The 53523-nt window shown below is 63.3% G+C and carries 47 protein-coding genes (1 of these 47 running past the window's edge); 25 read left to right on the top strand and 22 right to left on the bottom strand.

Annotation, left to right across the window (positions count from 1 at the left end; translation table 11 throughout):
• Window positions 1-1325: the 3' portion of a TonB-dependent receptor gene (locus tag DM807_RS24805; protein WP_179028101.1), read on the top strand. Its footprint begins 1102 nt before the window's first position; the window shows 1325 of its 2427 coding nt (coding positions 1103-2427); its start codon lies off the left edge, out of view; its stop codon occupies window positions 1323-1325.
• 40 nt (window positions 1326-1365) lie between these two features.
• On the opposite strand, the gene DM807_RS24810 is transcribed toward DM807_RS24805, so the two are convergent.
• Entirely contained in the window at window positions 1366-2256 is an 891-nt protein-coding gene (locus DM807_RS24810) for a LysR family transcriptional regulator (RefSeq protein WP_060492976.1), read from the bottom strand.
• Between the two features lie 102 nt (window positions 2257-2358).
• On the opposite strand from DM807_RS24810, the gene DM807_RS24815 reads away from it, so the two are divergent.
• The 5 genes from DM807_RS24815 (at window position 2359) to zapE (ending at window position 7355) form a co-directional block, all read left to right on the top strand.
• A complete protein-coding gene (locus DM807_RS24815; protein ID WP_012271481.1) occupies window positions 2359-3438 on the top strand; it encodes a polyamine ABC transporter substrate-binding protein in 1080 nt (359 codons plus the stop codon).
• A gap of 25 nt (window positions 3439-3463) precedes the next feature.
• The gene (speB, locus tag DM807_RS24820) at window positions 3464-4429 is read left to right on the top strand and encodes an agmatinase (RefSeq protein WP_060515244.1); all 966 of its coding nucleotides are present in this window, start codon (window positions 3464-3466) and stop codon (window positions 4427-4429) included.
• Between the two features lie 227 nt (window positions 4430-4656).
• The gene (locus tag DM807_RS24825; protein ID WP_012271483.1) at window positions 4657-4974 is read left to right on the top strand and encodes a hypothetical protein; all 318 of its coding nucleotides are present in this window, start codon (window positions 4657-4659) and stop codon (window positions 4972-4974) included.
• Window positions 4975-4996: 22 nt separating this feature from the next.
• Window positions 4997-6148: a PQQ-dependent sugar dehydrogenase gene (locus DM807_RS24830; protein ID WP_179028088.1), complete on the top strand. Its 1152-nt coding sequence runs from the start codon at window positions 4997-4999 to the stop codon at window positions 6146-6148.
• Window positions 6149-6248: 100 nt separating this feature from the next.
• On the top strand, window positions 6249-7355 hold the full coding sequence (zapE, locus tag DM807_RS24835) for a cell division protein ZapE (RefSeq protein ID WP_179028089.1): 1107 nt from the start codon (window positions 6249-6251) through the stop codon (window positions 7353-7355).
• A gap of 32 nt (window positions 7356-7387) precedes the next feature.
• Here zapE and DM807_RS24840 read toward each other — a convergent pair whose 3' ends face one another.
• The 6 genes from DM807_RS24840 to trhP form a co-directional block, all read right to left on the bottom strand.
• On the bottom strand, window positions 7388-8386 hold the full coding sequence (locus DM807_RS24840) for an alpha/beta fold hydrolase (protein WP_012271486.1): 999 nt from the start codon (window positions 8384-8386) through the stop codon (window positions 7388-7390).
• A gap of 75 nt (window positions 8387-8461) precedes the next feature.
• Complete coding sequence (locus DM807_RS24845; protein WP_012271487.1) at window positions 8462-8899, bottom strand: YqaA family protein; 438 nt, start codon at window positions 8897-8899, stop codon at window positions 8462-8464.
• Window positions 8899-9327 (bottom strand): DUF411 domain-containing protein, encoded by a 429-nt coding sequence (locus tag DM807_RS24850; RefSeq protein WP_012271488.1) that lies wholly within the window; start codon window positions 9325-9327, stop codon window positions 8899-8901. The genes DM807_RS24845 and DM807_RS24850 overlap by 1 nt, the downstream gene beginning before the upstream one ends.
• Before the next feature lie 14 nt (window positions 9328-9341).
• Window positions 9342-10217, bottom strand: coding sequence for a copper resistance protein B (locus DM807_RS24855; protein WP_060515241.1), 876 nt, complete (start codon window positions 10215-10217; stop codon window positions 9342-9344).
• Complete coding sequence (locus tag DM807_RS24860; RefSeq protein WP_425326933.1) at window positions 10210-11898, bottom strand: copper resistance system multicopper oxidase; 1689 nt, start codon at window positions 11896-11898, stop codon at window positions 10210-10212. Before DM807_RS24860 ends, DM807_RS24855 begins: the two co-directional genes overlap by 8 nt.
• A gap of 81 nt (window positions 11899-11979) precedes the next feature.
• The gene (gene trhP, locus DM807_RS24865; protein WP_060492971.1) at window positions 11980-13314 is read right to left on the bottom strand and encodes a prephenate-dependent tRNA uridine(34) hydroxylase TrhP; all 1335 of its coding nucleotides are present in this window, start codon (window positions 13312-13314) and stop codon (window positions 11980-11982) included.
• Between the two features lie 133 nt (window positions 13315-13447).
• On the opposite strand from trhP, the gene DM807_RS24870 reads away from it, so the two are divergent.
• Window positions 13448-14512 carry an AI-2E family transporter gene (locus DM807_RS24870; protein WP_179028091.1) on the top strand — a complete coding sequence of 355 codons (1065 nt, stop codon included), beginning with the start codon at window positions 13448-13450 and terminating at the stop codon, window positions 14510-14512.
• 51 nt (window positions 14513-14563) lie between these two features.
• A complete protein-coding gene (locus DM807_RS24875; RefSeq protein WP_179028092.1) occupies window positions 14564-15973 on the top strand; it encodes an aminotransferase-like domain-containing protein in 1410 nt (469 codons plus the stop codon).
• Here DM807_RS24875 and panB read toward each other — a convergent pair.
• The 3 genes from panB to DM807_RS24890 all read right to left on the bottom strand — a co-directional run bounded on the left by panB (window position 15961) and on the right by DM807_RS24890 (window position 18891).
• Window positions 15961-16776 carry a 3-methyl-2-oxobutanoate hydroxymethyltransferase gene (gene panB, locus DM807_RS24880; RefSeq protein ID WP_012271494.1) on the bottom strand — a complete coding sequence of 272 codons (816 nt, stop codon included), beginning with the start codon at window positions 16774-16776 and terminating at the stop codon, window positions 15961-15963. The genes DM807_RS24875 and panB overlap by 13 nt on opposite strands.
• A gap of 146 nt (window positions 16777-16922) precedes the next feature.
• A complete protein-coding gene (gene phnX / locus DM807_RS24885; protein WP_060492969.1) occupies window positions 16923-17750 on the bottom strand; it encodes a phosphonoacetaldehyde hydrolase in 828 nt (275 codons plus the stop codon).
• A gap of 34 nt (window positions 17751-17784) precedes the next feature.
• Window positions 17785-18891, bottom strand: a complete 1107-nt coding sequence (locus DM807_RS24890) for a 2-aminoethylphosphonate--pyruvate transaminase (RefSeq protein WP_012271496.1) — start codon at window positions 18889-18891, stop codon at window positions 17785-17787.
• A gap of 112 nt (window positions 18892-19003) precedes the next feature.
• On the opposite strand from DM807_RS24890, the gene DM807_RS24895 reads away from it, so the two are divergent.
• The 13 genes from DM807_RS24895 (at window position 19004) to DM807_RS24955 (ending at window position 37899) form a co-directional block, all read left to right on the top strand.
• Window positions 19004-19867, top strand: coding sequence for a LysR substrate-binding domain-containing protein (locus tag DM807_RS24895; RefSeq protein ID WP_060492968.1), 864 nt, complete (start codon window positions 19004-19006; stop codon window positions 19865-19867).
• Between the two features lie 38 nt (window positions 19868-19905).
• Window positions 19906-20928, top strand: coding sequence for an AraC family transcriptional regulator (locus DM807_RS24900; protein ID WP_012271498.1), 1023 nt, complete (start codon window positions 19906-19908; stop codon window positions 20926-20928).
• 75 nt (window positions 20929-21003) lie between these two features.
• A complete protein-coding gene (locus tag DM807_RS24905) occupies window positions 21004-25488 on the top strand; it encodes an NEL-type E3 ubiquitin ligase domain-containing protein (protein WP_179028093.1) in 4485 nt (1494 codons plus the stop codon).
• Window positions 25489-25557: 69 nt separating this feature from the next.
• The gene (locus tag DM807_RS24910; RefSeq protein WP_244965088.1) at window positions 25558-30084 is read left to right on the top strand and encodes an NEL-type E3 ubiquitin ligase domain-containing protein; all 4527 of its coding nucleotides are present in this window, start codon (window positions 25558-25560) and stop codon (window positions 30082-30084) included.
• Window positions 30085-30208: 124 nt separating this feature from the next.
• Window positions 30209-31855, top strand: coding sequence for an acyl-CoA synthetase (locus DM807_RS24915; protein WP_179028094.1), 1647 nt, complete (start codon window positions 30209-30211; stop codon window positions 31853-31855).
• A gap of 12 nt (window positions 31856-31867) precedes the next feature.
• Window positions 31868-32635: an SDR family NAD(P)-dependent oxidoreductase gene (locus DM807_RS24920; RefSeq protein WP_179028095.1), complete on the top strand. Its 768-nt coding sequence runs from the start codon at window positions 31868-31870 to the stop codon at window positions 32633-32635.
• 11 nt (window positions 32636-32646) lie between these two features.
• The gene (locus tag DM807_RS24925; RefSeq protein WP_179028096.1) at window positions 32647-33840 is read left to right on the top strand and encodes an acetyl-CoA C-acyltransferase; all 1194 of its coding nucleotides are present in this window, start codon (window positions 32647-32649) and stop codon (window positions 33838-33840) included.
• Window positions 33841-33848: 8 nt separating this feature from the next.
• The gene (locus DM807_RS24930) at window positions 33849-34976 is read left to right on the top strand and encodes an acyl-CoA dehydrogenase (RefSeq protein ID WP_060492964.1); all 1128 of its coding nucleotides are present in this window, start codon (window positions 33849-33851) and stop codon (window positions 34974-34976) included.
• Window positions 34977-34989: 13 nt separating this feature from the next.
• Window positions 34990-35763, top strand: coding sequence for an enoyl-CoA hydratase (locus tag DM807_RS24935; RefSeq protein WP_012271505.1), 774 nt, complete (start codon window positions 34990-34992; stop codon window positions 35761-35763).
• A gap of 334 nt (window positions 35764-36097) precedes the next feature.
• Window positions 36098-36502, top strand: coding sequence for a TraR/DksA family transcriptional regulator (locus DM807_RS24940; RefSeq protein ID WP_012271506.1), 405 nt, complete (start codon window positions 36098-36100; stop codon window positions 36500-36502).
• A 177-nt stretch (window positions 36503-36679) separates the two neighbouring features.
• Window positions 36680-36874, top strand: a complete 195-nt coding sequence (locus DM807_RS24945) for a hypothetical protein (protein WP_012271507.1) — start codon at window positions 36680-36682, stop codon at window positions 36872-36874.
• A gap of 345 nt (window positions 36875-37219) precedes the next feature.
• Entirely contained in the window at window positions 37220-37690 is a 471-nt protein-coding gene (locus DM807_RS24950) for a hypothetical protein (RefSeq protein WP_041166445.1), read from the top strand.
• The gene (locus tag DM807_RS24955) at window positions 37687-37899 is read left to right on the top strand and encodes a hypothetical protein (RefSeq protein WP_060515236.1); all 213 of its coding nucleotides are present in this window, start codon (window positions 37687-37689) and stop codon (window positions 37897-37899) included. Before DM807_RS24950 ends, DM807_RS24955 begins: the two co-directional genes overlap by 4 nt.
• 12 nt (window positions 37900-37911) lie before the next feature.
• On the opposite strand, the gene DM807_RS24960 is transcribed toward DM807_RS24955, so the two are convergent.
• The 7 genes from DM807_RS24960 to DM807_RS24990 form a co-directional block, all read right to left on the bottom strand.
• On the bottom strand, window positions 37912-38277 hold the full coding sequence (locus tag DM807_RS24960; protein ID WP_012271510.1) for a Na+/H+ antiporter subunit G: 366 nt from the start codon (window positions 38275-38277) through the stop codon (window positions 37912-37914).
• Window positions 38274-38552, bottom strand: coding sequence for a K+/H+ antiporter subunit F (locus DM807_RS24965; RefSeq protein ID WP_003250109.1), 279 nt, complete (start codon window positions 38550-38552; stop codon window positions 38274-38276). The genes DM807_RS24960 and DM807_RS24965 overlap by 4 nt, the downstream gene beginning before the upstream one ends.
• On the bottom strand, window positions 38549-39037 hold the full coding sequence (locus DM807_RS24970; protein ID WP_012271511.1) for a Na+/H+ antiporter subunit E: 489 nt from the start codon (window positions 39035-39037) through the stop codon (window positions 38549-38551). Before DM807_RS24970 ends, DM807_RS24965 begins: the two co-directional genes overlap by 4 nt.
• Window positions 39034-40713, bottom strand: a complete 1680-nt coding sequence (locus DM807_RS24975) for a monovalent cation/H+ antiporter subunit D (protein WP_012271512.1) — start codon at window positions 40711-40713, stop codon at window positions 39034-39036. The genes DM807_RS24970 and DM807_RS24975 overlap by 4 nt, the downstream gene beginning before the upstream one ends.
• Window positions 40710-41054, bottom strand: coding sequence for a Na+/H+ antiporter subunit C (locus tag DM807_RS24980; protein ID WP_003250128.1), 345 nt, complete (start codon window positions 41052-41054; stop codon window positions 40710-40712). The genes DM807_RS24975 and DM807_RS24980 overlap by 4 nt, the downstream gene beginning before the upstream one ends.
• Window positions 41054-43969 carry a monovalent cation/H+ antiporter subunit A gene (locus DM807_RS24985; RefSeq protein WP_179028097.1) on the bottom strand — a complete coding sequence of 972 codons (2916 nt, stop codon included), beginning with the start codon at window positions 43967-43969 and terminating at the stop codon, window positions 41054-41056. The genes DM807_RS24980 and DM807_RS24985 overlap by 1 nt, the downstream gene beginning before the upstream one ends.
• A gap of 149 nt (window positions 43970-44118) precedes the next feature.
• On the bottom strand, window positions 44119-45075 hold the full coding sequence (locus DM807_RS24990; protein WP_179028098.1) for a DMT family transporter: 957 nt from the start codon (window positions 45073-45075) through the stop codon (window positions 44119-44121).
• 85 nt (window positions 45076-45160) lie between these two features.
• Here DM807_RS24990 and DM807_RS24995 point away from each other — a divergent pair, with 85 nt between their 5' ends.
• On the top strand, window positions 45161-45724 hold the full coding sequence (locus DM807_RS24995) for a helix-turn-helix domain-containing protein (protein ID WP_041166446.1): 564 nt from the start codon (window positions 45161-45163) through the stop codon (window positions 45722-45724).
• A gap of 49 nt (window positions 45725-45773) precedes the next feature.
• Here DM807_RS24995 and DM807_RS25000 read toward each other — a convergent pair whose 3' ends face one another.
• Complete coding sequence (locus tag DM807_RS25000; RefSeq protein WP_012271516.1) at window positions 45774-46322, bottom strand: cysteine hydrolase family protein; 549 nt, start codon at window positions 46320-46322, stop codon at window positions 45774-45776.
• Between the two features lie 82 nt (window positions 46323-46404).
• Here DM807_RS25000 and DM807_RS25005 point away from each other — a divergent pair, with 82 nt between their 5' ends.
• Both DM807_RS25005 and DM807_RS25010 read left to right on the top strand, forming a co-directional pair.
• Window positions 46405-47397 carry a GlxA family transcriptional regulator gene (locus tag DM807_RS25005; RefSeq protein ID WP_041166447.1) on the top strand — a complete coding sequence of 331 codons (993 nt, stop codon included), beginning with the start codon at window positions 46405-46407 and terminating at the stop codon, window positions 47395-47397.
• Window positions 47398-47478: 81 nt separating this feature from the next.
• Window positions 47479-47859 (top strand): antibiotic biosynthesis monooxygenase, encoded by a 381-nt coding sequence (locus tag DM807_RS25010; protein WP_060492961.1) that lies wholly within the window; start codon window positions 47479-47481, stop codon window positions 47857-47859.
• Here DM807_RS25010 and DM807_RS25015 read toward each other — a convergent pair.
• Window positions 47838-48608, bottom strand: a complete 771-nt coding sequence (locus DM807_RS25015) for an alpha/beta hydrolase family protein (RefSeq protein ID WP_179028099.1) — start codon at window positions 48606-48608, stop codon at window positions 47838-47840. The genes DM807_RS25010 and DM807_RS25015 overlap by 22 nt on opposite strands.
• Window positions 48592-49710 carry a DUF3182 family protein gene (locus tag DM807_RS25020; RefSeq protein WP_179028100.1) on the bottom strand — a complete coding sequence of 373 codons (1119 nt, stop codon included), beginning with the start codon at window positions 49708-49710 and terminating at the stop codon, window positions 48592-48594. The genes DM807_RS25015 and DM807_RS25020 overlap by 17 nt, the downstream gene beginning before the upstream one ends.
• A 186-nt stretch (window positions 49711-49896) precedes the next feature.
• Here DM807_RS25020 and DM807_RS25025 point away from each other — a divergent pair, with 186 nt between their 5' ends.
• A complete protein-coding gene (locus DM807_RS25025; protein WP_060492959.1) occupies window positions 49897-51705 on the top strand; it encodes an aminopeptidase P family protein in 1809 nt (602 codons plus the stop codon).
• A gap of 39 nt (window positions 51706-51744) precedes the next feature.
• On the opposite strand, the gene DM807_RS25030 is transcribed toward DM807_RS25025, so the two are convergent.
• Complete coding sequence (locus tag DM807_RS25030; protein WP_012271522.1) at window positions 51745-52026, bottom strand: hypothetical protein; 282 nt, start codon at window positions 52024-52026, stop codon at window positions 51745-51747.
• A 190-nt stretch (window positions 52027-52216) separates the two neighbouring features.
• Entirely contained in the window at window positions 52217-53104 is an 888-nt protein-coding gene (rhtA, locus tag DM807_RS25035; RefSeq protein ID WP_012271523.1) for a threonine/homoserine exporter RhtA, read from the bottom strand.
• Between the last annotated feature and the right edge of the window lie 419 nt (window positions 53105-53523).

Raw genomic sequence — 53523 nt, forward strand, 5'->3', positions numbered from 1 at the left:
TCAACTACAACGCGCCGTCAGACCTGGAAGACGCCGAGCTGCGCAGCGGTTATTCGTCGGACCTGGAGCCGCGTACCCGACGCTTGTTGCTGAACGCCAATTACCACCACAACGACGTGCTGGGCCAGGATTTCTACCTGCAAGCCTCGTACCGCAAGGAAGACGACAACTTCTACCCGTTCCCGTACTACAACCGTGCCACGCCCACCGGCTCGCGCGGGGTGTACTTTGCTGCCTCGCAGCAGAACTTCGAGGTCACCAGCCTCAAGGGGCTGTTCGCCAAGCAATGGGACACGCTGAAGCTGACCTACGGCGTCGACCTGGACCGCGAGCGCTTCAACGCCGAGCAGACCACCTTCAATGCCCTGACTTCGTCCGAGTCGGGCGGCCTGGAGATGGAAAAGGACAGCAAGGCGGCGCGTTACCCCAGCTATCGGGTCGATGGTGTGTCGGTGTATGCCCAGCTGGACTGGCACGCCACCGACAACCTGACGTTCTCGGGCGGCGCTCGTCGCCAGCAGATGGACGTGGATGTCAGCGACTTCAAGGGCGTACCGGGCGGCAGCAACGACTACCAGGTGAACCTGTTCAACGTCGGTGCCATCTACGATTTCAAGAACGGCCACCAGGTGTGGACCAACTACGGCGAAGGCTTCGACCTGCCGGACCCAGCCAAGTACTACGGCAAGCCGGGCCTGAACGTGGCCGACAACCCGCTGGCTGGCATCAAGAGCCGCCAGGTGGAGCTGGGCTGGCGCTATGCCGATCTGGACTGGGATGCCCAGGCAGCGCTGTACTACATCTGGTCGGACAAGATCATCAACGTCGATTCGCAAACGCTGACCATCAACGTGGAAGAGCAGAAGAGCCGCGACTTTGGCTTTGAAGGTGCGCTGACCCGGCACTACCAGGCCGGTTGGGAAACCGGCGGCACCTTGCACCTGACCCGCTCCGAAGAAGAGGCTGCAGACGGTGGCTGGATCAAGCGTGATGCCCGCTATGCTTCGCTGTCCAAGGCCACCGCGTTCGTCGGCTGGAAGGGCGATGGCCGCAGCGCGCGGTTGCAAGCCAACCATGCTTTCAGCCTGAAGGACGATGCCGACCATGAGATCGACGGCTACACCACCTTCGACTTGCTGGGCAGCCAGGACACCGGTTTCGGTACCTTCAGCGCCGGCATCCAGAACCTGCTGGACAAGCAGTACAGCACGGTCTGGGGGCAGCGTGCGACGCTGTTCTATTCACCAACCTACGGGCCAGCGTACCTGTATGACTACCAAGGGCGTGGGCGCACCTACACGCTGACCTGGAGCATGGCTTACTGAGTGTTGCAGCCTGAACTGGCCTCTGTGGGCGCGGGCCGGTTCAGGCAAATGCTGCCAGCAAGTCCTGCGCAAACGCCTGCTGTGCTTCACCAACACCCTGCGCCCGGTGCCGGGCCAGGGTAAACGGCACCACGAAATCCAGCCCCGGGTCCAGCGCCCACAACAACCCCTCGGCCTCCCAGTCCTGCGCGCAGTGGCATGGCAGGTAGCCGATATGCCGCCCCGACAGAATGAACGTCAGCACGCTCTCGATCTGCTCTGCCACCGCCATGCTGCGCTGGCTCTGGAACGGCTCACCGCCTTTGAGAAAACGGTACGGATGGCGCACCTGGTCCATGTCCAGCAGCCGCTCAAGCCCAACCCCCGACTCGCCGAACAGCACATGCCCTTTGCCGCAATACAGCCGTTGCCGCTCCTCGAACAATGGCTGGTAATCAAAGGCCGCCTGGTTGCCGGAAAAGTAGCTGATGGCACAGTCCAGCCGCTGCTCCAGCAACAACCGCTCAAGCTCCGCTGGCGGTGCACTGATCAGCTCCAATTGCACCGATTCCTCTCGCTTGCGAAACGCCGCAATGGCCGCCGCCAGCTTCAGGCTGACTGCCTTGTCCTGGTTTTCCGCCAGACCGATGCGCACGTTGCCCAGCAACCGCCCAGCAACGCCGTTGGCCTGCTGGCGGAACTGCTCGATGTTCAGCAGCAGGCCACGCGCCGCCTCCAATAACAATTCACCTTTGTCCGTCAGGCGAAAACCACCCTTGCCACGGCTGCACAGGCGGTAACCCAGGCGAGCCTCCAGCTGTGCCATGCGCTGGCTGATGGTGGGCTGGCTCAGGCCCAGCACGCCTTGCGCGGCGCTGAAGCCACCGGCCTGGACTACAGTGACGAACAGCCGCAGCAGGTGCAGATCGGGGTCGTGCAATTGTCCGAGCATTACATTGGTCCTGGTGAATGTCAGCTTTGCAAACTTGCCATTTCTGCAATGTAACCCGGCTGGCATGCTCGCGGCATCCACCCATTAGCCGAGGTGTCCGCCATGCGTCGATCGTTGTGCTTGTTGTCCCTGGTCCTGGCCTTGCCGTTACAGGCGCAAGAAAAGGTCGTGAACCTCTATAGCTGGGCCGACTACGTTGCCCCGCAAACCCTTCAGCGCTTCGAGCGAGAAACCGGCTACAAGGTGCGCTACGACACCTTCGACACCACTGAAGTGCTGGAAACCAAGCTGCTGACCGGTGGTAGCGGTTACGACGTGGTGGTGCCGTCAGCTACCGTGCTGGCCAGGGCGCTCAAGGCCAATGCCCTGCAACCGCTCGATCCCCAGGCCATGCCCGGCTACAGCAATCTCGACAAGGACCTGCTGGCCAAGCTCGCCGAGGCCGACCCCGGCAACCGCCATGCCGTGCCGTACACCTGGGGAACGCTGGGCCTTGGGGTGAATGTGGAGGCCGTGCGTCAGCGCCTGGGCGATGTGCCGCTCGACAGCCTCGACCTGCTGTTCAAGCCCGAGTACGCCAGCCGTCTGAAGGACTGCGGCATTGCCATGCCCGATTCGCCACAGGAAGTGATCGGGGTTGCCCTGAACTACCTGGGCAAAGACCCTTACAGCCAGAACAAGGATGACCTGGCTGCCGCGCAGAACCTGCTCAGCCAGTTGCAGCCGTCGATCAGCTATGTCGCCAATGGCCGGCAGATCAGCGACCTGGCCAATGGCAGCGTGTGCCTGGCGCTGACCTATAACGGTGATGCGGCAATGGCCGCCGACCAGGCCCGCCGTGCCGGCAAGCCGTTCGAGCTGATCTACCGCATCCCCCGCGAAGGCACGCTGGTGTGGCAGGACAACCTGGTCATTCCAAAAGACGCCCCGCACCCCGAGGCCGCGCGAGCGTTCATTGCCTTCATGCTCAAGCCCGAGTCGGTGGCGGCGCTGACCAACACGCTGTTCTTCGCCAATGCCAACCAAGCCGCCACACCACTGGTGGACGAAGCGGTGCGCAACGACCCGGACATCTACCCACCCGCCGAGGTACGCCAGCGCCTGTTCGCCGACCGCAGCATGGCCTTGGCCGATTTGCGCCAGCGTAACCGCCTTTGGACGGCTTTCCGCAGCCGCCAATGACACATGACAACCAAGGAGCCCGACCGTGGAGCAAGCCGCAAGCAACGACCAGGCGATGACCCGCGACAGCCTGTATGGCACTGCCGCCGAAAGTACCTACGCCGGTATTACCAGTTTCTCTCGCCGCCGCTACAGCCGCGATTTGCGGGGTGTGGATGTGGTGGTCAGCGGTGTGCCGTTCGATACTGCCACCAGCAACCGCCCCGGCGCGCGTTTCGGCCCACGGGCGATCCGCGCCGCTTCGGTGCAGCAGGCCTGGGCCCGGCACTGGCCGTGGGCGTTCGACCCCTTCGACCACCTGGCGGTAATCGACTTTGGCGACTGCCCCTTCGACAGCGGCACGCCGCAGTCGGTGCCGGACAGCATCGAGGCCCATGCAGAGCATATCCTGCAGGCGGGTTGCGCCATGCTCACCCTCGGTGGCGACCACTTCATCAGCTACCCGCTGCTAAAGGCTCACGCCCGCCGCCATGGCCCGCTGGCGCTGATTCACTTCGATGCCCACAGTGATACCTGGCCGGACGAGGAGGGCAAGCGCATCGACCACGGCACCATGTTCTGGCATGCCGCCCGCGAAGGCCTGGTGGACCCGGCTCACTCGGTGCAGATCGGCCTGCGCACCACCAATGACGACAGCCAGGGCTTTGCCATTCTCGACGCCCGACAGGTGCACCGCCAAGGCACCGAGGCGGTGATTGCAGCGATTCGTCAGCGGGTGGGCGAGCGCCCGGTGTACCTGACCTTCGACATCGACTGCCTCGACCCGGCCTATGCGCCTGGCACCGGTACGCCGGTGTGTGGCGGGCTGAGCACGGTGCAGGCGCTGGAGATCCTGGGTGGGCTGCGCGGTATCAACCTGGTGGGCATGGACCTGGTGGAAGTGGCGCCGGCTTATGACCATGCCGATATCACGGCGCTGGCGGGGGCGACGCTGGCGATGGAGATGCTGTGTCTGTATGCCGCCCGGCATAAAGTGGATAAGGGCCAGTAACTTGGAGCCGCGTTGCGGCCCATCGCGATGCTAGGCCGCTGCTAGAAGCGAGCGCGTGCCCCCTGTAGGAGCGTCCTTGCGTCGCGATGGGCTGCAATGCAGCCCCATGGGCGCATACTGAAACATCAGGAATCATCTCCATCCATATTCACACTTTTGCCGCGAACCCTTCGCGCCTTAGGCTATCAAACCGACCAGGCGCGGCATTTTCGTACAGGAGGTGAAGCATGACCCCGACATTGCCCATCCTGGCCCTCGGCCTGGCTTTGTGCCTGCCCGCGCACGCAGCCCTGCAGCAGCCTTTGCAGCTCGCCGCCGGCAACAACAACCCCTACAACAGCCCGATCCAGCGCGCCAACCCCAACAGCCGCCAGGGCAGCATGCCGGCCACGCCACCGGTGCGCGGCCCGTCCACCGACCCGTACCAGCGTCCCCCCACGCTGGACAACCGCGGCATCGGCAACGGCGACAACCTGCGCCGCCAGCAGCAAACCCCGAACCTGGAACCCACCCGGCCACCGCGCGACAATCCGCGTGCGCCATAAGCCCGATTGAAAGGAATCCTGCATGTTTCGAGCACCCTGGCTAGCCACCCTGACTGCCGCCGCGTTGCTGCCCTTGCTGGCGCAGGCAGCGGCGGAACAGCAGTTTCGCAGTGAAGAAGGCACCTTGACCGTCAGCACCGTTGCCGATGGCCTGCGCAACCCTTGGGCACTGGTGTTTCTGCCGGGCGGCAAGGACATGCTGGTGACCGAACGCACCGGCAACCTGCGGCTGGTCAATGCCGAGGGCAAAGTTGGCCCGCCGATCAGTGGCGTACCCAAGGTCTGGGCCGAAGGCCAGGGCGGCTTGCTGGACGTAGTGCTGTCGCCGGAGTTCGGCAAGGACCGCACCGTGTACCTGTCGTACGCCGAGGAGGGCAGTGATGGCAAGGCCGGTACCGCCGTGGGCCGTGGCCAGCTGTCTGAAGACCGTGCCCGGTTGGAGAACTTCACGGTGGTTTTCCGCCAGCAGCCCAAGCTGTCGGTGGGTAACCACTTCGGCTCGCGCCTGGTATTCGACCGCAACGGCTACCTGTTCATTGCCTTGGGCGAGAACAACCAGCGCCCCACTGCCCAAGACCTGGACAAGCTGCAAGGCAAGATCGTGCGCATCCTGCCGGACGGCGAAGTGCCCAAGGACAACCCCTTTGTCGGCAAGAGCAATGTGCGGCCGGAGATCTGGTCGTACGGCCACCGCAACCAGCAAGGCGCCGCGCTCAACCCTTGGACCGGCAAGCTGTGGACCCACGAGCACGGCCCGCGTGGCGGCGACGAAATCAACATACCCGAACCCGGCAAGAACTACGGCTGGCCGATTGCGACCCATGGCATCAACTACTCGCTGCTGCCGATCCCCGAGGCCAAGGGCAAGCACGTCGACGGCATGGTCGACCCGCACCATGTGTGGGAAAAGTCACCCGGTATCAGCGGCATGGCGTTCTACGACAGCCCGACGTTCAAGGCCTGGGACCACAACCTGTTCATTGGTGCGTTGGCCACTCAGGAACTCATCCGCTTGCAGCTGAAGGGGGACAAGGTGGTGCATGAGGAGCGTTTGCTGGGTGACTTGAAGGCGCGTATTCGCGATGTGCGGGTGGGGCCGGATGGGTACCTGTATGTACTGACCGATGACAAGGATGGGGCGCTGCTGAAGGTGGGCTTGGACGGCGACGCCTGACGCGCTCTCTTTGTGGGGGCGGTCAGTGCCAGCTCTGGAGTTTCATACACAACAGTTGCACCCACAATGTGTGCTCTGCACCCGCTGTGTAGAATGCGGCATGGCTACCGACCCCCAATCCTGCTACCAGCAAGCCCTGAACACCCAGGGCTTTGTCGCCGACCCCGCCCAGGCCCGCGCCGTCGAGGCCCTGCAAGCTTGCTTCCAGGCCGTCGAGCAAGGCCGCCCCACCCAGGGTATCTACCTCTGGGGGCCGGTGGGCCGGGGCAAGACCTGGCTGATGGATCAGTTCCACCGCTGTCTGCGCCTACCCAGCCGGCGCCAGCACTTCCACCACTTCATGGCCTGGGTCCATCAGCGCCTGTTTCAGCTTAACGGCACTGCCGACCCGCTTCTGGCCCTGGCTCGGGACTTGGCCGGGCAGATCCGTGTGCTGTGCTTCGATGAACTGTTCGTCAACGACATCGGTGATGCGATCATCCTCGGCCGCCTGTTTCAGGTTCTGTTCGACCAGGGTGTGGTGATTGTCGCCACTTCCAACCAGCCACCCGAGCAGCTCTACCGCGATGGCTTCAACCGCGAGCGGTTCCTGCCGGCTATTGCCGCCATCCAGCGGCACATGCAGGTACTGCCGGTGACGGGCGAGCAGGACCACCGTCTGCACCCCGGTGCAGAGCGGCAGCGCTACTGGGTAGCGGAGGCGGGGCAGGCCAGCCAGTTGGGCGGGGTGTTCTGCCAGCTTAGCCTGGAAGACAGCGGCACTGATCGGCCATTGGTGATCGGCTCCAGGCAGGTTCAAGTGGTGCGGCGCAGTGAGCAGGCTATCTGGTGCCGCTTCGCCGATCTGTGCGAACAACCTTTGGCGGCCATGGAGTTCATGGCCTTGTGCGATCAATTTCCCGCGATTTTGCTATCCGGCATACCGGCGCTGGGTGGTGAGCAGCGGGCGGGGCGTATTGCCCGCGGCACCGAGGATGGCGCGGCGCGGGTGGTGGCAGGCGACCGTGAACTGCCGGCACTGTCACCCAAGGATGACGCGGTACGCCGCTTCATTGCCCTGGTCGACGAATGCTACGACCGCCGTGTGGCCTTGTACCTGGAAGCACAGGTGCCGCTCGATGCCCTCTACACCCAAGGGTACTTGGCCTTTCCGTACCAACGAACCCTGAGCCGGCTTCGGGAGATGCAACTGCAACGCTTTGCCTGAAAAGGCGCCCAAGCATGCACCCGACTACGGGCTTACTTGTTCAGCCACTCGACCAAGGTACGGTTGAACCGCACCGGCTCCTCGATCTGCGGTGCATGCCCCATGCCTTCGAAGGTGATCAGTTCACCTTTGGGGATCAGCTTGGCCACCTGTGGCCCCAGCTCTGCATACTTGCCCAGCTTCGCCTTTACTTCCGGCGGCGCGATATCGCTGCCGATGGCCGTGGTGTCCTTGTCGCCTATCAGTAGCAAGGTCGGCATCTGCAGGTCGCTGAACTCGTGGTACACCGGCTGGGTGAAGATCATGTCGTAGATCAGCGCCGAATTCCACGCCACGGCTTCATGCCCCGGCCCTTTGTTCAGGCCCACCAGCATTTGTACCCAACGCTCGTATTCCGGCTTCCAGCGGCCGGCGTAGTAGGTCTTGCGCTCATATTCGCGCACCCCCTCGGCATCCAGCTTGAGCTCGCGGGCATACCACTGGTCCACGGTGCGGTAGGGCACGCCCAGGGCTTTCCAGTCTTCCAGGCCGATCGGGTTGACCATGGCAAGGCGTTCAACTTGCTGTGGGTACATCAGCGCGTAGCGGGTGGCGAGCATCCCGCCGGTGGAGTGGCCGAGCACGGTGGTTCGCTTCACGCCGAGCTGTTCGAGCAGGGCATGGGTATTGTCCGCCAGTTGCTGGAAGCTGTACTGGTAATGCGCCGGTTTGCTCGATGTACAGAAGCCGACCTGATCGGGGGCGATGACCCGGTAGCCGGCCTTGCTCAGGGCGTCGATGGTGGTTTCCCAGGTGGCGGCGCAAAAGTTCTTGCCGTGCATCAGCACCACGCTGTGGCCGTTGGCCTGGCCCTGGGCGGGCACGTCCATGTAGCCCATCTGCAGGGCCTGGCCCTGAGACTTGAAGTCGAAATGCTTGAGGGGGTGTGGGTAGTTGAACCCTTGCAGTTGTGGGCCGTAGGTGGGCGACTCGGCGGCGATGGCCGAACTGCCGGCCAGGCAGGCCAGAGCCAAGGCGGTTGCGCGCAGCATGTGGGCACTCCGTGTAGGGCCATGTAGGAATGGGCGACTTTAGCAGCCAGGCGCGGGCCGGAAACGTGAAAGGTGTTACCAGCCGTGAAACCAGCCCAGGGTAATCATGGCCAGTACCGCATAGCGGCCGGCCTTGGCCAGGGTCACCAGCAACAAAAAACGCCAGAACGGCTCACGCATGATCCCGGCGATCAGCGTCAGCGGGTCGCCGATCACCGGCATCCAGCTGAGCAGCAATGACCATTGCCCCCAGCGCTGGTAGCGCTGCTGCGCACGCTCCAACTGGGTAGCACTGAACGGGAACCAACGCTTGTCACGCAGGTGCTCAATGGCCCGCCCCAGCAGCCAGTTGACTACCGAACCCAACACATTGCCCAGGGTGGCGACCAGCAGCAGCGTCGCCCAGGCCTCGGGCTGGCGCAGCAACAGGCCGACCAGTACGGCCTCCGATTGCAGCGGTAGCAGGGTGGCGGCGCCAAAGGCGCTGAGGAACAGCGCCCACAGGCTGAGCATCAGTAGTTGGCTACAACGGTGTCCTGGCCCTCCTGGGTCACACCGATAACCTGGTAGGCATCCTTGTGGTCACCCATTTCCATGCCCGGCGAGCCCATGGGCATGCCCGGCACGGCCAGGCCCTTGAGGTCGCTGCGCTTGGTCAGCAGGCGTACCTGCTCGGCCGGTACGTGGCCTTCGACGAACTTGCCGTCGATCACCCCGGTATGGCACGACGCCAGCCGTGGCGCCACGCCCAGACGTTGCTTGACCGCGCTCATGTTCGGCTCGACGTGGTCGTTGACGGTGAAGCCGTTGTCCCGCAGGTGGCTGATCCAGGCCTTGCAGCAGCCGCAGTTGGGGTCGCGGTAGACGTCGATGGTCTCGGCGGCCTGGGCCAGGCCGGTGACGGCCAGCAGGCCCAGGGTCAGCAGGTGTTTGCGCAGCATGGTGAAGCACTCCTTTAGAAACGCAGGCGGATACCGGCGACCAGGCGGGTCTGGCCTTGGTCTTCGCCGTCTTCGCGGGCCTGGTCGGCACGCGTGCCGTGCAGGCGGTTGAAACTGACCCCGACGTAGGGGGCGAAGCCGCGCGTGATTTCGTAGCGCAGGCGCAGGCCCACTTCGCTGTCGGCCAGCCCCGCGCCTTGCTCGCGCCCGGCGTCATTGCGGCCGTAGAGGTTGGCTTCCAGGGTCGGTTCCAGTATCCAGCGGTTGGTCAGCAGCATAGCGTAAGCGGCTTCCAGGCGCAGCGCGGTCTGTTGCCGCTCGCCGGCATAAGCGGTGGCTTGCAGCTCCAGGCCGTACAATGGCGTGCCCTGGATACCGAAGGCGGCCCAAGCCTGGCCGCTGGCTGGCTTGAAGTCCTGGCGCACGCCGGCCACCAGCTCCCACCACGGGCTCACCGCATGGCCCCACAGTGCCTGCAGCTCGGCCTTGTGGGTCTTGCCCTGTTCGCGCTCGCCTTCACTGCGTAGCCACAGGCGGTCGATATCGCCGCCGACCCAGGCGGTGGCATTCCAGTTCAGGGCACTGCTGCTCTCGAAGTTCTGGTATTCGAGTTTGTCCACGACCACCGCCCAGTTCAGCGCCCTGTCATGCACCTGGTGCCCGGGCAAAGGTGGGAAGGCGGCGCGGCGGTCGGCGTCGGTGATGGCTGGCAGCGGCGTGCGAGGCTGGCTGGGGGTTGCCTGGCCATGGCCCATGCTTTCATGGTTCATGGTGCCGTGCTCCATGCTGGCGTGGTTCATGTGTGCCATGCCAGCGGCCATCGCCCGTTCGCTGGCGAGCAAGGTCAGCAGCGTCACGCCAGCCATGATGCTTTTGCGGGTGTCATTCATCGACGCGTACCTCGCGGAACATGCCGGTCTCCATGTGGTAGAGCAGGTGGCAGTGATAGGCCCAGCGGCCCAACGCATCGGCGGTCACCCGGTAGGAACGGCGGCTGCCGGGCGGGATGTCGAGGGTGTGCTTGCGCACCAGGAACTGGCCGTGCTCGTCTTCCAGGTCGCTCCACATGCCGTGCAAGTGGATGGGGTGGGTCATCATGGTGTCGTTGACCAGGGTGATGCGGACCCGCTCGCCGTAGGTCAGGCGCAACGGCTCGGCATCACTGAACTTGATGCCGTCGAACGACCAGGCGAAGCGCTCCATGTGGCCGGTCAGGTGCAGCTCGATGTCTCTTGATGGCGTGCGGCCGTCGGGGTCGGGGTAGGGGCTGCGCAGGTCGGCATAGGTGAGTACGCGGCGGCCATTGTTGCGCAGGCCGATACCAGGGTCGGTCAGGTTGGCGCGTGGGGCCATGGTCTGCATGTCCACGAGCGGGTTGTCGGTTTCGCTGGCCGGGTGTTGCTGCATGGCCGACATGGCGGCGTGGTCCATGCCGGCCATGTTGCTGTGGTCCATGTTGGCCATGCCACCGTGGCCCATGTCATCCATGCTCAAGACCGGGCGCGGGTCGGGTGCAGGCACTGGCGCCTGTAGCCCGGCGGCGCGAGCCAGGGTGCCGCGGGCGAAGCCGGTGCGGTCCATGCTCTGGGCGAACAGGGTGTAGGCAGGTTGGTCGCCCACGGTCACCAGCACGTCGTAGGTCTCGGCCACGGCAATGCGCAGTTCGTCCACGCTCACTGGCGTCACCGGCAAGCCGTCGGCGGCGATCACCGTCTGCTTGAGCCCAGGGATGCGGAAGTCGAAATAGGTCATGGCCGAAGCGTTGATCAGCCGTAGACGCACGGTCTCGCCCGGCTGGAACAGGCAGGTGAAGTTGCCCTCCGGCGGCTGGCCGTTGAGCAGGTAGGTGTAGGTGGCGGCGCTGATATCCGCCAGGTCGGTGGGGCTCATGCGCATGCGTGCCCAGGCCGTGCGCTCGGCGACGGTCGGGCTCCAGCCCTTATCGGCAACGTCGTCGATGAAGTCGCCGACGGTGCGCTTGTGGTAGTTGTACGCGTCGGACTGTTTCTTCAGCGTGGCCATCAATTGCTCCGGCGCCTGGTCGGACCAGTCGCTGAACAGCAGCACATGGTCGCGCTGGTAGCGATGCGCTTCGGGCTCGCGTGGTTCGATCACGATCGCCCCGTATACCCCGGCCTGTTCCTGCAGCCCCGAATGGCTGTGGTACCAGTAGGTGCCGCTTTGGCGCAGGGTGAACTGGTACCGGTAGTCGCCGCCGGGCTCGATGCCGGCGAAGCTCAGGCCAGGTACGCCGTCCATGTTGGCCGGCAGGATGATGCCGTGCCAATGGATCGAGGTGTCCTGTGCCAGGCGGTTGCGCACGCGCAGGGTCACGGTGTCGCCCTCGCGCCAGCGCAGCAGCGGGCCGGGCAGGCTGTTGTTGATGGTCAATGCGGTGCGCGGGCGGCCAGTGATGTTCACCGGCGTCTGGCCGATGAACAGCTCGAAGTGCTGGCCGGCCAGGTCACGGCCTTCGGCGGCCTGGGCCAGCGGGCGCCACAGCCCCAGGCCCGCCAGTGTGCTGGCGGCGCCCAGGCCTTTGACGAAGGTACGGCGGGAGGGGTTGCGCAACATGGCGTGGCCTCATGCGGGAGAGCCACGATGTTCGCTGCCGCCGCCTGTCAGGCAGCTGAGGTGCACATTACAGCGCTGTCAGCTTGCGGCCTCGTCGGCGCCGAGGTCGCGCATCAGCAGGCCGTAGTCGAGGGTTACCTGCTCCGGGATCGGCAGATACACCACATGACCATCGCCCGGCGCCACCTCGATGGCCTGCTGCTGGCGGTCGCACAGGCGGTGCAGGTCGAAGTGGTAATTGCCGCGCGGGGTCATCAACTCCAGGTGGTCGCCCACGGCGAAGCGGTTTTTCACCTTGACCTCGGCCAGGCCGTCGACGCGCACGCCGGTCAGCTCGCCAACGAACTGCTGACGCTCGGAAACGGAATTGCCGCGCTGGTAGTTTTGGTACTCGTCGTGCACGTGGCGGCGCAGGAAGCCTTCGGTGTAGCCGCGTTGTGCGAGCGATTCGAGGTTGCCCATCAGGGCGCGGTCGAATGGCCGCCCGGCCACCGCGTCGTCGATCGCCTGGCGATACGACTGCACTGCGCGGGCACAGTAGAAGTGCGATTTGGTGCGGCCCTCGATTTTCAACGAATGCACGCCCATCCCGGCCAGACGCTCGACGTGCTGGATGGCGCGCAGGTCCTTGGCATTCATGATGTAGGTGCCGTGTTCATCTTCGAACGCCGGCATTTCAGTGCCAGGGCGGTTGCTTTCCTGCAGCAGGAATACCTGCTCGGTAGGGGCGCCCAGGCCCAGGGTGGGCTGCACTTCGCGCACGATATCGCCGGTGGCGTTCTCGGTGGCGGGCGTGGCGTCGTACTTCCAGCGGCAGGCGTTGGTGCAGGTGCCCTGGTTGGCGTCACGCTTGTTGAGGTAGCCCGACAGCAGGCAGCGGCCGGAGTAGGCCATGCACAGGGCGCCGTGGACGAACACCTCCAGCTCCATGTCCGGCACCTGCTGGCGAATTTCTTCGATCTCTTCCAGCGACAGCTCCCGCGACAGGATCACCCGGCTCAGGCCCAGCTGCTGCCAGAATTGCACACTGGCCCAGTTGACTGTGTTGGCCTGCACCGACAGGTGTACCGGCATCTGCGGGAAGTGCTGGCGCACCAGCATGATCAGGCCGGGGTCGGACATGATCAGCGCGTCTGGCGCCATCTCGATCACGGGCGCCAGGTCCTTGAGGAATGTCTTGAGCTTGGCATTGTGCGGGGCGATGTTGACCACCACGTAGAAGCGCTTGCCCAGGGCGTGTGCCTCCTGGATGCCCAGCGCCAGGTTGGCGTGGTCGAATTCGTTGTTACGCACTCGCAAGCTGTAGCGCGGCTGGCCGGCGTAGACCGCGTCGGCGCCGTAGGCAAAGGCGTAGCGCATGGTCTTGAGGGTGCCGGCGGGGGCCAGCAATTCGGGCTTGGCGGTAGGGTTCATGTGCGCACCAGGGCAAAAGGCGCGGATGCTAGGGCCAGTGGCAAACACGCGTATTGATTTGCATCAAGGGAGTAACGGCACTTTTAGCCAGCCGGTGAGCACTAATATCCCAGAAGCCACGCGAGAACCTGCGATGAACGAAACCGCGCTACAGAACAAAGCCCTGGCCGTACTCCTGGCGCTGGTGACCATCGCCTTCTTCTGGATCCTGCTGCCGTATTACGGCGCCATCTTCTGGGCGGTGATCCTTGGCATCCTGTTCGCCCCGCTGCAGCGCCACCTGCTGATCCGTTTCGGGCGGCGGCGCAACCTGGCCGCCGCCGCGACCACACTGGTGTGCCTGCTGGTGGCGATCCTGCCGGTGATCATCACCAGTGCGCTGCTGGTACAAGAGGGCGCCACGCTGTACCAGCGCATCGAAAGCGGGCAACTGGACATCGCCGGATACGTCGAGCACGGCAAGGACATGCTCCCGACATTCGCCCAGCATGGCCTGGACAACATGGGCATGGGCAACCTCGACGGGTTGCGCGACAAGATCACCAAGTGGGCAACCCAGGGTAGCCAGGCACTGGCTAGCCAGGCGTTCAGTTTTGGCCAGGGCACATTCGAGTTCGTGATCAGTTTTGGCATCATGATGTACCTGCTGTTCTTCTTCCTGCGTGAAGGGCCCGAGGTGGCCCGTCGGGTGCGGCTGGCCGTGCCACTGCCTGAGCACCAGAAGCGTCGTTTGCAGCTGAAGTTCAACCGTGTGGTGCGGGCGACCGTGAAAGGCAACGTGCTGGTGGCCATTACCCAGGGCGCGCTGGGCGGTTTCATCTTCTGGGTGCTGGATATTCCGAGTGCATTGGTGTGGGCGGTGCTGATGGCGTTCTTGTCGCTGCTGCCGGCGGTAGGCGCTGGGATCGTCTGGGCGCCGGTGGCCGCGTATTTCCTGCTGACTGGGGCGATACTGCCTGGGGTGATCCTGACCGCGTTCGGTGTGCTGGTGATCGGCCTGGTGGACAACCTGCTGCGGCCGATCCTGGTGGGCAAGGACACACGCATGCCAGACTATCTGATCCTGGTGTCGACCCTGGGCGGGCTGGCGGTATTCGGCCTCAACGGCTTCGTGATCGGGCCATTGATCGCGGCGCTGTTCATGTCCAGCTGGGGGATCTTCGCGGCAACCAAACCCCAGGTGCAATTACCCCAGTAGGGGTTTACCGACGTGCCCAAGGTTGGGTTCAATGCCGTCCCTGGCGCCGTTATGGAAAACAGCCAAATCGACAAGCCCAACTTTACCTACCAGGCGGTCTACCGCTACTTGCTCGACAGGATCGAGGCCGCACCTGCCGATGTGGAGCAGCGTCTGCCGTCGCTGCGCCAGCTTGCGCGGCAATTGCATGTTTCGGTATCGAGTACCCAGTACGCCTATGCGCTGCTCGAAGACGAAGGGCGGGTGTATGCTCGGCCAAAGCAGGGCTACTTCAGCCGAGCCCGTCCCACCGCCATCTGTGTGCAGCATTCGGAAAACCTGCTCGACACTGTATTCGCCAGCGCCCGACAGCCGGGTATGTTGGCCTTGGGCAGCGATGCGCCGGCCATGTTGCTGTCGCTGCAGCAGCCGCTGCTGATGATCGAGCGCGAACTGGCGCGTCAATACCCGCATTCTTTGGCGCCGCTGTATCAGCCCTTCGGTGAGCCCGAGTTGCGCACGGTACTGGCCGACCGCTACACCCGCTCGGCACAGCAGTACTGGGGCGCCGATCACGTGTTCATCGGCGCGGACCTGCGCAGTGTGCTGGAAGTGTCCTTGCGCGCCCTGGGCCTCGAAGGCCAGCTGGCATTGGTGGAGTCGCCCTGCAACTGGGCAGTGCTGAGGCAATTGCAGGCTGCGCGCATGACCATCATCGAAGTGCCCTTGGGCGATGACGGGCGTTTCGACTTGCAGCAGGTTCACCGGCTGTTGCGCGATCAGCCGATACGCCTGGCCGTGCTGTCGTCGGCGGCCAACGTACCCCAGGGTGGTCTGATGCCTGCGTCGGACAAGCAGCTGGTCTGCCGCTGGCTTGCCGAGCACGCTGTGTGGCTGTTTGAAAACGATGGCTACGGCGAGTTGTGCTTCCACGCCGGAGCACCGCGCTACCGGGACTTCGCCGACCCTGACCGGCTGCTGGTGTTTTCGACCTTCGACAAACTGATCGGCGCAGAGGCGCCCTTTGGCTACCTGCTTTGTCGCAAGCAGACCGAACGCTTTCAGCAGCTGTTCCTGGAACGAGCCTTTCGCTTGTCGCCGATCCGCCAAAGGGCCATCGCCCGGCTTTTCACCTCGCGTCGGGTCGAGTTGCATGTGCAGCGTTTGCTGCCGAAGTTGCGCGAGCGTTTACAGCAGATGAGGCGGCTACTGGAAGCGCACGGCCAGGGCTGCCTGCGCATCGCCGAGTCGCAGGGCGGGGCCAGCCTGTGGCTGCAGGCGACCCGGCCGGTGGATATGCGCCGGGTCTTCGAGCGGTTGCTGGCGCAGCGTATCGTCATTGCACCCGGTGAAATTTTCAGCCAGTGCGGCCTTTGGCGCAGTCATCTGCGGCTGTGCTGCACGGTGGACTGGAGCAAGGATATCGCCCAGGCGCTGCAATGCCTGGTCAAGGCCATCGAGGATGAACTTCACACTCCGTAACAATGGTGCATGGCAGGGAAGGTGCCGTCGCGCACCTCATCAGCGTAGCGGGCACAGGCTTCACGGATTGCCAGGCCGAGGTCGGCATACTGCTTGACGAAGCGTGGCACGTGCGCGCCACCGAGCCCTAGCAGGTCTTCGGTGACCAGCACCTGGCCATCGCAGGCGGGGGAAGCGCCAATGCCGACAGTGGGTTTGTCGGTGGCCTGGGTGATGGCGCGGGCCACGGGTTCGGCTACGCCTTCCAGCAAAAGGCTGAAAGCGCCAGCGTGCAGGTTGGCTTGCGCGTCGGCCCGTAACGCTGCAGCGCTGTCTGGGCTCAACCCCTGGGCTTTGTAGCCGCCCATGGCATTGACGAACTGCGGCATCAGGCCGATGTGCGCCATGATCGGTATCCCTCTTGCGACCAGGAACTCGACGGTGCTGGCCAACGCCTGGTTCGCTTCCAGCTTGAGTGCGTCGCAGCCGGTGCTGGCCAATACTTGGGCACAATTGCGAAACGCCTGCTCGTGGGATTCCTGATAACTGCCGAACGGCATGTCGGCGATCACGCAGGCCAGGCGGGTGCTGTCGACCACGGCGCGGGTATGGGCGATGGTTTCGTCCAGGCGCATACCCAGTGTGGACGGGCGGCCATAGCCGACCATGGCGGTGGAGTCGCCGACCAGGATGAAGTCGACCAGCGGATCGATCAGCCGTGCGATCGAGCTTGAGTAAGCGGTGAGCGAAACGATCTTCTGTCGGCCTTTCATGGCCACCAGTTGCGGCACGGTGAGACGGCTGTTGCGGGTGTGTGTGCTCATCGGGGGTTGGGCATCTCAGAACAGGGATGGCCCATTTTTGGCAACTTGCGGCGGCAACTCAATGTACAGATTCAGGCTGAAAAGCAACCCAGATCAGTCGCGAGATGGTTGACTGAAAAGGGCCGCGAAGCGGCCCCATGGACGGGTCAGAAGGTTTGCGGCATCTCGCCTTTGGCCAGGCGCCGGTTGATGTCGGCAATCACTTCGGGCAGTTCATTGATGGTGTCGATCAGGTAGTGCGGGCGGGAACCGGCGAACAGCGCATGGATGCGTTGGCGCTCGCTTTCCAGTTTCTCGGCACTCAGTGCCCGGAAACCTTCCCAGGTCAGCCCCAGCGCGTTGCCCGAGCACACCAGCGCCACGGTCCACATGCCGGCACGGCGGCCTTCGAGAATGCCTGGCACGGTGTCGTCGACCTTCACGCAGGCCGCTACATCGTCGATGCCCAGCGCGATCACGTTGGCCAGGGCCTGGGCCGGCCACGGCCGGCCGTTCGGAGTTTCGTCGGTGGCCACCACGTGGTCCGCCACGTAGCCGTTCTGTGCTGCCAGTTCCACCACCTTGTCCATGACCACTTTCGGGTAGCCCGAGCATGAGCCGATCTTCAGCCCGTCCTGGCGCAGACCGGTCAAGGTCTCAAGGGCACCAGGGATCAGTGCCGAATGTACGGCGATCTTCTCGATTTGCAGCGGCATGAAGCGGTTGTAGATGGCCGTGACGTCATCGTCGGTCGGGGTACGGCCAAACACCTTGCGGTAGCGCTCGGCAATTTCCGGCACGTCGCACAGGGTGCGGATATGGTCCCATTTGCCCATGCCCATCGGGCCACGGGCTTCTTCGATGGACACCTGCACATCGAATTCGGCGAAGGCTTCGACGAAGATCTGGGTTGGAGCGAAGGAGCCGAAATCGACCACGGTGCCGGCCCAGTCGAGGATGGCGGCTTGCAGCTGGGTTGGGTTGCTGTAGTTCATGTGCGCTAATTCCTGAATTCGGGTGGGCAAAGGGTCAGATGTCCAGCACTTCCATTTCCCGCAGCACTTGGGCTACGGCATTCACGGCGGCCTGCATGCCGTCCGCCCCGACCACACCGATGCAGCCGACGCGGAAGGTTTCGACTTGGGTCAGCTTGCCTGGGTAGAGGATGAAACCCTTGGCCTTGACCCGCTCATAGAAGTCCTTGAACTGATAGCGGGCATCGTTCGGTGCGTGGAAGGTGACGATGATCGGCGCCTGGATCTCGGCCGGCAGGAAGCTGCGCAGGCCAATGGCAGCCATGCCGTCGAGCAGGGTCTTGCAGTTGTCGGCGTAGCGCTGGTGGCGAGCCGGCAGGCCACCTTCCTCGTTGTATTGCTGCAGCGCTTCATGCAGGGCCGCGACCACGTGGGTGGGCGGGGTGAAGCGCCACTGGCCGGTCTTGGCCATGTAGGCGTGCTGGTCGTGCAGGTCCATGGCCAGCGAGTGGGCATTGCCTTCGGCAGCGGCCAGAGCGGTTTTTTCGGCGAAGACGAAGCCCATGCCTGGGACGCCTTCCAAGCACTTGCCGGAAGCGGCGATCAGCGCCTCGAAGGGAATTTCGCGGGCGTCGATCGGCAGCGCGCCGAACGAACTCATGGCATCGATGATCAGGCGTTTTCCGTGGCGTTTGATCACCTGAGCGATTTCGGGCAACGGGTTGAGAATGCCGGTGCTGGTTTCGCAGTGGATCAGCGCAACGTGGGTCACGGCGGGGTCGGCGGCCAGCAGGCGGTCGACGTCGGCGGCGGTGGTCGGCTGGTCTTCGGCGGTTTCGAAGGTGCTGTAGGGACGGCCCAGCACTTTGCAGATCTTCGCCAGGCGCTGGCCATAGGCGCCATTGATCAGCACCAGCACCTTGCCATCGCGTGGCACCAGGGTGCCGATGGCCGCTTCCACGGCGAAGGTGCCGCTGCCTTGCAGCGGCACGCAGTGGTGGCTGGCGCTGCCGTCGATGATCGCCAGCAGTTGCTCGCACACACTGGCGGTCAGTTGATTGAAGTCGCGGTCCCAGGAGCCCCAGTCCACCAGCATGGCTTGGCGGGTGCGGATTGATGTGGTCAGGGGACCTGGGGTCAGCAGAATCGGGGCGTTGCTCATTCCGTTATTCCTCACAAGCGGTGGGCTGAAACTACGGGGCCTAGGTTGCAATTCACGCTGCCATCAATCAAATTGTTTGTTGTTATCTCAGCTATAAGTCAGGCCGATAATTATGAACCTGTTCCAGTTGCGCGCTTTCGATGCCGTGGCCCGTGAGGGCAGCTTTACCCGTGCTGCCGAGCGTCTGTTCATCAGCCAGCCGGCGGTGACCGGGCATGTGAAGGCACTGGAGGAGCATTACCAGATCACCTTGCTGCGGCGTACTGCACGGCGAGTGGAACTGACCGAAGAGGGTACCCGCCTGGCGGCCATTACCCGCGCCATGTTCGGTCTGGCTGAAGAAGCGCAAGCCATGCTCGAGGCCAACCGCCAGTTGCTGACCGGGCGCCTGGAGGTCGCCGCCGACGGTCCGCACCGGGTCATGCCCATGCTGGCGCAGTTGCGCGAACGCTACCCTGGCATCACCGTCAACTTGCGCCTGGGCAACGCACAGGAGACGCTGGCTGCGCTGTTGTCCGAACATGCCGATGTGGCGGTGCTGACCGAGATCGAACCGCGTAAGGGCCTGTATCTGCAGAACCTGTGTGAATCGCGACTATGCGCGCTGTTGCCAGCGGGGCATGCCTGGGCCGATGGCGAAGGTGACTTACCCCTGGCCGAGCTGCACCAGCAGATCATGGTGCTGCGCGAGCCCAGTTCGACTACCCGGCGCACCTTCGACAAGGCCTGCGGCACTGCCGGTGTGCAGCCACGTGTGCAGCTGGAGCTGGACAGCCGTGAGGCGGTTACCGAGGCAGTGGCATCGCAGCTTGGCATTGGTGTGGTGTCGTCCACGGAAGTGGCCAACGACCCCCGAGTGGTGGCGCGGCCGCTGGCCGGGCAGGGCCTGGTCAACCAGCACATGGTCGGCTGCCTTGAGCGGCGCCGTGAGTTACGCTTGATCCAGGCATTCCTGGGCCTGGCGGCCAGCCTCTGAGCCGGCCTAAGATGGCGACATCACCTGATGGACTGCTGATGAGCGAGAAAGACACCATTTCCATGCAACTGGTGCGCGAGGCCCTGTTGCAGACCTGCCCGGCAGGCGAGCCGGATGCTGCGTTGCTGGCGCGCGCCGGTATCGATGCCGGGCAGTTGCAAGCCCCGGATGCTCGCGTCAGTGCCGAGGCCTATGCCCGGCTCTGGCGCTTGCTGGCGCGGCGTTGCAATGACGAATTCTTCGCCATGGACCCGCGCGGCCTGCGCAGCGGCAGCCTGGCGTTCCTGTGCCGGGCGAGCATGGCACAGCCAACTTTGGGCGAGGGCCTGGAAACCGCGCTGGCGTTTCTTTCGCTGATGCTCGAAGACCTGCAGCCAAGCCTGGTGCGTCAGCAGGGCCTGGCGGAAATTGTCATCAATGAGCCGCGCGACCTGCCACGGCGTGCGTTCACCTATTTCACATTCTGGATGATCGTGCATGGAGTGGCCTGCTGGCTGGCCGGGCGACGCATTGCCATTCTGGCCATTGAGCTGCGCTGTGCCGAACCACCGTATTGTGACGATTACCGGGTGATGTTTTCCGAGAACCTACAGTTCGAGCGGCCACGCACTCGCATGATCATCAGTGCCGACTGCCTCGACGTGCCGCTGCGCCGCAGCTCTGAGGACCTGCAGCGCTTTCTGGCCGAGGCGCCCGGCAACATCCTGGTCAAGTACCGTGACCCGGCCAGCCTGGGGCGGCGTATCCGCGCCGACTTGCTGCAATTGGACCCGTCCTGCTGGCCGGATGCCGATGCCCTGGCACGACAATTGTGCCTGTCCCCGTCCACCTTGCGCCGTCGGCTGGCGGAGGAGGGGCAGAGTTACCAGGTGCTCAAGGACAGTGTCCGGCGTGAGCTGGCCATCGCCTGGTTAAGCCAGGTCGAAGCGCCCATGGGGGAAATTGCCGAGCGCCTTGGGTTTGCCGATGGCAGTTCGTTCTACAAGGCATTTCGCAAGTGGTTCGGTTGCAACCCTGGGCACTACCGTGCACTGATTCAGGCCCAAGGGGCGGCGGGTTGAAGGGTGGTGGTTCCCACTGCCGCTGACACTGGCGTGCAGGCAGGTTGTCGGTTTTTCCATCGTAAGGAGACCGACATGCCGCAGACTCAAGTCAATCCCAAAGAACAGAATGCCGATAGGGAGTTCATTGCCGAGCAACTGCCCGCTTGGCTGAGCAATGCCACGCCACGGCAACTCAATACACTGCGCAGCAAGGTGGCAGCGCACCATGCGAGCCAGCGCCGCGTGGCTGCCGTGACGCGGCAACTCCAGCCTTTGCACATGTTCGCCAAGCAGCAGCTCGAACAGGCCATGCAGGCCCGGATGGGGTTGACGCTCGACCTTGACCAGGCGACTTGGCGAGAAGAGCGCAGGCGCTTGAAAATCGTGCAAGGGACGGTGCGGGAGTTCACCTCTTACTTCGTCAGGGTACCTGCGCTGCAAAAAATGATGCAGAACTTCAAGGAGGCTGAATCGTTCTTCTCCGACACTGCGCTGGTGCAGGCCGCCCAACAGGGGGCTGGCGGCGAAGCGACTCTGAGCAGTGACATTGACGGCCTTGTCAGCCTGTGCCGGCAAACGGATGTAGGCGCAGCCTACCAGCGACATTTGGCGCAGGTGTTGACCAGTGACTTCGAGCGCGATCTGGTCGCGGACAAACGCTGCGAACTGGCGTTGGCGGTCGAGATAGCGGCCATGAAGCGCCAGCTGGGTGACGATGAATTGCGCCTGCTGCGCCAAGCGCTAGCGGGTACACCCATCACGCACCCCCGTAGCACGCGCGTAGTGGTCGGTGGCCTGAAGGTGCTGGGGTGCCGGGTGGATGGCGCGCTTGCATTTGAACTGCTCTTTTCGTGGGGTAAACCCAGCAGCCCGTTTCCGTCGCCGGAACAGACTGTTGGGGTATTGTTGTACCTGCCTGATGATGTTGAGCAGCCACTGCGTTACTTCGATGGGTGGCAGGCGGCCAATCAGGCATTGGTCGCGGCTTTTGCAAATGACGGTTACCGGCAGGGCATCGAGCGCCGTATCACCCTTGAAGACCGGGTGAAGTACATGACATTGCTCGGGACGCGTCTGCTCGATAGCAGCCCCGATCTGGATCCCGCCGTGGAACGAGGTTCGGCTGCGGGAATCAGTGACATGGCTGCCTGGCACGTGCGGCGAATCAAGAGCGACGCACGCTTTATGGCCGTACCCACGGCACAGGCCGATGCCGCCGCGGCTGCCCAGCGTCTGAAGGACCTTGAAAGCGCAGGCCTTGCGCTGCTCGGACTGGCGAGTTTTTTTGTGCCAGGAATAGGCGAACTCTTGCTGCTTGACTGGGGGCGGCAGCTGCTTGGCCACGTCTATGAGGGCGTCAAGGACTGGAGCCAAGGGCATCAGCACGAAGCCGTTGACCACCTGCTGCAACTGGCCAGCGACCTTGCCGCCACGGGGCTGGTGGCGGGAGGCGTCGCCCTTGCCCGCAGCCCGTTTTTCGATGTGTTGGAGCCGGTCACCACCGAAGCGGGCGGGCAACGTTTGTGGCGATGCGATCTGCAACCCTACCGCCAGGCCAAGCCCAGCGAGCCGCTGATCGAGCAGGATAACGGGTTGTACAGCGATGGTAGCGGCCACTGGTGGCGTGACGAGCAGGGTTATTACCGCGTGCGGCAGGACGCCAGGGGGAACTGGCGTCTTTTGCATCGGGACGGCCATGATACCTATGGGCCGGCCTTGCGAGGCAATGGCGAACGTGCTTGGCGCCTGACCTTCGAACGCCCATTGGAATGGCAGGGTGAGACGAAGCTGCTGAGCCGTCTATGGCCATCGGCAAGGGATTTGGGTAGCGAGCGTGTTACGCAGATTCTCAAGGTTGCCGATGTCGATGAGGCGCACCTGCGTGGCCTGTTGGTGGAGGGGCGACGTCTGCCAGTCTGCTTGCGCGATACGCTGGAACGATTTTCGGTGGATGCGCGAGCACAACGTTTCTTCCAGGCGATGACGCCGAACGAAAGCGATACTGAGCTCTGGCAGTGGTGTGTCGATAGGCTGCAATTGGCAGGCTTGCCACTGGATGAGCAGGTGGCTTCGCTCCACGCGCGTGAAGTTAGCCTGCGAGGGCCGCTGCTGGAGCACTTCTCCACCCAGTACCTCGGCGATGACGAGGCGCTGAGCCTGGTGAAAAGAGACTTTCCGACACTCCCTGATGCCTATGCGCTCGAGGTGCTGCAACAGGCCGATGAAACGATGCGCACACGCATGCGCACCGAAGCGCGGCTGCCACTGGCCTTGATGGAGCGAGCGCGTAGCCTGCTACAGGAAGCCCGTCTGGTCCGACTGCGCGAGGCGCTGCACCTGAGGGGCAGTTACCACGCCGATGCAGTTGAACTGCTGTTTGTGTTGCTACGACGACATGGCCTGACGCAGCTCCCGTTCAATCTGATACAGCGTGACCAGTCCGAGAACGGTCGAGTGCTGGCGATGCTGTTTCCCGAAACGCGGGGTCAGCGCAGCCTGGTACTGGTATGGCGAGAAGGCGCCTTCGATCTATACGACGAAAACGGGCTGCGCAGTGGGCTGGAAGCCGCCGAGCCACGAGGCATCTTCGAAGTGTTGGCCGCTTGCCTTCCTGAAGCCTATCGGCAGCGTCAGGGCTGGGTGGGTGATGATGTCCCGGCACGTATCCGGGCGTCGATGCAAGGCTGGGTGCCAGCGCAACGGCAGGCGTTGCTGCGTCTGCTTGGCTGGCGCGAAGCACGCCCGCTCGCGTCGTCCTTGCAGCGCCTTGCTGACGGCCGGGTCGGTTACCTGCTCAGTGGGCGGGCCACATCGTCAGTGCCGTCAGGGCAGGTCATGCGCCAGCGGATTCGCAGCCTTTACCCAGCTTTCGACGAGCAAGAGGTCGAGCGCTTCCTGCGGACGCTGATGCGCTCTGCTGGCTCGGCCTATTCGAGCCTGCTGCGCATGGAGCAGGAATATCAGCGCCTGGATGAGCATTTGCAAACCTGGACGGAGGCCGTCTCGGCCCGTGCGAGAAACACCCGGCAGGAGGTTGCCGATGCTTTCCGGCGTGTCTGGCGGCTTGAGGGTGAGGAGGTAGTCGATGGCAATGGTGAGACGGCCGGCTTGCGCCTGAGTATCGTCGCGTGGTCGGTGGGGGAGCTGCCAAGCATACCCGCCGGTACCGACTTCGCTCATGTGATCGACCTGCTGCTGGTGGGGTTGCGTCTGGAGGCGCTGCCGCCAGGTTTTCTACGCAGCTTCCCTGCCGTGCGGCGTCTGGACCTGAGCAACAATGCCTTGAGTGCGTTGCCTGAACATCTAACCCAGCTGCGTGGCTTACGGCACTTGCATCTGCGGCGCAACAGGATCCGTGTGGCGGCAAACCAGTCCAGTGCCTTGGCTGCTCTGCCTGATTTGCGAACGCTTGATCTGAGCGAGAATCCGTTGGGTGCAATCAGCCTTGATTTCAATCAGTTGTCCCGTCTACGTGATTTGCGGCTGTTTCGTTGCGGCTTGCGGCGGGTGCCGGCAGGGTTGGAGTGGTTGGGGATGCTGGAGCATGCCGATCTGCGCAACAACCAGCTCAACGACCTGCCAGAGGCCCTGCTCAATGCCCCGGAACCTCTGCGTCGAGTGATAGCTGTGCAAGGGAACGCGTTGTCGGCGCAGGTCACCGAGCGCTTGTATGCTCAACCTGCACACGTGGGCGTAAGCGGCAACAGGGTGGAGGTGAGGGAGGGTGAGGCTGGCTGGCTGGCTACCCTGGAGGGGGAGGATATTGAAAATCGACGCCGCCAATGGCAAGCACTGCAGCGTGAGCCGGGAAGCAATGCGTTCTTTCAACTGCTCGATGAGCTAACCAGGAGCTCGGACTACCGTCTGGTGCGCTCCGATCTAAGCCGACGTGTCTGGGCGATGGTCGAGGCGCTCAACCAGGACACACGCATGCGCGAGGAGCTGTTCGAACTGGCGGCCGATCCGCGTACTTGCGTAGACAGTGTTGCCAGTTGCTTCGGTCATTTGGAGGTGCGCCAACAGGTGCTCCAGGCCACTGACGGGGGTGATCCGTTGACCACACGTGATGCGCGGCTGCTGTTGGCCCGGCGCCTCTTCCGGCTCGACCGGGTGGAAGCGTTTGCGCGGCAGGACTTCCAGTCCCGATCGCAACTGGCGAATGCTGAAGACGTGGACGAGGTGGAAGTCAGCCTTGCCTATCGCGTCGGGCTCTCGGTGCGGCTCGATCTGATCGGGCAGCCACGGACCATGCAGTTTCGCGCGATTGCCGGGGTGAGCCGCAGTGACCTGGACAGGGTCTACCAAGCTGTGCAGGAGGCGGAAGCCAGCGACGAACTTGCGCTGTTCATCAGCCAACGTGACTTCTGGTTGCCAGTGCTGCGCGCGCAGCGGGCCGAAGATTTCGCGGCGTTGGAGGAGCAGTTCGACACGCAACTGCAGGCACTGGATGAGCGAAAGGAGACGCTTGGCAGTGCCGCGTACGTGCAACAAGCCAACCAGATAGGCAAGGACCGTGAAGTGGCGCTGAATGCATTGGCCCTGCGCTTGACTCGCGAAGCGCTGCTGGCGCGGCCGTGAATGTAACCGGGGGCGAATCACGGGCATGGCTGCATTTCCTTGTGCCTTGCCCAGAGCTGGTTGGCGAGCATGCCAGCCTCATTCTTCGCTCCCGGGATTGCCATGATTTCCAGCACCTCCAACCTTGAAACCAGCCATCAGAAAGCAACTGATGATTTCATTGCCGCCAGGCTACCTGACTGGTTGAAACGGGCCAGCCAGGCCCAGATCATCGCCCTGCGCACCAGCCTCAACACACATCAGGCCAGCCAGGCCCGTTTGCGTGGGCTCACGCAGACCCTGCAACCCCTGCAGGTGTTCGCCCAACAGCATCTGCAGGGTGTGCTGGTGAAGCCACTGCCAGTAGGCATGACCCTCGCAGGGCTGGAATGGCTGCAGGTTTCACCGCGCATCGGTACCTTCCCCGGTACGCTTCAGCAGACCTATCACTACTCGGCCACCCGCCGGGATGGTTTGCTGAGGCTGATGGGTAATTTCGGCCCTGACGAATCGTTTTTCCTGGGCACCGGGCTGGTTCTCCCGGGGCGAGATGACTTGCTGACCGGCACGCCCGAGCAATTGGTTGCAGCATGCCGCGCGCTGGATGTGGGCCGGCTTTACCAGGACGAACTGGCGCGGACGTTCAATGCCACCACCGAGGGCATCCTTGCCCAGGACAAACGCTCGGGCCTGGCATTGGCTGCGCAAGTCGCGATGCTCAAGGGTGACATCGACGAGCAGGTACAGCATGCCTTGCTGCAGGTGGTGGAGGGCGGTGGCCCCCATTCTGACACAGGCCTGCATGGTTACCCTGGCCTGCTGGAGGTGTTGGGCCAACGTGTGGCTGACGGGCTGTTCATTCGCCTGCGAGACCCTGTTGGCCAGGACCGAGGGGTGGTGCTCTACCTGCCCAGTGATCCCGTGCAGGCGCTGCGCCGTTTCGATTCCACAGAGGCCATGAACGCTGCAATGGCTGCAACGTTGCAAGAGAAGGGCTACCGTGACTACTTCACCCAGCTCATCAGCTTGCGACAGCGGGCGAGCTTCGCTGGTCTGCTGAGTGCGCGCCTCTCGGATCCACAGCCCGACCTGGCGTTGAGGGGCCCTACAGCCTTCGGGGACCTGTTCGCTGCGCTGGCTGCGCAACAGGTGCAGCGAGTCAAGGACGATGCTCGCCTGTTGCTGGTACCCACCGCGGACGCCGATGCTGCAGCGGCCCGTGCGCGTCGGGCTGCCTGGCGTGCCGCGGGCCTCGATCTGCTCAACCTGGCGGGGCTTTTCATCCCTGTCGTAGGGGCGATATTGCTTGGTCAGCTGGTGGTGCAGACGCTTGGCGAGGTTTTCGAGGGCGTCAGGGATTGGGCCCGTGGGCACCAGCACGAAGCCCTGGAGCATATGCTGGGTGTAGCTGAAACGGTGGCTGCGACGGCGTTGACCGTGGCGGGTGTGAGCGTTCTGCGCAGCGCCTTCGTCGATGGCCTGCAGCCTGTGAGCGTGGGCGGGCGGCGTGGCCTGTTGGGTTCCGATGATATTACGGCCTATGAGTCGACCCCAGGCACCATCGCCCTACGTGACGATGGACTCTACGGCGACGAGAGCAGGCGCTGGATGCGCAGGGGCCAGCGTTACTATGAGGTACAGCGCAGCGAGCCTGAAGCCCCTTACCGCTTGTGTCACCCCAGTGGCGAAAAGGCGTATGGGCCGGCCGTGCTGCACAACGGCGAGCGTAGTTGGCGCCTGATGCAGGACCAGCCGCAGCGCTGGAGCGACGTGGCCATGATGCTCGATACCCTGTGGCCGCAGCATCCTTCCATTGACGCACAGCGGGCTGCGCAAGTGCTGCGGGTAGCCGGTGTGGATGCCGAGGAGTTGCGGGGCGTGCTGGTGGAAAACCGACCGGCGCCTGTCAACTTGCGAGAGACCTTGCGGCGCTTCGAAGCCCATGCCCGTATCGAGGCGTTTTTCACTCGTCTGGCCAGCTACTCGCTTGTCACCCAAGACAGTGCATTGCTCGCCTGGTGTGAGGCTCGTGCTGGCAGCACCAACAGCGACGTCCTGCTGCGCCAGCAAGCTGCCCTGTGGGGGCCTCTTCTCGACCACCTGAGCAGTTCGCCAGCTGGCGATGACGCTCTGCTGACGTTGATAAGGCGGGACTTTGCCGGTTTGCCGGAAGCTTATGCGCAGTCGCTGGCGGCGCAGTTCAGCGAAGGCGAGCGGTTCCTGGCAATGTCAGGTGGGCGTGTGACGCTGAATTTAGCAAGCAAGGCCCGCGCGCTGCTGCGTCTGGCCAGATTGAACCGTGCACTCGAAGGGCTTTACCTGCCCGGCAGCTACTGCAACGAAACCGGCGAACTGGCTTTCGCGCTGCTTCAGAAGGAAGTGGAAAGCAGCAACGGTGTGTCTGCCAATGCCCTTGACCTGCAATTGCGTGAAAGTGCACCGGACGGGCATTTGCTCAAGGCCGTGGGCCCCGCTGGCGTCCCCCGGATGCGTCGGGTAGTGGTGCGCAAAGACGGGCGCTTCCATCTCTATGATGGCTTGGGCCGTGCGTTGCCGTTCGGCGCTGGTGATTCGGCAAACCTGTACGACATGCTTGCCGCGGCCTTGGCACCTGAGCACCGCACGGCGCTTGGCATGGCTGAAAACGATATGGGAACGCAGCTACGTCAGAGACTGCTGGCACGACTTCCCGCTACGCACCAGGAGGTTGTCGAACTGTTGCAATGGCCAACCCAGGTGCAGTGGTTCAACCCTGGGCGACGCTTGGCTGATGGCCGGGTTGGCTATCTGCTCAGTGGCCGTGGTACGGGCGACAGCCACTCACTGCCGGCACGTGTTCGTGAGCGCTTGCGCCAGCTTTATCCAGGGCTGGATGAGGCACAGCTGGATCATGAACAGGCACTGCTGATGAATAGGCAGCAATCCGCCTATGAGCGCATCGTAGAGCTTGAGGACGACCAAGATCAGTTGATCCGCCACCTCAACCGCTGGGTCAGCGCAGAGCTGAGCGAAAGGCGCCAGCGGCTTCGCCAGCGATCAGCCGACGCTATTCTGCGTGCCTGGCGCTTGCAGGGCGACTGTATTTACGACCATGCAGGCATGGTGACCGGCCAGCGCCTGTCGCTGAGTGGCGTGCAGCTCAGCAGTTTGCCGGAGTTACCGGCGGCCATCGATTTCCACCGTATTACCAGCCTGCGCCTGCAGGAGTCTGCGGTTGATACGGTGCCAGTGAGTTTCTTGTGCCCGTTTACCGCGCTGACCGAGTTGGACATGAGCCTCAACCAACTGCGCAACATTCCGCTCGGGATTGCTTATCTGCCGCAATTGCAGCGTTTGCGCCTGGCACATAACCAGATCCGCCTCAATGCCCAAGCAGTCGGTATTCTGCAGGCTCTGCCTGGCTTGTTGCATCTAGACTTGAGCTACAACCGTCTGGAAGACCTCGATCTACGCTTCAACCATCTCTCGGCCCTGACTCACCTGAACCTGCGCCACTGCCGGCTGGGGGCCTGGCCCAGCCGCATCGAACTGTGCGGCCTGCTGGTGCACTGTGATCTGCGCGACAACCAATTGCCGACGCCACCGGAAGCGGTGATTGCAATGCCCTATGCCTGGCGCCGGGGGCTTATCGTTGATCGCAACCCACTGAGGGGGGTTCAACTGCAACGCTTGTACGCGCTGGATCCCATTGAGGAGCATGGGCATCTGCCAGAGTCGATGGGCAAGGTCGACTTGCCTCATGCGCGCAGCCTGTGGCTGCAGCATATTGCCGAAAACGACCGCGCTGCGCGCGCAGTGCTATGGGACGGTCTGCTGGCCGAACCAGACAGTGCGGGTTTTTTTCGTATCCTGGCGTGGTTGGAGCATACCGCTGATTATGCTTCAGCAGTTGCCGGGGGCGGTCGGGAAGTACTTGTGCGTGATGTGTGGGCCATGCTGCAGGCGATGGACGTCAGCCCAGCGCTGCGGTTGCGCGTTTTTGAAGCGGCCAATCAACCGGTTTCCTGCTCGGACATGGTCAGCGATCGGTTCAGCCACATGAATGTACAGGTCTTGTTGGCCAAGGCTGAAGCGGACGCACAAGACCTGACGCAACGGGCGCAGCTCATGGCGTTCGGTCGGCAGCTGTACCGTCTTGACCAGGTGCAGCAGCAGGCCCGCCAGGCGATCCTGCGCCAGGGTGTCGAAGGTGAGCAGGTGGGGCGCTCGGCCTGGTCACTGGCATACCGTGTGCGCTTGCGCGAGCGTCTTGATTTGCCTGGTCAGCCATCGGCGATGCGTTACCCGAACGCTGTCGCGCTGAGCGATCAACACATCAACGATGTGGCTGCGGCTGTCCTCGCCAACGAGACGATCGAGGCGCGCACTCAAAGCCTGGTGAGTCAAGCGTTCTGGGAGACTTTTCTTGGTGAGCAGCACCGGAACTTGTTCGAGTCGCTCAGAACCGACTTTCTCCAGCGCAGGGCGAACCTGCGCGCTATCCAGCCACCGCTCTCGGCTGAGCAGCTTCGTTCGCAGGTCGCGGATCTGGAGGATCAGGAGCAACGCGATAGAGAACGATTGCAGGCAGGCCTGACCGAGTCCTACTTGCGTGGCGAGAGTCGGGGCGACGGCTGACCTGCAAGGCGGCCAAACCGGTCATCGAGATTGACAGCTTTGGCCATTGCCGCCGTGCTTGAGCGGCGCGAACATCGTCGGACCGATGGTTCAACTCCAAAAACAAGAAACCAGGAGTCCGACGATGCGTGATTACGCCGAGGCCGCTCGAGCGTTCGACCTTGCGCAGGCCGCTACTGCGGCACTGCATGGCAACCTCGAAGCCCTCAATGCCTGTGTCGAATGCTGCGACCGCCATGCCGGTGGCGGCAAGCTGGCGCTGATCCACGAAGACCGGGACGGCCACACTGCGCGGTACAGTTTCGAGCAACTCAAGGTGCAGGCTGCCCGTTTTGCCAATGTACTCAAGGCGCAAGGCGTGAGTGCCGGGGACCGGGTGGCGGGTCTGATGCCCCGTACACCTGAGTTGCTTGTCACCATCCTCGCCACCTGGCGCCTGGGGGCGGTGTATCAGCCGTTGTTCACTGCGTTCGGCCCCAAGGCCATCGAGCATCGCCTTGAGCAGTCGCACGCCCGTGTCGTCGTCACCGACAGCCAAAACCGTGCCAAGCTGGACGACGTGCATGCCTGCCCGACGATCATCACGGTCAAGGCTCGCGTTGGCGAGCTGGATTTCCAACAGTGCCTTGAGCGTGCGGCAGACGACTGTGAACCGGTCATGCGCGCGGGTAACGACCCGTTCTTGCTCATGTTCACTTCAGGCACGACTGGCCCGGCCAAGCCACTGGAAGTGCCTCTGCGTGCCATCGTCGCGTTTCAAGGCTACATGCGCGACGCCATCGACCTGCGCCCCGAAGACAACTTCTGGAACCTGGCCGACCCGGGGTGGGCCTATGGCCTGTACTACGCGGTCACCGGCCCGTTGTCGCTGGGCCATGCCACCACGTTCTACGATGGCCCGTTCAGCGTCGAAAGCTGCGCGCGAGTCATCGACAAGCTTGGCATCACCAACCTGGCAGGCTCGCCCACCGCGTACCGCCTGTTGATCGCCGCCGGCAGTGCTTTTTCGGCGCCCGTCAAAGGCCGCCTGCGGGTAGTCAGCAGTGCCGGTGAGCCGCTTAACCCGGAAGTGATCCGCTGGTTTGCCGACGAGCTTGGGGTCACCATCCACGACCATTACGGCCAGACCGAACTGGGCATGGTGCTGTGCAACCACCATGGCCTGCAGCACCCGGTGCATCTGGGCTCGGCCGGCTTCGCCATCCCCGGTCATCGCATTGTCGTGCTGGACGAGCAGGGTAGCGAACTACCTGCCGGCCAGCCGGGCATCCTTGCGGTCGATCGCGAGCAGTCGCCGCTGTGCTGGTTCGGTGGTTACCACGGCTTGCCGACCAAATCGTTCGTCGGCAAGTACTACCTCAGTGGCGACACCGTCGAGCTGAACCAGGATGGCAGCATCAGTTTCGTCGGCCGTAGCGACGATGTGATCACTACCTCCGGCTACCGGGTCGGCCCATTCGATGTGGAAAGTGCGTTGATCGAGCACCCGGCGGTGATCGAGGCGGCCGTGATCGGCAAACCGGACCCGGAGCGCACCGAGCTGATCAAGGCCTTCGTGGTCTTGGCCAGCGGCGTCGCCGGCAACGCCGAGCTGGAAGAAACCTTGCGCCAGCACGTGCGCCAGCGCCTATACGCGCATGCCTACCCCAGAGAAATCGAATTCGTCAGCGAGCTGCCCAAGACCCCGAGCGGCAAGCTGCAACGCTTCATCCTGCGTAATCAGGAAGTCGCCAAACAACACGCGCAACAGGCCACCCCTGCCAGCGCCTGAAAGGAACCGATCATGCACATAGCCAACAAACACTTCATCGTCAGCGGCGCCGCTTCCGGGCTGGGTGCCGCTACTGCTCAGATGCTGGTCGAGGCCGGCGCCAAGGTCATGCTGGTCGACCTCAATGCCCAGGCCGTCGAGGCCAAGGCTCGCGAGCTGGGCGACAACGCCCGCTTCGCGGTGGCCGACATCAGCGACGAGCAGGCTGCCCAGGCGGCGGTCGATGCAGCCGTCAACGCCTTTGGCAGCTTGCATGGGCTGGTCAATTGCGCCGGCATCGTCGGTGCCGAGAAGGTGTTGGGCAAGCAGGGCCCGCATGGCCTGGGCAGCTTCGCCAAGGTCATCAACGTCAACCTGATCGGCAGCTTCAACCTGCTGCGTCTGGCTGCTGCGGCCATGGCCGAAGGGGCTGCCGACGAGGGGAGCGAACGCGGGGTGATCATCAACACTGCGTCCATTGCCGCCTATGACGGGCAGATCGGCCAGGCCGCCTACGCGGCCTCCAAGGGCGCTATCGCCAGCCTGACCTTGCCGGCCGCCCGCGAACTGGCGCGCTTCGGTATCCGTGTGATGACCATCGCCCCAGGCATCTTCGAAACACCGATGATGGCCGGGATGACCGAGGACGTGCGTGCTTCGCTGGCTGCCGGCGTGCCGTTCCCGCCGCGTCTGGGTCGCCCCCAGGAATATGCCGCACTGGCCCGTCACATCATCGAGAACAGCATGCTCAACGGCGAGGTGATCCGCCTCGACGGTGCACTGCGCATGGCTGCCAAGTAAGGAGAACGAACATGACCCTCGCCAATGACCCGATCGTTATCGTCAGCGCCGTGCGCACGCCCATGGGTGGGCTGCAGGGCGACCTCAAAAGCCTGACAGCGCCGCAACTGGGCAGCGCGGCCATTCGCGGCGCCGTGGAGCGCGCCGGCATCGACGCCGCCAGTGTCGAGCAAGTGTTGTTCGGCTGCGTGCTGCCGGCCGGGCAAGGCCAGGCCCCGGCGCGCCAGGCCGCGCTGGGCGCCGGGCTGGACAAGCACACCACCTGCACCACCCTGAACAAGATGTGTGGCTCGGGCATGCAAGCCGCGATCATGGCCCATGACTTGCTGCTGGCCGGCACTGCAGACGTGGTGGTAGCGGGGGGCATGGAAAGCATGACCAATGCCCCGTACCTGCTGGACAAAGCCCGTGGTGGTTACCGCATGGGCCACGGCAAGATCATCGACCATATGTTCATGGACGGCCTGGAAGACGCCTACGACAAAGGCCGCCTGATGGGTACCTTCGCTGAAGACTGCGCTCAGGCCAACGCCTTCAGCCGCGAAGCCCAGGACCAGTTCGCCATCGCCTCGCTGACCCGTGCCCAGGACGCGATCAGCAGCGGCCGCTTTGCCGCCGAGATCGTGCCGGTGGAAGTCACCGAGGGCAAGGAAAAACGCGTGATCAAGGATGACGAGCAGCCGCCCAAGGCGCGCTTGGACAAGATCCCGCAGCTCAAGCCGGCGTTCCGTGAAGGTGGCACCGTGACGGCGGCCAACTCCAGTTCGATTTCCGACGGCGCTGCCGCGCTGGTGCTGATGCGCCGCTCCGAAGCTGACAAGCGCGGCCTCAAGCCCCTGGCAGTCATCCATGGCCATGCTGCCTTCGCCGACACCCCGGCGTTGTTCCCGACCGCGCCGATCGGGGCCATCGACAAACTGCTGAAACGCACCGGTTGGAACCTGGCAGAAGTCGACTTGTTCGAGATCAACGAGGCCTTTGCGGTGGTCACGCTGGCGGCCATGAAGCACCTCGACCTGCCCCACGAAAAGGTCAACATCCACGGCGGCGCCTGCGCACTCGGGCACCCGATTGGCGCTTCTGGCGCTCGCATCCTGGTAACCCTGTTGTCGGCCTTGCGCCAGAACAACCTGCGCCGAGGTGTGGCCGCCATCTGCATCGGCGGTGGCGAGGCCACGGCCATGGCTGTCGAATGCCTGTACTGAGGTGAACCATGCTGGTAACTGACGAGCAACAACAGATAGCCGATGCGGTACGTACCTTCGCCCAGGAGCGCCTGAGACCGTTCGCCGAACAATGGGACAAGGAACATCGGTTCCCGAAAGAGGCCATTGACGAAATGGCCGAGCTGGGCCTGTTCGGCATGCTGGTGCCGGAGCAGTGGGGCGGCAGCGACACCGGTTATGTGGCCTATGCCATGGCCCTGGAAGAGATCGCCGCCGGTGATGGGGCCTGCTCGACCATCATGAGCGTGCACAACTCGGTCGGTTGCGTGCCGATCCTGCGTTTCGGCACCGAGCAGCAGAAAGCACGGTTTCTCACCCCGCTGGCCAGCGGTGCGATGCTCGGCGCCTTTGCCCTGACCGAACCGCAGGCGGGCTCCGATGCCAGCAGCCTGAAGGCCCGTGCGCGTCTGGACGGTGACCACTATGTGCTCACTGGCAGCAAGCAGTTCATCACCTCCGGGCAGAACGCCGGGGTGGTGATCGTGTTTGCCGTGACCGACCCGGACGCCGGCAAGCGCGGGATCAGCGCCTTCATCGTGCCCACCGATTCGCCGGGCTACCAGGTGGCGCGGGTGGAGGACAAGCTCGGCCAGCATGCATCCGACACCTGCCAGATCGTCTTCGACAACGTGCGTGTGCCGGTGGTCAACCGCCTGGGTGCAGAAGGCGAGGGCTACAAGATAGCCTTGGCCAACCTTGAAGGTGGCCGCATCGGTATCGCCTCGCAGGCGGTTGGCATGGCCCGGGCCGCGTTCGAAGTGGCGCGCGACTACGCCAACGAGCGGCAAAGCTTCGGCAAGGCGTTGATCGAGCACCAGGCTGTGGCCTTCCGCCTGGCCGACATGGCGACGAAAATCGCCGTTGCCCGGCAGATGGTGCTGCACGCCGCCGCGCTGCGTGACGCCGGGCGCCCGGCGTTGGTGGAGGCGTCGATGGCCAAGCTTTTTGCCTCGGAAATGGCCGAAAAGGTCTGCTCGGATGCCTTGCAGACCCTGGGCGGTTATGGCTATCTGAGCGACTTCCCGCTGGAGCGGATCTACCGTGACGTTCGGGTTTGCCAGATCTACGAAGGCACCAGCGACATTCAGCGCATGGTCATTGCGCGCAATCTTTGAAGGAGCAGACTGCATGGCATTCGAAACCATCCTGTTGGACATCCACGGCAAGGTCGGCCTGATCACCCTCAACCGCCCGCAAGCCCTCAATGCGCTGAACGCGCAGATTGTCGGCGAGATCAACCAGGCCCTTGACCAGCTCGAGCGTGACCCGAATATCGGTTGCGTGGTGCTGACAGGTTCGGCCAAGGCCTTTGCCGCTGGCGCCGACATCAAGGAAATGGCCGAACTGCAATACCCGCAGATCTACGTCGACGACCTGTTCAGCGATGCTGACCGCATTGCCAACCGGCGCAAGCCGATCATCGCTGCGGTCTCCGGCTTCGCGCTGGGCGGCGGCTGCGAGTTGGCGATGATGTGTGACTTTATCCTCGCCGCCGACAACGCCAAGTTCGGTCAACCGGAAATCAACCTTGGCGTGTTGCCGGGCATGGGCGGTACCCAGCGTCTGACCCGTGCCGTGGGTAAGGCCAAGGCCATGGAACTGTGCCTGACTGGCCGCCTGATGGGGGCTGAAGAGGCTGAGCGGGCTGGCTTGGTGGCGCGAATCGTGCCGCAGGCGGAGTTGCTGGAAGAGGCGCTTAAGGTGGCTGCGACCATTGCCAGCAAATCGATCCCGGTGAGCATGATGGTCAAGGAGAGCGTTAACCGAGCGTTTGAAGTTACCCTCAGCGAGGGCGTGCGCTTTGAACGCCGGGTCTTCCATGCGGCTTTCTCCACTGAAGACCAGAAAGAAGGCATGGCCGCCTTCATCGCCAAGCGCGAGGCGCAGTTCAAGGACCGTTGATGCCAGCTGGGAATTTGGGCTGGGCCTCCAGGTGCATGCCTTGAGAGGTCTGGTCGCTGTGAGATCGAGCGCCGGGCGGGTGGCGCTCGATCTCATGGGCGCTGAAAAGGTTGTGGCGAGCCTCCCAAGACCAGCCATCCCTGCACCGACCGGCGGATTGTAAGCACTGGAAGCAAATTCGCACCCATTTGCAGTTGCTCCACGCGACGTGGCGCCTTAGACTGCCGCCCCCTGTAAAAGAGTGCCGGTTGGCGCTTGAAGAATTCCGCTGCCGATGCCAAGGCGTCGGCGGCACATGAATCGCCCAAATGCACATTTTTTCATAGAGAAATCGATGACCAAGGAACAGTTGCTGGCCATGTCGGCCGATGACTACATGAACGCCGACCAGCTGGCCTTCTTCACTGAGCTGCTGCAGGCGATGAAAGTCGAAACCCATGAACGCATCGAGCTCAGCCGCACCACCATCGAAGGCCTTGACACCCCGTCGGACCCTGCCGACGTGGCTTCGGTCGAAGAAGAACGTAGCTGGCTGGTAAATGCCATCGACCGCGACCAACGCCTGCTGCCACAGCTGGAAATGGCCCTGGACCGCATTACCGACGAAAGCTTCGGCTGGTGCGATGACAGTGGTGAGCCAATCGGCCTGAAACGCCTGCTGATCAGCCCGACCACCAAGTACTGCATCGAAGCCCAGGAGCGCCACGAGCAGCTCGACCGCCACCAGCGCCAGGTATAACCCGCGCCAGGTGCAAAGCCCCACGGAGCGATCCCTGGGGCTTTTTGCGCTTGTCGTCGCCGCCGTTTTTGTTGCGCCATAAGAAACACTGCTGTACTGGCATGCGCTGTTTTCTCTTCGCAGGCAGGCGTATCATGGCCTTATCGTTAGGGTGCTAATTAAATTCCGGAGGGAATGATGAATAGCCGAGTCGATGTAGCCGTGATGATTGGTTCGGGTGTGCCGGCCACCCTGCAGGCACTGGGTAAGCGCATTTGCTGGGTGGTGCTGGTCAATGGCGAGCGCCGTGGCACCGCGTTTGCCACGCGTGAAGAAGCGCTGGAGTGCCAGGCTGCCTGGCAGCAGCAGCTGAAGAAGGGGTTGGCAGCCTGAAAATGTTTATTGCCTCTCGACGTGTTTCAGTGTTTTCGGGCATATTTGTCCTACAGTAATGCGCACATGGATGCCAGGGCTTGTTTTCTTGCAGGCTCACTCCCATGGTTGCGTTTTCTGGCGAGTGATCTCAGGCATCACACTTCCCTAACCGGGGATGAGCCAAAGGCCTTCGGTTGAAGGCGAATCTGGCAGACCAGAGTAAAGATTCCTGCACGCTGCATCGTCAGCGAGCACAGACATTTCGCATATCGCTTTATTACTCTTTTCGCCTATCGATAAGAAGTGGCCGTGCCTCCCCGAGCTTGGGAGAGGGCGGGTTGTAACCGGTTGAGGATTACTTCATTGGCAGTCAGCACACTTGATACTCATGCGTTGTTCGCCTTGGGCGACTTGCGCGGTAAATTGGCCCAACTGTTCCAGGGTCGCTTCATCTATGTCACCGAACAGAATCCCGAAGGCCTGTACATGGCCGAAATCGACACCGAAAGTGCACTGGTGGTCGATGACAAACAGCGCCTTGAGCTGAAAGTCGGCGACCACTTCCGCGCTGCCGTATTGCCCAGCCGCGAAGGCGGCAAGCTGGAAATGCGCTTTCGCGAAATAAAGTTGAATGTGTATGGCGTGGGCGATTACGCCTTCGTTTCGGTGCCGGAAGGCGATGGGATCGTGTTTCGGGAAGGGCATGGCGTGATGCTGGTGTTCGCCGCGCAGCAACAAGTGCAGGAAGGCCTGGGCAAGTTGCTCAAAGCGGTGACCGGCAAAGTTGCCAAGTGGCGCAAGGGTGAACTGACCACGTTCAAGGCCAGTGAATGACCGACGCTGACGACGGTCCTGCCTCGCGGTCCGAGTTTCATCGGCAGCACCAAGCACATGCCGTGGCCGAGGCCGAACGCATGCTGGCCAAGCGCGAGGAGCTGAAAGGCACCTGGTTGAACTGGGTGGCGGCTGAGCTCTATGGCCTCAGCCCGCCGCCATATGCCGCCATGGTTCGGCGCGAGTTGCAGCGCCTCAGCCAAGGCTGAGGCGGCAACCCTTCAGTTACCTCGGTCGCTGCCGCTGCTGACCTCTTCAGGAACCGGCTCTTTCGACATGCGCTTGCGGAACAGCGCCGCCCGCGCCAGCAGTAGCGTGGTGACCGGCACGGTGATCGACAGCAGTATCGGGATCAGCCAGGCATGCAGCACCGGGGCGTCCTTGAGCCACGAGAAATAGATGATCGAGGCCAGTGCCACGCACCAGGCGCCAATGGTCGAGGCCAGTGCGGGCGGGTGCATACGTTGGAAGTAGTCTTTCAGGCGCACCAGGCCTATCGCACCGATCAGGGCGAACAGGCTGCCGGTCAGCAGCAGCGCGGCGGTGACCAGTTCCAGCCAAAACGGCAGTACCAGGGTTTCAGTCATTCGATCACCTCACCGCGCAGCAGGAACTTGGCCAGGGCAAACGAGCCGACGAAGCCGAACAGCGCAATCAGCAGGGCACCCTCGAAATAGGTGTCACTGGCATAGCGGATACCCAGCACCAGCATGGTCAGCATGGCCAGGATGTACAGGTAGTCCAGCGCCAGCACACGGTCCTGGGCGGATGGGCCACGGAACAGCCGGATCAGCGCCAGGCCCATGGCCAGGGCGAAGATGAACAGGCTGGCGAGAACAGCATTGGCGAGCAGGCCTGTCATTGGAAAATCTCCATCAGCGGGCGTTCGTAGGTGTCCTTGAAGTGTTGGATGAAGGCCGCTTCATCCTCCAGGTCGAACACGTGCAGCAGCAAGACACTGCGGTCCAGCGCCAGTTCGGACCAGACGGTGCCCGGTACCACCGTGGTAATCATCGACAGCGCTGCCAGGCCGTGCGCGTCGCGCAGTGCCAGCGGTATGTGGACGAACGCGGAGCGTGGAGGCTGCTTGCCGGCACGCAGCACGCCACGAGCAACCAGCAGGTTGGAGATGATTACATCCAGGCCGACCCGGGCGATCAGCCTGGCGATGACCAGTGGCCGGCGTACGTGGGCATGCTGCGGACGCAGGGGCGCCATCAGCAGCGGCGCCAGCACGCCGAGTGCGGCGCCTAGCAGCAGGTTGCCAGGGCTTACCGAGAGGTTCAGCAACAGCCACAGGCCGAACAGCGAGACTGACAGCAGTGGGGCGGGGAACAGTCGGTTCATGGCTGCACCTGTACGTCGAGCGTGGTGGGGCCAGGAATCGGCCGGGCGGCCATCACGGCTTCGATATAGGCGTCCGGGGCCTGCAGGCTGGCAGCTGTGTCCTGGGTGTAGCGCAGCAACGGCTCGGCCTTGAGGCTGAGTATGATGCACAGGCCGAGCAGGATGACGATCGGCAGGCACTCATAGCGGCGCAGTACCGGCGAGGGCCGTTCTTCGGGTTTCCAGAAACGCTGGATGCCAACGCGGCCGAAGGCGATCAGCGAGGCCAAACCGGAGAGGATCAGCAAGGCCACGAGACCCCAGCCGGCCACACTCAGCGGCTGTTCGGCGGGCACGCCGAGGCCCAGTGGGTTGAATAGCGCGCTGATAAGGTTGAGCTTGGCGACAAAACCCGACAGCGGCGGCATGCCGATGATCAGCAGCGCACAAGCGATGAAGCTGAGGCCGAGGAAGGCCATGGTCCACGGGATGATCTGGCCGATCACCGCCTTCTGCTCATCGTCGAGGTTGATGCCTTTGGGCGGGTGCAGCGATTCCAGCGGTGGGGGCATGGCGTCTTCTTCTTCGTCCAGCGGTGCTTCATTGGCCGAGCGCGAACGCTCGACCAGTTCAGCGAGCAGGAACAGTGCGCACAGCGCGAGGGTCGAGTTGACCAGATAGAACAACGCCGCGCCGGTCAGCGCCGACTGGGCAAAGCCGACGGCGCCGAGCAGGGTGCCGGCCGAGACCAGTATGCTCAGGGCCGCCATGCGCTCCAGGCGCTGTGCGGCAAGGATCGATACTGCTGCCACCGCCAGAGTGACCAGGCCGCCGTACACCAGCCACTCGCCGCCGAAATGCGCCGAGGCTCCGGCCTGCCCGGAGAACAGCAGCGTCCACAGGCGCAGCACGGCGTACAGGCCGACTTTGGTCATGATGGCGAACAGCGCAGCCACCGGCGCACTGGCCGAGGCGTAGGCTGGCACCAGCCAGAAGTTCAGCGGCCAGATACCGGCCTTGACCAAGAAGGCCATGGCCAGGATTGCCGCGCCGGCATGCAGCAGGCCACGGTCGGCCTCCGGTACCAGTGGAATCTTCAGTGCCAGATCGGCCATGTTCAAGGTACCGGTCACGCCATACAGCATTGCTGCGCCGATCAGGAACAACGATGAGGCGAACAGGTTGATGGCGATGTAGTGCAGGCCGGCGCGCACCCGAGCGCGACCCGAGCCATGCAGCAGCAGGCCATAGGAGGCGGCCAGCAGCACTTCGAAGAACACGAACAGGTTGAACAGGTCGGCGGTGAGGAAGGCCCCGTACAGGCCCATCAGCTGGATCTGGAACAGCGCATGGAAGCTGGCCCCGGCGCCGTCCCAGCGGGCACGGGCAAACAGTAGCGCACTGAAACCGATGACCCCGGTCAGGGTCAGCAAGAGCGCAGACAAGTGGTCCACCACCAGCACGATGCCGAATGGCGCCGGCCAGTTACCCGGCAGGTACACGCCTATCGACTCTGCCTGGCCCTGGGTCCGCACCCACAGCAGCAGAGAGACCGCGATGACCAGGCCGGCGAAGGTTGACAGCAGGTTCAGCCTGGCCTTGATATGCCTGTGCTTTTCACCCAGCAGCAACATCACCGATGCAGTAATCAGCGGCAGCAGAATGGGGGCGACGATCAGTTGACTCATGCCACTCATTCGTCACGCTCCCGGCCATCCACGTGGTCGGTACCAGTCAGGCCACGCGAGGCCAGCAGCACCACCAGAAACAGCGCAGTCATGGCGAAACTGATGACGATGGCGGTTAACACCAGCGCCTGCGGCAGTGGGTCGGTGTAATGCAGCAGGTCCTGAGTGACGCCGTCCTTGATGATCGGCTCCTTGCCAATGAACAGGCTGCCCATGCTGAAAATGAACAGGTTGACCCCGTAAGACAGCAGGCACAGGCCCATGATTACCTGGTAGGTACGCGGGCGCAGGATCAGCCACACCCCCGAGGCGGCCAGCACGCCGATGGCGACTGCAATCACTTCTTCCATCAGGCGGCTCCTGCTTGGCTGGTTTTCGCCGGGTTGCCCGGGCGGTAGGCGCGCACCGACTGGTGCGCCAGGGCCGTGAGGATCAACAGCGTCGAGCCGACCACCACGGTGTACACGCCGACATCGAAGAACAGCGCGCTGGCCACGTGCACGTCACCGAGCAACGGCAGGTGCAGGTGGGCGGTATGAGTGGTGAGGAACGGATAGCCAAGCAACATGGCACCGACCCCAGTCAGGGTCGCGCACAGCAGCCCGGTGCCCATCCAGCGCAGCGGCCGCAGGCTCATCTGTGCTTCGACCCACTGGGTGCCGGCCACCATGTACTGCAGGATGAACGCCACCGACATCACCAGGCCGGCGACAAAGCCACCGCCCGGCTGGTTGTGCCCGCGCATGAACAAGTACATCGACACCAGCAGGGCGATTGGCAGCAGCAGGCGCACCAGTACCGCCGGCACCATCATGAAACCGAGTGCGGTGTCGGTGGCGTGCCGCGGGTTGATCAGGTCGGTGACCACGTCGGGCGCCAGCTGGCGCTGCTGCGCCGGCAGTTGCATGCTCTCCTTCGGTGGGCGGAAGCGCCGCAGCAGGGCGAACACGGTCAGCGCCACGGCCACCAGCACGGTAATTTCACCGAGGGTATCGAAGCCGCGGAAGTCGACCAGCATGACATTGACCACATTGGTACCACCGCCCTGAGGCAGCGCCCGGCTCAGGTAGAACGAGGAAATATCGTTGGGCGTCGGCCGGGTCAGCATCGCGTAGGACAGCACGGCCATGCCGCCCCCTACCAGCACCGCCAGCAGCAGGTCGCGCAGGCGGCGCATGCGCGCGCGCTCCAGGCTGCCGGGCAGCGGCGACACACCTTCGATCCGCCGCGGCAACCAGCGCAAGCCGAGCAAGATCAGCACAGTAGTCACCACTTCCACCACCAACTGGGTCAGGGCCAGATCGGGCGCGGAGAACCAGACGAAGGTGATGCAGGTCATCAAGCCGCAGACGCTGACCATGATCAGTGCTGCCAGACGGTGGTATTTGGCCTGGTAGGCGGCGCCGATGGCGCAGGCAATGGCGATCAGCCACAGGGCGACGAACACACCCGAGCCCGGAATCTTCGGCCGGTCGCCCCAGCTCAGGCCGCTGTAGAGCATGGGCGTGAGGCCAGCAAGAAACGCGGCGACGACCAGCATGAACAGCTGCGACTGCAGGCGACGGGTGGTGAACAGGCGCTCGATGCGACGTGCCAGCAGCATCAGGTGCACTTGGCCGTGCTCGAACAGGCGCTTGCCGTTGAAGCGCTCGATCAGCGGTGGGTAGGGGAAGCGGCCCAGGCGCAGCTGCTTGCGCAGCAGCAGGTACAGGACGATGCCGCCGCTCATGGCCACCAGGCTCATGATCAGCGGTGCGTTCCAGCCATGCCAGATGGCCAGGCTGTATTCCGGCAGTGTGCCGCCTACTACCGGCAGGGCCGCAGCGGCCAGCAGCGGGCCGACCGACTGAGCAGGGAAGATGCCCACTACCAGGCAGGTGAGCACCAGCAGCTCGACCGGCGCACGCATCCAGCGTGGCGGCTCGTGCGGGGTATGGGGCAGGTCCTGGGCTGGCGGCCCGAAGAACACATCGACCGTGAAGCGCAGGGCATAAGCCACGCTGAAGGTACCGGCCAGGGTGGCGATCACCGGCAACGTCGTTTCGACCCAGGCGGTGGAGCTGATGAATACGGTTTCGGCGAAGAACATTTCTTTCGACAGGAAGCCGTTCATCAACGGGACGCCGGCCATCGAGGCGCTGGCCACCATGGCCAGGGTGGCGGTGTATGGCACCAGGCGGATCAGGCCACTGAGGCGGCGGATGTCACGCGTACCGCTTTCGTGGTCGATGATACCGGCGGCCATGAACAGGGAGGCTTTGAAGGTGGCATGGTTGAGAATGTGGAACACGGCGGCAACGGCCGCCAGCGGGCTGTTCAGGCCTAGCAGCAGGGTAATGAGGCCCAGGTGGCTGATGGTCGAATAGGCCAGCAGGCCCTTGAGGTCGTTCTGGAACATGGCGGCGAAAGCGCCGAGCAGCAGAGTGAGGGCGCCGGCGCCGCCGACGATCCAGAACCACTCATCGCTGCCCGACAGTACCGGCCAGAAGCGCGCCAGCAGGAACACGCCCGCCTTGACCATGGTGGCGGAGTGCAGATAGGCCGATACCGGGGTGGGCGCTGCCATGGCGTGGGGCAGCCAGAAATGGAAGGGGAACTGTGCGCTCTTGCTCAGGGCGCCGATGAGGATCAGGGGCAGCAGCACCAGGTACAGCGCATGCTGGCGGATGGTGTCGCCGGCAGCCAGGACCTTGTCCAGGTCGTAGCTGCCGACCACATGGCCTAGCAGCAGGGCCCCTACCAACAGGCACAAACCGCCCGCGCCGGTGACCATCAGCGCCATGTAGGCGCCGCGGCGGGCGTCGGCGCGGTGGTGCCAGTAGCCGATGAGCAGGAAGGAGAACAGGCTGGTGAGTTCCCAGAAGAACACCAGCTGGATCAGGTTGCCGGAGATCACCAGGCCGAGCATGGCGCCCATGAAGGCCAGGAAGAAGGCGAAGAAACGCGGTACCGGGTCTTGCGGCGACATGTAGTAGCGGGCATACAGCGACACCAGCGTACCAATGCCCAGCACCAGCAACGAGAACAGCCAGGCAAAGCCGTCCATGCGCAGCACCAGGTTCAACCCCAGGCTGGGCAGCCACAGGAATTCTTCGCGAATTACGCCACCGTGGGCAATCTGAGGGTACAGAAGTGCTACCTGGACGGTACCGACCAGGGCTACGAGCCCGGCAAGGATGGACTCGGCGTTACGTGCGTTGTGCGGCAGCACGGCTGCCAGGCAACTGCCCACGAACGGCAGAAGCAGTAGCACTATCAAAGACATAGCGGCCTATTCTGGAGAAGTTTGCAAAGATCATACGTGCCGAGTGGATGATCACCAACACGCAAGCTGTCGCAGAATCCTACAAACAGGCTGTGACAAGCTGTTTTTTTATAACAGTTTTTTACAAAGCATAGTCGTAGTTGGCGGCTTTACAGCCCTGCCTGGCGCTCGCCGGAATTTTGCACGTCCTGTGCGGCATCGGCATCGGCTTCGCGCGGGCGGCGCACCTTGAGTTCGCTGACCACCACCGCGATCACGATCAGCAAGCCGCCAAGCAGCGCCACGCCCGGCAGGCGCTCGCCGGCTAGGCGCCCGACGATACCGGCCCACACCGGTTCACCGGCATAGATGAGGGTCGCGCGGGTGGGGGAGACCGACTTTTGCGCCCAGTTCATTGCCACCTGAATGACTGCGCTCATGGCGCCCAGGCCCACTGCGCTGGTCAGCAGCAGCCAGGAGAAGTCGGGGATGCGCTCCTGGGTCGGCACGATCATCAGGAACGCTAGCAGTGAAGCAGTCGCCAGCTGCACGACGGTGACCCGTCGCACATCGACCTGGCCTGCATAGCGGCTGATCAGGATGATTTCGCCTGCAATGGCCACCGCGCTGACCAAGGTGACCAGTTCGCCTTCGCTGAAGTGCAGGCTGCCGCCTTCGGGCCCGGCCAGCAGCATCAGGCCGATGAACGCCAGGCAAATGCCGATGCTGGGCATCAGGCCAGGCCGCCGGCCCAGCACCAGCCACTGCAGCAGCGGCACGAACGGCACGTAAAGTGCGGTGATGAACGCCGACTGGCTGCTGCTGATGGTTTGCAGGCCCATGGTCTGCAAGCCGTAGCCGAGCATGATCGACACACCGATCAGCATGCCGGCCTTCAGTTCGGTAAAGGTCAGCCCAGGCAGCGCTCGTGCCGACACCACGGCTACGAACAGCGCGGCTGCCGCAAAGCGCAGGCCGACGAAGAACATCGGGCCGCTGACGGTCATCACGTTGTGCACCAGCAGGAAGGTGCCGCCCCACAACATGGTGATGAACACCAGCACCAGTTCGGCCTTGCTCAGGCGAAAGGTAACGGTGGAGGTCGACTTGCTGCTGGGCTGGCTCATGGTCTTGCACACTCGGCGGGGGGCGGCGCACAATCGCCGCAAAAGTGGGCAGTATACTGCGCAATCTTGACCAGTGAGCAATATAGTGCACAAAGATTCTTTGCACCGGGCATCGGTGCTGCAACATGTCAGCCTCAATGTGCGCAGCCTGCGCAACGCTGCCGGAATGAGCCAGACGGCGCTTGCCGAGCGCTCCGGGGTCAGCCGCCGCATGCTGGTAGCGATCGAGGCGGGCGAGAAGAATGTCAGCTTGACCACCCTGGACTTGATCGCTGAAGCCTTGGGCGTGGCCTTCAGTACCCTGATCCAGGCGCCAGACCTGCGCGACCCCGGGCGCATCGAAGAGCTGGCCTGGGCTGGCGAACATCCGCAGAGCAGGGCGGTGTTGCTTGGCACCAGTGCGGCACGGCGCGAGGTGGAGCTGTGGGAGTGGACCCTCGCACCGGGCGAGTGCTATTCCAGCGAGGCTGATGCCGAAGGCTGGAGCGAGCAGATTTATGTGGCCGAAGGGCAATTGACGCTGATCATCGAAGATGTCGAGCATCGCTTGCAGGTGGGGCAGTTCCACGTGTTCCCCAGCAATTGCCGGTATGCCTACCGTAACGATGGCGCGGTGGCGGTGCGGTTTGTGCGCAATGTGGTGATTTGAGCTTGCAGCTTTAGGGGCTGCACAGTAGCCCCCAAAGCTCTCGAGCTGATCAATCTTTCAGCAGTTCTTCGGTCTTCACCACCTTGGCGTAGGCAAACGCCAACGCCGCCATCGCCGAATCATGCACCTGCGCCGCCGGCACCTGCTTGCCGTCGAACTCCAGTGGCAGGGTCGCGCAGGCATCGTGCGCCACGGTCACCGTATAGCCCAGATCTGCCGCGGCGCGGGTAGCGGCGTCGATGCACATGTGGCTCATGCTGCCGGCAATGGTCAGGGCCTCGACACCATGCCGGTCCAGCGTGTGCTCAAGCTCGGTGCCTAGGAAGGCATTGACCTTGTGCTTGAGCACCACCGGCTCGCCTTTTACCGGCGCGACCTTGGAGTGGATGGCCGCACCCTGCGAGCCTGGGGCGAAGAATGGCGCATCGGCGCTGTCGAACTCATGCCGCACGTGCACCACCAGGTCGCCACGCTGGCGCGCTGCTGCCAATAAGCGTGCAGCGTTGTCGGCCGCCTGGTCGGCGCCATCAAGTGTCCACTTGCCGCCCGGGAAGTAGTCGTTCTGGATGTCGATGATGATCAGTGCCTGCTTGCTCATGCTGCCTCCTGTGGCAGTAGTCGTGGATAGACGTTAGTTATAGGCTGTGTGCACTGACATGAGGATTGGCGCGAACGACACTATGCGGGCAAAAACTGACACCCCAGCCAGCCTGGACATCGGTCTGCTGCTGTACCCCGGCGTGCAGCGCGCCGCCGTGCATGGGCTGGCCGACCTGTTCCTGGTGGCCAACCGGGTTGCGGCCGAGCTGGGTGGCGTTGGGTTGCCGACTATTCGCGTCAGCTTCTGGCAGGCAGATGAATTGGGACGATTGCTGCCTGCCCCGGATAGCCCGGCTGATGCCGGGCTGGGCTTGCGCGTTTTGATCATTCCGCCGAGCCTGGAGTCGGCTCCGCAAGCCGAGCTGCTCGAACGTCACCGCGCGTTGCTGTGCCAACTGCACGTGCAGGGTACGGTGCTGGCGTCAGTATGTATCGGGGTGTTTTTCATTGCCGCCAGCGGCCTGCTGGACGGGCGCCCGGCCTGCACCCACTGGAACTATGTACAGGCGCTTGCACAGCGCTTCCCCAAGGTGCGGGTAGAGGCCCAGCAGCCGTTGCTGGATGACGGGGACATCGTGACCTCGGCCGGGCTCATGGCCTGGACCGACTTGGGCTTGCGCCTGCTGGAGCGCTTTCTGGGGGCTACGGTGGCACGGGAGACCGCCCGCTATCTGGCCGTCGATCCGGTCACGGCGACGCTGCCCGGGGCTGTATTCAGCCCGCGCCTGGATCACGGTGACGAGGCCGTGCTGAAAGTACAACACTGGTTGCAGGGCAATGGTGGGCAGGATGCCGACCTGGCCGCGATGGCTGCCTGCGCGGGGCTGGAGGCGCGGACCTTCTTGCGGCGATTTCGTGCTGCTACCGGGCTACGCCCGACCGAGTACTGCCAGCAGGTCAGGGTAGGGCGGGCGTGCCGTTTGCTGGAGTTTACCCGGCGCAACGTCGAACAGATCGCCTGGGGTGTGGGCTACCAGGATCCGGGCGCCTTTCGCAAGGTGTTCCAACGCGTCACCGGCTTTACCCCGAGCGACTATCGGCGGCGGTTTGCGGTGTCCGATCAGGGTATGTAGAAACCACTTGACCTTGACTTTGCTTGAGGTTTTACCCTGCTCGGCATCGCGCTGCATGCGTCCTTATCCAGGAGACCGTCGATGTCGGCAAACGCTCATGCCTTGTGGTTCACCCAGATGATCGAATATGAAGTGCCCAGCGTGTGCCAGCACGCACTGGCCCAGGCCCTGGTGGCGCGTAGCGAAGTGTTGGCCACGCGTTGCGAAGGCTTGCAGGGTGTGAGCATCCAGGCCAGTGACGATGGCAGCCGGGTGTTGCAGTACCTGCAATGGCAGTCACGCCAGGCCTGGGCGGAGGCGGCAGTGCACTTCGTCGAAGAATCGTTCCTTGACCTGCTGGGGCAGCATCAGGCCCGGGGCGTCAACTTCGCCGCCTACCAGGCCCTGCGCAGCCTGGTGCGCGGCACGGATGGCGGCCTGCATTGCCAGGTGGGCGAGCCTCATGCATACCAGGGTGCATAGTGCGGGTAGCGGTCCAGACGGGCACCGATGACCATTTCGCCGATCCATGCCGCCAGGATCGAGCTGTAGGCTTTCTGGCTTTCTTCGCTGGACAGTGCGTGGTCGGCGCCGTCGACAATGCGATGGGTGAGCGAGTGGGCGCTGATGAACGCGGAGCGGTAGCTCATCAGTGTACTGTGCGGTACGTAGTCGTCCTGCTCGGACTCCACCAGCAGTACATCCCCGCTGAATTCGGCGCAGGCGGCCAGCGCGCGGTTGTCCGCCGGGCCGAGCGGGCGTCGGCGGTAGTCGTTCAGGCGTTGACGGTCGAGCGTTTGCTTGGGGCTGCCCCATTCATCGTCCCAATACATGGCAGGTACCCGCAGGGCCAGCCATCTGACTGACCGTTCGCGGGTCAGCAGGGTGGCCAGGTAACCGCCATAGCTGCTGCCGATGATGGCGATGGCGCTGCTATCGACGGCCGGGTGACTGACCAGTCGATCGTAGGCCGCCAGCAAGTCCTGCAAGTTTTGCTCACGCGTGACCGTGAGGCGCTGGCTCTCGGTTTTTTCGTGGCCGCGCAGGTCGAACGTCATGCACACGCAACCCAGCCCGGTAATATGCCGGGCGCGGGCGAGGTCGCGTTGCTGGCTGCCGCCCCAGCCGTGGACGAAGAGAATACCTGGCATCTTGCTGCCCGGGCTGACCAGGGTGCCATTGATGCGATCATTTTCGACCTGCAGTTCAACGGTTTCACTCTGAATGGTCATGTTCGCGAATCCGCGCAAATTTGCTGAGTTGTCCGAGTTCACTGTCGTTTCCTTGGTAGAAGAGGGTGGCGTCAGTGGGCAGGTCGGGGGTGCCGAACACTTCATGGGTGGAGGCTCGCACCCGCTGTAATGCCGGGTCATCGGCAAAAGCCTGCAGGGCCAACAGCTCGGCGCTGCTGGCACCGCCCAGGCGCCAGGATTGTTCGAGTACGCCGCTGCGCAGGTGGCCCTGCGAATCGAGGCCGCGGGCGATGTCGTAGTTGCGCCGGGAGGCAATGAAACCAGGGAAGTGCTGCTCGGCAGCCTGCTCGTAGGTGATGGCCTGGTTGATGGCCAGTCGCAGGTGCTCTTCCATGGGGAGCTGGAGGAGTGCCTGGTAGTCGCCGCGTACCACCACCAGGTCGGAACCTCCGTACACCTCGGTGCCTTGATGGTCGCGGGTCAGTTGTTGAGTGCCGTGATAGCTGCAGGTCAGGCCGGCGACGCGCACCTGGCCGACGCTGAAGGTTTGCACGTCGCTCAAGTCCTCTTCGAGTACCAGCCCCCACCGTGCCAACTGCTGGTCGTCCATGGCGGCCAGCAGGGGCTCCAGCGCGTCTGCCAGGGTGATGACTTGCTGCCCGCGCCCTGCGCAGGCCAACACGGGCTTGACCCGCACGGGGCCGTCGAGCAGCAGTAGCTGTGCAGCAGTGCGCGCATCGGCTTTGCTGAATACGGTATAGCCGCGCAGCAAGGCGTCACTGGCCTGCCGGGCGAAGTCATCGGTCCAGCCCGGCGGAAAACTGGCCCCGGCCGGTAGCGGGTGAGAGATCGCCTTGGTTGCCATGTAGGGCTGGTCGACCAGCCCGCCAAACAGATCCTGCTCGCTGCGGATACCTCTAGCGGCCTGACGTCTGGCGTCGATCAGGGTTTCGGTGGGCAGGTAGTAGTAGCCATCGACGGCGGTTGCTGAGGGGGTGTGTTTCACGTGCGGGCAGCCCAGCAGGCCGGCCAGGCCATCGGCAAGCTTGAGGTGCACGGCATGCTCATGTTCGGGGGTGTGATCGCGGGTATCGAGCAGCACCACGCCGGCTTTCGGTTCGCTGGCACTGGGCATGGTCATTTGCCTGTGTGCAATGAATGTACTGTGTGTGAAGCCGGTGCCTTGGGGAAGTTCAGCAAAACTGGATCGGTGGTCCAGGCCCAGCTGTAGGAAGTGTCCTGTTTGTGCAGCGGCGATTGCAGGGCTCTGGCGGCTGTTCCATTATCGGTGTATTGGATCAATTCTGATGTAGCCGCAGGAGAGCGCATGAACGTCCAGACCACCCTTGAGCAAAGCGTGCCACAGCGACTGGCGCACGTGCGCGAGGCCATGGCGGCAGGGGGCATCGATGCCTTGCTGGTACCCTCGGCCGACCCTCACCTTTCCGAATACCTGCCCGGTCACTGGCAGGGGCGCCAGTGGCTGTCGGGGTTCCATGGCTCGGTCGGTACGCTGGTGGTCACCTCTGGGTTCGCCGGGCTGTGGGTCGATAGCCGCTACTGGGAGCAGGCGGATCACGAGCTGGCGGGCAGCGGCATCGAACTGATGAAACTGTTGCCAGGCAAGCCAGGGGCGCTGGAGTGGCTGGGTGATAACGTCAAGCCCAACGGTAGCGTCGCGGTAGATGGTGCGGTCATGGCTCTGGCTTCGGCGCGCCAGCTAGGTGAGCGGCTGAAGGCACGTGGGGCGCGGCTGGTGACCGACAAGGACCTGCTGGCCCAGGTCTGGGACGGGCGCCCGGCGCTCCCAGCCAACCCTGTGTACCAGCACTTGCCGCCACATGCCACGGTGAGCCGGGCGGAAAAGCTCGCGCAACTGCGCCAGGGCATCCAGGACAAGGGGGCCGACTGGCACTTTATCGCAACCCTCGATGACATTGCCTGGTTGTTCAACCTGCGCGGTAGCGATGTCTCCTACAACCCGGTTTTCCTGGCCTTTGCCCTGATCAACCCGCAGCAGGCCATTTTGTTCGTAGGCCAGGACAAGGTGGATGCGCACCTGCGCCAGGTGCTGGCGGTCGACGGCATCGAGGTGCGCGACTATAGCGAGGCAGGCAAGGCCCTGGCCGCTGTTGCGGCGGGTGGGCGGTTGCTGGTGGATCCTGCCCGTGTCACCTGCGGCCTGTTGGCCAACCTGGCGGCAGAGGTGGTGCTGGTCGAGGGGCTAAACCCCACCACGCTGAGCAAGTCCTGCAAAGGCGGCGATGACTTGGTGCATATCCGCCAGGTCATGGAGCAAGACGGCGCGGCCTTGTGCGAGTTCTTTGCCTGGTTCGAGGCGAACCTTGGGCGAGAGGTTGTCACTGAGCTTACAGTTGACGAGCAATTGAGTGCCGCACGTGCCCGGCGCCCGAATTTCGTGTCGCTGAGCTTCTCGACCATTGCCGCCTTCAATGGCAATGGCGCCATGCCGCATTACCGTGCCACCGAGCAGTCGCATGCGGTCATCGAAGGTGATGGCTTGCTGCTGATCGACTCGGGTGGGCAATACCTGGGCGGCACCACCGACATCACCCGCATGGTGCCAGTCGGTAACCCCAGCCATGCACAGAAGCAGGACTGCACGCGGGTACTGAAGGGCATGATTGCCCTGTCGCGTGCCACGTTCCCGCGGGGGGTACTGTCGCCGTTGCTCGACGCTATCGCCCGGGCGCCGATCTGGGCTGACCAGGTCGACTATGGCCATGGCACCGGGCACGGGGTGGGCTACTTCATGAACGTACACGAAGGGCCGCAAGTAATTGCCTATCAGGCAGTGGCTGCACCGCAGACGGCGATGCAAGCGGGCATGATCAGCTCGATCGAGCCGGGTACGTACCGGCCGGGGCAGTGGGGGGTACGTATCGAGAACCTGGTGGTCAACCGCGAAGCGGGCAGGAGTGCGTTCGGCGATTTCCTGTGCTTCGAGACCTTGACCCTGTGCCCGATCGATACCCGCTGTCTGCTGCCCGCGCTGCTGGTAAAGGAAGAGGTGGAGTGGCTGAACGGCTATCATGCCAATGTGCGTGAGCGCCTTGCGCCTCTACTCAAGGGTGATGCACTGGCCTGGCTGGAGGCACGTACTGCGCCGCTGTAAGGCAAATGAAAAAGGGCAGCTTACGAGCTGCCCTTTTCACTACTTGCACATGACGATCATGCTGCGGCTGGTGTACCCCGCCGGGTTGATGCCGAACAAGTAGTCACCGGCCTCTTCATCGCTATCGCCCGAGCGTGCAATGACCCGGTAACCCCGCGTGCTGCAGGAGCTTGCGGCCTTGCTATAGCAATTATCCCACGAGGAGGAAAGGCCGGAGCAATTGATATGCAGGCCCTTTTTGCCCCTTTTGACCTCGGTCTTGGCTGTGGCGGCACATCCAGCAATAGCCAAGATGGCCAGGATGAGAAAAATACGTTTCATTCCTGTCCTTAAATGCAGGGCAAATCAGTTGTCACGCCCTGTCGTTATCGCTTCGGTTCTTCCTGAAACTTCCCCAGCTTCCGTGTTCGGTCCAGTAGATAGCGTAAAGATGATGATTCTGTGACAGCTTAATCAGCGAGGCGGGCCGCTACAATCATTAATCCTGTCTCAAATGAAAATATTTCTCATATCAGTCTGCCGCGATGGCCGGTTTGGACGTGTTGCGCATGGACAGGGTGGTGCCGACCGATGCGGTAATGATCGCCAGGATCGCCAGCCACTGTGTAACCGTCAGCACCTCGCCGAGGAACAGCAGGCCGGACAATGCGCCAAATGCCGGTTCGATGCTCATCAGAGTCCCGAAGGTGCGCGCCGGGATGCGCGTGAGGGCAACCATTTCCAAGCTGTAGGGCAGGGCGGTGGACAGCACTGCAACGGCCAGGGCCATCGGGATCACGGCAGGTGTGAGCAGTGCGCTACCAGCGTGGGCGATACCAATGGGGGCGACGAACAGGGCGGCGACTACCACCCCCAAGGCCGCACTCTGGATGCCGTGCTCTGCTCCCGCACGTTGCCCGAACAGGATATATAGGGCCCAGCACACACCCGCGCCCAGTGCATAGGCAGCGCCCAGTGGGTCGAGTGTCTGGCCGCTTTGGCCTGCCGGCAGCAATAGCAGCAAGCCGGCGATGGCCAGGGCAATCCATAGGAAGTCGATCGGTCGGCGCGAGGAGAAAATCGCCACGGCCAGTGGGCCGGTGAACTCCAGGGCCACGGCAATACCGATAGGCAGCGTTTGCAAGGCCATATAGAAGAGGAAGTTCATGCCACCCAGCGCCATGCCGTAGATGACCACGTTACGCAACGTGTTGGCGGTCATGCGTACCCGCCACGGGCGCAGTATAAGGAGCATGATGATGCTGGCGAAGATCAGGCGCAGGGTGGTGGTGCCTTGGGCGCCAATGATGGGAAACATGCTTTTGGCCAGGGAGGCCCCGGACTGAATCGATGCCATGGCGATTAGCAGCAGGCCGATCGGGAAAAGGGTAGCGGCCAGGCTGCGGGGTTGGGTGTTCATTTAGATGCGGCGATCCTTGGGCGGGTGGGAGGTGAGCAATATAGTGCGCAATTGCAGGGGCGCGTGGTAGCCCTGAGGTGTTTGCAGCAGATATATTTCAAATCATTGAAATTAAAGGTTGACCTCCGTGAAGGCCGCCCTATAATGCGCACCACTCCAACGCGGTAGCGAAGTAAAGCTAGCCACCCTGTTGAGTCAAGTGTTTGAAGCTAAACGAGTTTCTCGCAAAAAACTTCAAAATAAACGCTTGACAGGCTCTGAGGAAAGCGTAGAATGCGCGCCTCGGTTGAGGCGAAAAGCTCTTAACCAAACGCTCTTTAACAAATTGAATCAAGCAATTCGTGTGGGTGCTTGTGAGTACGGACTGATAGTCAAAAAGATTATCAGCATCACAAGTGGCCATGCGAGAAATCACATAG

It is taken from the genome of Pseudomonas hunanensis, assembly GCF_013393325.1.
GTDB classification, from domain to species: Bacteria; Pseudomonadota; Gammaproteobacteria; order Pseudomonadales; family Pseudomonadaceae; genus Aquipseudomonas; species Aquipseudomonas putida_P.

Coding starts and splice junctions, on each gene's coding strand:
- DM807_RS24810 (WP_060492976.1), bottom strand. CDS start 2,256: ATGCTCGGACAATTGCACGACCCCGATCTGCACCTGCTGCGGCTGTTC.
- DM807_RS24815 (WP_012271481.1), top strand. CDS start 2,359: ATGCGTCGATCGTTGTGCTTGTTGTCCCTGGTCCTGGCCTTGCCGTTA.
- DM807_RS24825 (WP_012271483.1), top strand. CDS start 4,657: ATGACCCCGACATTGCCCATCCTGGCCCTCGGCCTGGCTTTGTGCCTG.
- DM807_RS24830 (WP_179028088.1), top strand. CDS start 4,997: ATGTTTCGAGCACCCTGGCTAGCCACCCTGACTGCCGCCGCGTTGCTG.
- zapE (WP_179028089.1), top strand. CDS start 6,249: ATGGCTACCGACCCCCAATCCTGCTACCAGCAAGCCCTGAACACCCAG.
- DM807_RS24840 (WP_012271486.1), bottom strand. CDS start 8,386: ATGCTGCGCGCAACCGCCTTGGCTCTGGCCTGCCTGGCCGGCAGTTCG.
- DM807_RS24845 (WP_012271487.1), bottom strand. CDS start 8,899: ATGCTCAGCCTGTGGGCGCTGTTCCTCAGCGCCTTTGGCGCCGCCACC.
- DM807_RS24850 (WP_012271488.1), bottom strand. CDS start 9,327: ATGCTGCGCAAACACCTGCTGACCCTGGGCCTGCTGGCCGTCACCGGC.
- DM807_RS24855 (WP_060515241.1), bottom strand. CDS start 10,217: ATGAATGACACCCGCAAAAGCATCATGGCTGGCGTGACGCTGCTGACC.
- trhP (WP_060492971.1), bottom strand. CDS start 13,314: ATGAACCCTACCGCCAAGCCCGAATTGCTGGCCCCCGCCGGCACCCTC.
- DM807_RS24870 (WP_179028091.1), top strand. CDS start 13,448: ATGAACGAAACCGCGCTACAGAACAAAGCCCTGGCCGTACTCCTGGCG.
- DM807_RS24875 (WP_179028092.1), top strand. CDS start 14,564: ATGGAAAACAGCCAAATCGACAAGCCCAACTTTACCTACCAGGCGGTC.
- panB (WP_012271494.1), bottom strand. CDS start 16,776: ATGAGCACACACACCCGCAACAGCCGTCTCACCGTGCCGCAACTGGTG.
- phnX (WP_060492969.1), bottom strand. CDS start 17,750: ATGAACTACAGCAACCCAACCCAGCTGCAAGCCGCCATCCTCGACTGG.
- DM807_RS24890 (WP_012271496.1), bottom strand. CDS start 18,891: ATGAGCAACGCCCCGATTCTGCTGACCCCAGGTCCCCTGACCACATCA.
- DM807_RS24895 (WP_060492968.1), top strand. CDS start 19,004: ATGAACCTGTTCCAGTTGCGCGCTTTCGATGCCGTGGCCCGTGAGGGC.
- DM807_RS24900 (WP_012271498.1), top strand. CDS start 19,906: ATGAGCGAGAAAGACACCATTTCCATGCAACTGGTGCGCGAGGCCCTG.
- DM807_RS24905 (WP_179028093.1), top strand. CDS start 21,004: ATGCCGCAGACTCAAGTCAATCCCAAAGAACAGAATGCCGATAGGGAG.
- DM807_RS24910 (WP_244965088.1), top strand. CDS start 25,558: ATGCCAGCCTCATTCTTCGCTCCCGGGATTGCCATGATTTCCAGCACC.
- DM807_RS24915 (WP_179028094.1), top strand. CDS start 30,209: ATGCGTGATTACGCCGAGGCCGCTCGAGCGTTCGACCTTGCGCAGGCC.
- DM807_RS24920 (WP_179028095.1), top strand. CDS start 31,868: ATGCACATAGCCAACAAACACTTCATCGTCAGCGGCGCCGCTTCCGGG.
- DM807_RS24925 (WP_179028096.1), top strand. CDS start 32,647: ATGACCCTCGCCAATGACCCGATCGTTATCGTCAGCGCCGTGCGCACG.
- DM807_RS24930 (WP_060492964.1), top strand. CDS start 33,849: ATGCTGGTAACTGACGAGCAACAACAGATAGCCGATGCGGTACGTACC.
- DM807_RS24935 (WP_012271505.1), top strand. CDS start 34,990: ATGGCATTCGAAACCATCCTGTTGGACATCCACGGCAAGGTCGGCCTG.
- DM807_RS24940 (WP_012271506.1), top strand. CDS start 36,098: ATGACCAAGGAACAGTTGCTGGCCATGTCGGCCGATGACTACATGAAC.
- DM807_RS24945 (WP_012271507.1), top strand. CDS start 36,680: ATGAATAGCCGAGTCGATGTAGCCGTGATGATTGGTTCGGGTGTGCCG.
- DM807_RS24955 (WP_060515236.1), top strand. CDS start 37,687: ATGACCGACGCTGACGACGGTCCTGCCTCGCGGTCCGAGTTTCATCGG.
- DM807_RS24960 (WP_012271510.1), bottom strand. CDS start 38,277: ATGACTGAAACCCTGGTACTGCCGTTTTGGCTGGAACTGGTCACCGCC.
- DM807_RS24965 (WP_003250109.1), bottom strand. CDS start 38,552: ATGACAGGCCTGCTCGCCAATGCTGTTCTCGCCAGCCTGTTCATCTTC.
- DM807_RS24970 (WP_012271511.1), bottom strand. CDS start 39,037: ATGAACCGACTGTTCCCCGCCCCACTGCTGTCAGTCTCGCTGTTCGGC.
- DM807_RS24975 (WP_012271512.1), bottom strand. CDS start 40,713: ATGAGTGGCATGAGTCAACTGATCGTCGCCCCCATTCTGCTGCCGCTG.
- DM807_RS24980 (WP_003250128.1), bottom strand. CDS start 41,054: ATGGAAGAAGTGATTGCAGTCGCCATCGGCGTGCTGGCCGCCTCGGGG.
- DM807_RS24985 (WP_179028097.1), bottom strand. CDS start 43,969: ATGTCTTTGATAGTGCTACTGCTTCTGCCGTTCGTGGGCAGTTGCCTG.
- DM807_RS24990 (WP_179028098.1), bottom strand. CDS start 45,075: ATGAGCCAGCCCAGCAGCAAGTCGACCTCCACCGTTACCTTTCGCCTG.
- DM807_RS25000 (WP_012271516.1), bottom strand. CDS start 46,322: ATGAGCAAGCAGGCACTGATCATCATCGACATCCAGAACGACTACTTC.
- DM807_RS25005 (WP_041166447.1), top strand. CDS start 46,405: ATGCGGGCAAAAACTGACACCCCAGCCAGCCTGGACATCGGTCTGCTG.
- DM807_RS25010 (WP_060492961.1), top strand. CDS start 47,479: ATGTCGGCAAACGCTCATGCCTTGTGGTTCACCCAGATGATCGAATAT.
- DM807_RS25015 (WP_179028099.1), bottom strand. CDS start 48,608: ATGACCATTCAGAGTGAAACCGTTGAACTGCAGGTCGAAAATGATCGC.
- DM807_RS25020 (WP_179028100.1), bottom strand. CDS start 49,710: ATGACCATGCCCAGTGCCAGCGAACCGAAAGCCGGCGTGGTGCTGCTC.
- DM807_RS25025 (WP_060492959.1), top strand. CDS start 49,897: ATGAACGTCCAGACCACCCTTGAGCAAAGCGTGCCACAGCGACTGGCG.
- DM807_RS25030 (WP_012271522.1), bottom strand. CDS start 52,026: ATGAAACGTATTTTTCTCATCCTGGCCATCTTGGCTATTGCTGGATGT.
- rhtA (WP_012271523.1), bottom strand. CDS start 53,104: ATGAACACCCAACCCCGCAGCCTGGCCGCTACCCTTTTCCCGATCGGC.